Annotated in this window: 45 protein-coding genes and 2 pseudogenes; 35 read left to right on the plus strand and 12 right to left on the minus strand. The window is 38.1% G+C overall.

The window, feature by feature from the left end:
* The 18 genes and pseudogenes from PVV57_RS04085 to PVV57_RS04165 form a co-directional block, all read left to right on the plus strand.
* Positions 1 to 3,673, plus strand: a pseudogene (locus PVV57_RS04085) (hypothetical protein); the annotation flags it as partial.
* Positions 3,674 to 3,714: 41 nt separating this feature from the next.
* Positions 3,715 to 3,804, plus strand: a pseudogene (locus tag PVV57_RS10510) (hypothetical protein); the annotation flags it as partial.
* 18 nt (positions 3,805 to 3,822) lie between these two features.
* On the plus strand, positions 3,823 to 5,493 hold the full coding sequence (locus PVV57_RS04090; RefSeq protein WP_273783520.1) for a YadA-like family protein: 1,671 nt from the start codon (positions 3,823 to 3,825) through the stop codon (positions 5,491 to 5,493).
* A complete protein-coding gene (locus PVV57_RS04095; protein WP_273718116.1) occupies positions 5,490 to 6,086 on the plus strand; it encodes an invasion associated locus B family protein in 597 nt (198 codons plus the stop codon). Before PVV57_RS04090 ends, PVV57_RS04095 begins: the two co-directional genes overlap by 4 nt.
* Positions 6,087 to 7,032: 946 nt before the next feature.
* Entirely contained in the window at positions 7,033 to 8,343 is a 1,311-nt protein-coding gene (locus tag PVV57_RS04100) for a Ppx/GppA phosphatase family protein (protein WP_273783522.1), read from the plus strand.
* 29 nt (positions 8,344 to 8,372) lie between these two features.
* Positions 8,373 to 9,101, plus strand: a complete 729-nt coding sequence (locus PVV57_RS04105) for an RlmE family RNA methyltransferase (protein WP_273718120.1) — start codon at positions 8,373 to 8,375, stop codon at positions 9,099 to 9,101.
* Positions 9,102 to 9,274: 173 nt separating this feature from the next.
* Positions 9,275 to 10,300 (plus strand): GTPase ObgE, encoded by a 1,026-nt coding sequence (gene obgE / locus PVV57_RS04110; protein WP_273718122.1) that lies wholly within the window; start codon positions 9,275 to 9,277, stop codon positions 10,298 to 10,300.
* A 1-nt stretch (position 10,301) separates the two neighbouring features.
* Entirely contained in the window at positions 10,302 to 11,441 is a 1,140-nt protein-coding gene (gene proB, locus PVV57_RS04115) for a glutamate 5-kinase (RefSeq protein WP_273718283.1), read from the plus strand.
* 44 nt (positions 11,442 to 11,485) lie between these two features.
* The gene (locus PVV57_RS04120) at positions 11,486 to 12,742 is read left to right on the plus strand and encodes a glutamate-5-semialdehyde dehydrogenase (protein WP_273718124.1); all 1,257 of its coding nucleotides are present in this window, start codon (positions 11,486 to 11,488) and stop codon (positions 12,740 to 12,742) included.
* A 29-nt stretch (positions 12,743 to 12,771) separates the two neighbouring features.
* Positions 12,772 to 13,365: a nicotinate-nucleotide adenylyltransferase gene (locus PVV57_RS04125; protein ID WP_273718126.1), complete on the plus strand. Its 594-nt coding sequence runs from the start codon at positions 12,772 to 12,774 to the stop codon at positions 13,363 to 13,365.
* Between the two features lie 107 nt (positions 13,366 to 13,472).
* Entirely contained in the window at positions 13,473 to 13,862 is a 390-nt protein-coding gene (gene rsfS / locus PVV57_RS04130) for a ribosome silencing factor (RefSeq protein WP_273718128.1), read from the plus strand.
* Position 13,863: 1 nt separating this feature from the next.
* Positions 13,864 to 14,346 carry a 23S rRNA (pseudouridine(1915)-N(3))-methyltransferase RlmH gene (rlmH, locus tag PVV57_RS04135; protein WP_273718129.1) on the plus strand — a complete coding sequence of 161 codons (483 nt, stop codon included), beginning with the start codon at positions 13,864 to 13,866 and terminating at the stop codon, positions 14,344 to 14,346.
* Positions 14,347 to 14,480: 134 nt separating this feature from the next.
* Entirely contained in the window at positions 14,481 to 15,725 is a 1,245-nt protein-coding gene (locus PVV57_RS04140; RefSeq protein WP_273718284.1) for a murein hydrolase activator EnvC, read from the plus strand.
* Positions 15,715 to 17,025, plus strand: coding sequence for a S41 family peptidase (locus tag PVV57_RS04145; protein WP_273718131.1), 1,311 nt, complete (start codon positions 15,715 to 15,717; stop codon positions 17,023 to 17,025). Before PVV57_RS04140 ends, PVV57_RS04145 begins: the two co-directional genes overlap by 11 nt.
* Before the next feature lie 37 nt (positions 17,026 to 17,062).
* Entirely contained in the window at positions 17,063 to 17,584 is a 522-nt protein-coding gene (locus PVV57_RS04150; RefSeq protein ID WP_273718133.1) for an RNA pyrophosphohydrolase, read from the plus strand.
* A 109-nt stretch (positions 17,585 to 17,693) separates the two neighbouring features.
* Complete coding sequence (locus PVV57_RS04155) at positions 17,694 to 18,254, plus strand: invasion associated locus B family protein (protein WP_273718134.1); 561 nt, start codon at positions 17,694 to 17,696, stop codon at positions 18,252 to 18,254.
* Positions 18,255 to 18,582: 328 nt separating this feature from the next.
* Positions 18,583 to 18,876 (plus strand): YggT family protein, encoded by a 294-nt coding sequence (locus PVV57_RS04160; protein ID WP_273718136.1) that lies wholly within the window; start codon positions 18,583 to 18,585, stop codon positions 18,874 to 18,876.
* Positions 18,877 to 18,898: 22 nt separating this feature from the next.
* Positions 18,899 to 19,213: a DUF167 domain-containing protein gene (locus PVV57_RS04165; RefSeq protein ID WP_273718138.1), complete on the plus strand. Its 315-nt coding sequence runs from the start codon at positions 18,899 to 18,901 to the stop codon at positions 19,211 to 19,213.
* A 52-nt stretch (positions 19,214 to 19,265) separates the two neighbouring features.
* Here PVV57_RS04165 and ppa read toward each other — a convergent pair whose 3' ends face one another.
* The 3 genes from ppa to mgtE all read right to left on the minus strand — a co-directional run bounded on the left by ppa (position 19,266) and on the right by mgtE (position 24,305).
* On the minus strand, positions 19,266 to 19,796 hold the full coding sequence (gene ppa / locus PVV57_RS04170) for an inorganic diphosphatase (RefSeq protein ID WP_273718140.1): 531 nt from the start codon (positions 19,794 to 19,796) through the stop codon (positions 19,266 to 19,268).
* Between the two features lie 66 nt (positions 19,797 to 19,862).
* On the minus strand, positions 19,863 to 21,689 hold the full coding sequence (typA, locus tag PVV57_RS04175; RefSeq protein ID WP_273718141.1) for a translational GTPase TypA: 1,827 nt from the start codon (positions 21,687 to 21,689) through the stop codon (positions 19,863 to 19,865).
* A gap of 1,239 nt (positions 21,690 to 22,928) precedes the next feature.
* Complete coding sequence (gene mgtE, locus PVV57_RS04180; RefSeq protein WP_273718142.1) at positions 22,929 to 24,305, minus strand: magnesium transporter; 1,377 nt, start codon at positions 24,303 to 24,305, stop codon at positions 22,929 to 22,931.
* Positions 24,306 to 25,264: 959 nt separating this feature from the next.
* Here mgtE and PVV57_RS04185 point away from each other — a divergent pair.
* Positions 25,265 to 27,289, plus strand: a complete 2,025-nt coding sequence (locus PVV57_RS04185) for a M3 family metallopeptidase (protein WP_273718143.1) — start codon at positions 25,265 to 25,267, stop codon at positions 27,287 to 27,289.
* A gap of 163 nt (positions 27,290 to 27,452) precedes the next feature.
* On the opposite strand, the gene PVV57_RS04190 is transcribed toward PVV57_RS04185, so the two are convergent.
* Both PVV57_RS04190 and PVV57_RS04195 read right to left on the minus strand, forming a co-directional pair.
* The gene (locus PVV57_RS04190; RefSeq protein WP_273718145.1) at positions 27,453 to 28,529 is read right to left on the minus strand and encodes an SGNH family hydrolase; all 1,077 of its coding nucleotides are present in this window, start codon (positions 28,527 to 28,529) and stop codon (positions 27,453 to 27,455) included.
* Positions 28,530 to 28,544: 15 nt separating this feature from the next.
* Positions 28,545 to 29,801: a lytic murein transglycosylase gene (locus PVV57_RS04195; protein ID WP_273783524.1), complete on the minus strand. Its 1,257-nt coding sequence runs from the start codon at positions 29,799 to 29,801 to the stop codon at positions 28,545 to 28,547.
* Between the two features lie 262 nt (positions 29,802 to 30,063).
* On the opposite strand from PVV57_RS04195, the gene PVV57_RS04200 reads away from it, so the two are divergent.
* Complete coding sequence (locus PVV57_RS04200; protein ID WP_273718148.1) at positions 30,064 to 30,954, plus strand: UTP--glucose-1-phosphate uridylyltransferase; 891 nt, start codon at positions 30,064 to 30,066, stop codon at positions 30,952 to 30,954.
* Between the two features lie 40 nt (positions 30,955 to 30,994).
* Positions 30,995 to 31,987: an SIS domain-containing protein gene (locus PVV57_RS04205; RefSeq protein WP_273718150.1), complete on the plus strand. Its 993-nt coding sequence runs from the start codon at positions 30,995 to 30,997 to the stop codon at positions 31,985 to 31,987.
* A gap of 273 nt (positions 31,988 to 32,260) precedes the next feature.
* Here PVV57_RS04205 and PVV57_RS04210 read toward each other — a convergent pair whose 3' ends face one another.
* On the minus strand, positions 32,261 to 32,629 hold the full coding sequence (locus PVV57_RS04210) for a hypothetical protein (RefSeq protein ID WP_273718152.1): 369 nt from the start codon (positions 32,627 to 32,629) through the stop codon (positions 32,261 to 32,263).
* 266 nt (positions 32,630 to 32,895) lie between these two features.
* On the opposite strand from PVV57_RS04210, the gene PVV57_RS04215 reads away from it, so the two are divergent.
* From PVV57_RS04215 to guaB, 3 genes are all read left to right on the plus strand, one after another.
* Entirely contained in the window at positions 32,896 to 34,281 is a 1,386-nt protein-coding gene (locus PVV57_RS04215; RefSeq protein ID WP_273718154.1) for a sigma-54 dependent transcriptional regulator, read from the plus strand.
* 387 nt (positions 34,282 to 34,668) lie between these two features.
* A complete protein-coding gene (locus PVV57_RS04220; RefSeq protein ID WP_273718156.1) occupies positions 34,669 to 36,240 on the plus strand; it encodes a phospholipase D family protein in 1,572 nt (523 codons plus the stop codon).
* Between the two features lie 148 nt (positions 36,241 to 36,388).
* Entirely contained in the window at positions 36,389 to 37,888 is a 1,500-nt protein-coding gene (gene guaB / locus PVV57_RS04225) for an IMP dehydrogenase (protein WP_273718157.1), read from the plus strand.
* Between the two features lie 181 nt (positions 37,889 to 38,069).
* Here guaB and PVV57_RS04230 read toward each other — a convergent pair whose 3' ends face one another.
* Positions 38,070 to 38,216 (minus strand): hypothetical protein, encoded by a 147-nt coding sequence (locus PVV57_RS04230; protein ID WP_273718158.1) that lies wholly within the window; start codon positions 38,214 to 38,216, stop codon positions 38,070 to 38,072.
* A 507-nt stretch (positions 38,217 to 38,723) separates the two neighbouring features.
* Here PVV57_RS04230 and PVV57_RS04235 point away from each other — a divergent pair.
* From PVV57_RS04235 to PVV57_RS04265, 7 genes are all read left to right on the plus strand, one after another.
* Positions 38,724 to 40,010: an RsmB/NOP family class I SAM-dependent RNA methyltransferase gene (locus PVV57_RS04235; protein WP_273718160.1), complete on the plus strand. Its 1,287-nt coding sequence runs from the start codon at positions 38,724 to 38,726 to the stop codon at positions 40,008 to 40,010.
* 133 nt (positions 40,011 to 40,143) lie between these two features.
* On the plus strand, positions 40,144 to 41,700 hold the full coding sequence (guaA, locus tag PVV57_RS04240) for a glutamine-hydrolyzing GMP synthase (RefSeq protein ID WP_273783553.1): 1,557 nt from the start codon (positions 40,144 to 40,146) through the stop codon (positions 41,698 to 41,700).
* Between the two features lie 171 nt (positions 41,701 to 41,871).
* A complete protein-coding gene (locus PVV57_RS04245; RefSeq protein WP_273718162.1) occupies positions 41,872 to 42,594 on the plus strand; it encodes a glycerophosphodiester phosphodiesterase in 723 nt (240 codons plus the stop codon).
* A gap of 986 nt (positions 42,595 to 43,580) precedes the next feature.
* On the plus strand, positions 43,581 to 44,915 hold the full coding sequence (ugpB, locus tag PVV57_RS04250; RefSeq protein ID WP_273718164.1) for a sn-glycerol-3-phosphate ABC transporter substrate-binding protein UgpB: 1,335 nt from the start codon (positions 43,581 to 43,583) through the stop codon (positions 44,913 to 44,915).
* 95 nt (positions 44,916 to 45,010) lie between these two features.
* Positions 45,011 to 45,895 (plus strand): sn-glycerol-3-phosphate ABC transporter permease UgpA, encoded by an 885-nt coding sequence (gene ugpA / locus PVV57_RS04255; RefSeq protein WP_273718166.1) that lies wholly within the window; start codon positions 45,011 to 45,013, stop codon positions 45,893 to 45,895.
* Between the two features lie 23 nt (positions 45,896 to 45,918).
* The gene (gene ugpE, locus PVV57_RS04260) at positions 45,919 to 46,770 is read left to right on the plus strand and encodes a sn-glycerol-3-phosphate ABC transporter permease UgpE (RefSeq protein WP_273718168.1); all 852 of its coding nucleotides are present in this window, start codon (positions 45,919 to 45,921) and stop codon (positions 46,768 to 46,770) included.
* A gap of 2 nt (positions 46,771 to 46,772) precedes the next feature.
* Positions 46,773 to 47,819, plus strand: coding sequence for a sn-glycerol-3-phosphate import ATP-binding protein UgpC (locus PVV57_RS04265; protein WP_273718170.1), 1,047 nt, complete (start codon positions 46,773 to 46,775; stop codon positions 47,817 to 47,819).
* 930 nt (positions 47,820 to 48,749) lie between these two features.
* Here the strand turns inward: PVV57_RS04265 and PVV57_RS04270 are convergent.
* Genes PVV57_RS04270 through PVV57_RS04280 form a run of 3 tightly spaced genes read right to left on the minus strand, consistent with a single transcriptional unit; the run spans position 48,750 to position 51,305 of the window.
* The gene (locus PVV57_RS04270; protein ID WP_273783525.1) at positions 48,750 to 49,670 is read right to left on the minus strand and encodes a metal ABC transporter solute-binding protein, Zn/Mn family; all 921 of its coding nucleotides are present in this window, start codon (positions 49,668 to 49,670) and stop codon (positions 48,750 to 48,752) included.
* Between the two features lie 9 nt (positions 49,671 to 49,679).
* Positions 49,680 to 50,549 carry a metal ABC transporter permease gene (locus PVV57_RS04275; RefSeq protein ID WP_273718172.1) on the minus strand — a complete coding sequence of 290 codons (870 nt, stop codon included), beginning with the start codon at positions 50,547 to 50,549 and terminating at the stop codon, positions 49,680 to 49,682.
* Positions 50,550 to 50,552: 3 nt separating this feature from the next.
* Complete coding sequence (locus PVV57_RS04280) at positions 50,553 to 51,305, minus strand: ABC transporter ATP-binding protein (RefSeq protein ID WP_273718173.1); 753 nt, start codon at positions 51,303 to 51,305, stop codon at positions 50,553 to 50,555.
* A gap of 682 nt (positions 51,306 to 51,987) precedes the next feature.
* Here PVV57_RS04280 and nrdH point away from each other — a divergent pair.
* The 4 genes from nrdH to nrdF are packed head-to-tail and all read left to right on the plus strand — an operon-like array spanning position 51,988 to position 55,728.
* Positions 51,988 to 52,212 (plus strand): glutaredoxin-like protein NrdH, encoded by a 225-nt coding sequence (gene nrdH / locus PVV57_RS04285; protein WP_273718175.1) that lies wholly within the window; start codon positions 51,988 to 51,990, stop codon positions 52,210 to 52,212.
* The gene (gene nrdI / locus PVV57_RS04290; RefSeq protein WP_273718177.1) at positions 52,212 to 52,610 is read left to right on the plus strand and encodes a class Ib ribonucleoside-diphosphate reductase assembly flavoprotein NrdI; all 399 of its coding nucleotides are present in this window, start codon (positions 52,212 to 52,214) and stop codon (positions 52,608 to 52,610) included. The genes nrdH and nrdI overlap by 1 nt, the downstream gene beginning before the upstream one ends.
* Positions 52,592 to 54,742, plus strand: a complete 2,151-nt coding sequence (gene nrdE / locus PVV57_RS04295) for a class 1b ribonucleoside-diphosphate reductase subunit alpha (RefSeq protein WP_273718180.1) — start codon at positions 52,592 to 52,594, stop codon at positions 54,740 to 54,742. Before nrdI ends, nrdE begins: the two co-directional genes overlap by 19 nt.
* Positions 54,743 to 54,753: 11 nt before the next feature.
* On the plus strand, positions 54,754 to 55,728 hold the full coding sequence (gene nrdF, locus PVV57_RS04300) for a class 1b ribonucleoside-diphosphate reductase subunit beta (protein ID WP_273718181.1): 975 nt from the start codon (positions 54,754 to 54,756) through the stop codon (positions 55,726 to 55,728).
* Here the strand turns inward: nrdF and prmC are convergent.
* A complete protein-coding gene (gene prmC, locus PVV57_RS04305) occupies positions 55,725 to 56,591 on the minus strand; it encodes a peptide chain release factor N(5)-glutamine methyltransferase (protein ID WP_273718183.1) in 867 nt (288 codons plus the stop codon). The genes nrdF and prmC overlap by 4 nt on opposite strands.
* The gene (gene prfA, locus PVV57_RS04310) at positions 56,588 to 57,664 is read right to left on the minus strand and encodes a peptide chain release factor 1 (protein ID WP_273783527.1); all 1,077 of its coding nucleotides are present in this window, start codon (positions 57,662 to 57,664) and stop codon (positions 56,588 to 56,590) included. The genes prmC and prfA overlap by 4 nt, the downstream gene beginning before the upstream one ends.
* Between the last annotated feature and the right edge of the window lie 7 nt (positions 57,665 to 57,671).

Genomic DNA, 57,671 nt, shown 5'->3' on the forward strand with positions numbered 1-57,671 from the left:
TGGTGAGATTGCTAAGGGTTCAGGTGATGCGATCACGGGTGATCAAATTAATACAATCTCTCAGAATATTGCAGAATTTTTAGGGGGTGATGCATCATTTGAGAATGGCACTTTTAAAAAACCGATTTATAATTTATCCAGTATTACTAAAGATGGAGTGAGTTCACCGACTGCCTTTACTAATGTTGGTTTAGCCTTTGAAGGACTTGATAAGAATATCAAGACTGTGAATGATCGTATTAAGGAAGTCTCAGAGGGCGTTGCGCATGATTCCTTATTGTGGAATGATGACGCCAATGCCTTTGTAGCGCGTCATGAAAAGAAGCAAGAAGAAAAAGGCAGAGCTGTAGCAACTCAAGAAAACAGCAAGATTACATTTCTGCATGCTGGAGATATTACTGAAAGTTCAACCGATGCAGTCAATGGCTCACAGCTTTATTCCATGAATAAGACAGTTGCGACGTATTTCGGTGGAGGTGCTGGGTATAACGACGCAGGTGAATGGAATGCTCCAAAATTCACGGTTACAACAGTCAAAGATGATGGCAACTCTGAAGAGAAGAGTTATGGAAATGTAGCTGAAGCTTTAGCGGGTGTTGGCACTTCCCTCACAAATGTAAAAAATGAGATTACCAATGAAATTGCCAATGTGAAAGGCGATAGCCTTGTTAAGTTTGATGAAAAGGCAAATCTGATCAAGATTGGTGGCGAAAAAGAAGGTACGAGTATCAGTATTTCGGATAAGGATAGAGGGGATAGAACGCTTTCCGGTGTGAAAACAGCAACGAAGGACAATGAAGCCGTTAATAAAGCGCAGCTTGATGAGAACGTGGATAAACTTTCTAAAGATATTGAAGATGTTCGTTCTGTGGCGGTTTTTTATGATTACGATACAGAAGAGGATTCAGAAGAGATCAATCCACTTATGAGATCAGCGCGTAAAGCGAAACAAACCAGTGTGACTTTTGGAAATCCAAAGGAAGGCACTGTTAGTTTGCGTAATGTTGGAAATGGTAATATTGCCAAGGATTCAAATGAAGCAGTAAATGGTTCGCAGCTTCATTCATTAGGCGATAAGGCTGCGACATATTTAGGTGGTAGTGCAACATTTACAGAGGGTGTTTTTACCGCTCCGACTTATAATATTTCTAATATTACTGACGATGGTACGGCAACAGAAAAGTCATATAGCGATGTTGGTAGTGCGTTTGCTGGTCTTGATACGAGTGTCAAGAATGTGAATACTCATCTAACGAATGAGATCAAAAATTTTAATGAAAAACTAACGAATATTACGCAAGAAGTCCAAGGTGATGCCTTGTTATGGAATGAAAGTGAAAAAGCGTTTGTAGCCTTGCATGGGGATAAGGAAAGCAAAACAAGCAGCAGGATCACATCACTTGCGGCTGGTTCTATAGCATCAGGCTCGAGCGATGCGGTTACGGGTGGACAGCTTCATACTATTACAGATGATTTATCAAAGATTTTAGGTGGTACTGTATCCTTTGATGGTGAAAGCTTTAAAGGACCAAAGTATGACTTATCGACAGTTTCTAAAGATGGTAAGGTAGATGACAAAACCTATGAGGATGTTGGTTTGGCCTTTAAAGGACTTGATGATAATATCCAGATTGTGAACGATCGTATTAAGGAAGTCTCAGAGGGCGTTGCGCATGATTCCTTATTGTGGAATGATGAAGCCAATGCTTTTGTAGCGCGTCATGAAAAGAAGCAAGAAGAAGGCAGAGCTGTAGCAACCCAAGAAAACAGCAAGATTACATTTCTTTTAGATGGTGATGTTTCTAAGGATTCGACAGATGCTATTACAGGTGGTCAGCTTTATTCAATGAGCAATACGCTTGCGACCTATTTTGGCGGTGGAGCTGAATATAAGGATGGCCAATGGACAGATCCTAGCTTCAAAGTTAAGCAAATCGGCTCTGATGGCGATATTGGTGAGGAGTCCTATAACAATGTAGCAGATGCTTTATCTGGTGTTGGATCTTCTTTCAAGAGTATTCATGATGAGATTAGCACTATGATAAGTGATAGCCTTGTGAAGCAAGAAGACAAAACTAATCGTATTACTGTTGGAGCAGAAACAGGTGGGGGTGAAATCAATATAGCCAACAAGAATAAAGAAGATCGGACTCTTTCTGGTGTAAAGAAAGCAGAGAATGATAATGAAGCTGTTAATAAAGGTCAGCTTGATAAAAGTTTAAAAGATCTTTCTGATAATCTTCAATCTGATGAATCAGCCGTTGTTCATTATGATAAAAAAGATGGAGAAAATGGCGGCATTAATTATACAAGTGTGACTTTGGGTAAAGGTAAGGATTCTACAGCTGTGGGTCTCCATAATGTTGCGGATGGTTCTATAGCATCAGGCTCGAGTGATGCGGTTACGGGTGGACAGCTTTATACACTAGGGAGCAGTGTTGCAAAGTCTTTAGGAGGAGAAGCTAGCTATGAGAGTGGCAAATGGGTAGCCCCAAGCTTCAAAGTTAAGACAGTTAAAGAAGATGGCAGTGCTGTTGAAGAGAGCAGCTATGATGATATAGTTTCAGCCTTTGCGGGAGTAGGTACGTCTTTTGAGAATCTTCAAAAAGAGGTTACTCAAAGCAATACGGAGGTTACTGAAAATATTAAGCAGAATGCACTATTGTGGAGTGATAGTGCAAAAGCGTTTGTAGCGCAGCATGGAGAAAAAGATGGTGAAAAGACAAACAGCAAGATTACCTCTCTTCAAAATGGAGAGATTTCTGAACACTCAACGGATGCGGTTACGGGTGGACAGATTTATTCATTGAATAAGACGGTTGCTTCATATTTTGGCGGTGGTGCTGGATATAATGATAAGGGAGAATGGGCAGCGCCAAGTTTCAAACTTAAAACCATTAATTCAGATGGCACTCCTAGTGAAGAGAAGAGTTATGATAATGTAGCAGATGCCTTTGCTGATGTTAGCAGCTCATTCACGAATATTAAAAATGATATTACTAATGTAGTAAGCGATAGCCTTGTTAAGCAAGATGCCGAAACAAAGGTTATCAAAATTGGTGGCGAAAAAGATGGTGCTGCAATCACTATTGCCGATAAAGACAGTAAGAGTCGCACTCTTTCTGGCGTGAAGGAGGCAGAACAGGACGATGAGGCAGTTAACAAGGGTCAGCTTGATAAAAATGTAACGAAACTTTCTGATGAAATTAAAGAGGTGCGTTCAGCTGCAGTTTTCTATGATTATGATGAGGAAGAAGCTTCAGATGACGTCCGCGGATTTACAAGATCAGCTCGTAAAGTTAACAAAGATAGTGTGACTTTTGGAGACCCAAGTAAAGGTCAAGTTGCATTACATAATGTTGCCGATGGTAAGATTGCCAAAGATTCTCATGATGTTATCAATGGTAATCAGATTGATGCAATCTCTCAGGATGTTGCTAAATTTTTGGGTGGTGATGCAAAATTTAGCGATGGCACGTTTACTGATCCCACTTATAAATTATCTAAGATTTCTACAGAGGGTAAGGTAGAAGAGGGCGAATTTAAAGATGTTGGTACAGCTTTTGAAGGGCTTGATACTAGTGTCAAGAATGTAAACCAGCGTATTAAGGATGTTTCTGAAAGTGTTTCTCAGGATTCTTTGAACTGGACAAGACTACAGGTGCCTTTGTAGCCAAGCATGGAGAAAAGGACGGTGAGAAGACAGCCAGCAAGATCACCTCACTTGCGGATGGCTCTATAGCATCGGGCTCGAGTGATGCGGTTAATGGTGGACAGATTTATTCTTTGAATCAGACGCTAGCCAAGTATTTTGGTGGTGAAATGAAGTATGAAGATGACGAATGGAGCGAACCAACGTTCACGCTTAAAACCTACAATGCAGATGGTACGGAAGGTGATCCACAGGAACATCATAATGTAGCGGAAGCGTTTGCAGGAATTGATAAGAATGTTCAGAACATTGTTAAAGACTTTAATGAAAAAGTCACGAACATCACAGAATCTGTGCAAGGCGATGCCTTGTTGTGGGACAAGACTACAGGTGCCTTTGTAGCCAAGCATGGAGAAAAGGACGGTGAGAAGACAGCCAGCAAGATCACATCACTTGCGGATGGTTCTATAGCATCGGGCTCGAGTGATGCGGTTAATGGTGGACAGATTTATGATCTGAATCAGTCTCTAGCGACGTATTTTGGTGGTGATGCTAAGTATGTTGATGGAGAATGGAGCCTTCCAGGTTTCAAGATAATGACTTTCCAAGAAGATGGCAGCTTTGAAGAGGAGGATTATGATAGCATTGCAGCTGCGTTTGCCGGTATCAATAAGGTTTTCAAGAATCTTCATAATGAGATTTCAGACAACATTGAGCAGAATGCGTTGTTGTGGAGTGATGATGCCGGTGCGTTTGTAGCGCAACATGGAGAAGAAGGTAAAAAGGACAACAGCAAGATCACGTTCCTTGCGGAAGGTAAGATATCAGAAGATTCAACGGATGCAATTAATGGTGGTCAGATTTATACTCTTCAACAGAGCTTTGCCTCCTATTTTGGTGGAGGAGCTGGTTATGATAAGGAAGGGAACTGGCAAGCCCCCACATTCTACGTTCAAGCATTCAATGAAGATGGTACGAAAGGTGATAAAGAAGAGCGTAAGAGTGTTTCTGAAGCATTTGATGTTGTTAATGACAGCATGAGCACAATCAACGATCGTATAAAAGAAGTTGAAAAGGATGTTTCTTCGAATGGTCTGAATTGGAATGAAAAGGAAGGGAGCTATGATGCGTCTCACGCTGATGATCAGGGGGTTAAGAGTCCTAGTAAGATTATCAATGTAGAGGATGGGAAAGTAGACGAAGATTCGAAAGAAGCAGTTAATGGAGGTCAGCTTTGGAAAACCCAGCAGATGATTACAGATCAGGTCAAGGATATTGAAACTAAATTTACGGAGGGCTCTGTTCAGTATGATAAAGATGCTGATGGTAACAAGACCAACAAAGTTACGTTGGTTGGTGGCGATGACAGTTCTCCAGTGTTAATAGACAATGTAGCGGATGGAAAGATTGAAAATGGTTCGAAAGAAGCTGTTAATGGAGGTCAGTTACATGATTACACAGAACAGCAGATGAAGACGGTTCTTGAAGATGCCAAAAAGTATACGGATAAACAAGTTTCTAATATTGTAAAAGATGGCGTTAATGAGGCTAATTCGTATACGGATATGAAGTTTGAGACGCTAAATTATGCTGTTGAGGATGTTCGCAAGGAAGCAAGACAAGCAGCAGCGATTGGTTTAGCGGTATCCAACTTACGTTACTATGATATACCAGGATCTTTAAGTGTTTCATTTGGTAGTGGTTTGTGGCGCAGTCAATCCGCATTTGCTATTGGGGCTGGTTATACATCTGAAGATGGAAATATTCGGTCGAATGTATCTATTACGAGTGCTGGAGGTCACTGGGGGATAGGTGCTGGAATTACTCTGAGGTTGAGATGATAATAGAAAAAATGGCTGCTATTGTAAAAAAGAGAAGTATGTTAATAAAAGTTCTGTTTGCTCTTGTCTTAATAGGCAAGAGCGAAAGCTTTGCTAACGAGAACAATAATATTTATACAGTGCATCCACCGCACTTATCGATACCTAGAGGAGAACCAGGTGAAACACGTCGAATTATTATGCAGTTTTATGACTGGACTTTGATTTGTGATGAAAAACAAAAGCTTAAGCAAGGTATATGTAATGTGACACAGACTGTTCATGATCAGGAAGGAAATACCGTTTTTAGTTGGTCTCTTGTTTCTACGACAAATGGTCAAGCAGTGATTCTTTTTCGAACATTACCAAATTCTGATATAAATGTTCCGATTCAAATGTTTGTGAAAGGTGTAAAAAAACCTGTTCTTATTCATTATACGCAGTGTAATGAAACGGTTTGTTTGGCACAATCACCAGTAGGGCCGGTTCTTACTAAACAAATAGAGCAGGACAATACAGTACGTATTTCCTATAAACTTAAAGAGGGAAAGGTATTTTCTTTTACTGTGCCATTTAAAGGATTAAACGCAGCGCTTAATTCTTTGCGCCCTTAGAAATTCATTGAGTATTTTTAACAAGAGACATTTTTTCATAAATCGTTGTGTTATATTTTTGAATGTAAATTATAAGGTGCAATAAGTGAGAAGTTTTATGTAATATGATAGAGAGGTGATTTATTCGAAAGAGTGGGAGTTTTATGAAGTTAAAGCCACAATGAGTGCTTTATATAATAGAAAATTAGGTTAGAGCGTTCCACAAATCTTAAGAGTGATGGCGTTAGTTGTTAGCAATAAAAAGTGATTAGAAATACTCAATTTTAAATAAATAGAAATATGGCTTCCTTACTAATAAGGAGCAGGCTAGGATTTTTTCGAAGTTTCATATGGCTTTTTAAAGCGGTCTGATTAAAGATTAATATTTTTCAATTGAAATATTATAATAACAAGTAAATTTATAATCCTAGAGAATTTTTTGAATGATAATTTTTCTTTGTATTCACGAGATAACGACTATCGTAATTATATTTTGTAGGACCATGAAGCTTTTATTCTAGCATAATCAAAGCCATTTTGTTGCATATAACAAACGAGGTTCGTTTGTGGATAACGCGATTGAAAAAATTTTTTTTTCTTATAAACTCTATCAATATATAGGTTGTTGCAACCTTAAGCGTTAGCAAAGAGTATGAAGGTACTGGTTTGTTACAATAGAGCTATACTTCGTGTGAATGATATAAAAATAGCATAATTTACAAAATTGATGTGAACGTAAACGATTAATTTATAGTTTTAAGTTCATAAAGAAAAGTATGACTTCACGGAAACATCAAAAGATTATACAAAATTTGAATGATACTAGCGTAGAAAATTTCGATGATAAGAAAAAAGGGAATGGTTTCTTGTATTTTATCATTTGATGCTGCATTGTTGCTTTATTTAGGAATGAGCAGAAGAGTTTTCGCGTTTATTTATTGGGGGAAACACTCAAGGGATAAGAGAAATGACCCCGTTAAATTATGGTTCAAAAGAGTCAAAGCAAGGAGAATTATACGATAGCAAAGCAAATCAATTGTATGATCAGTGTGAGAATGATAGAAATAATCGTTCTGCATTGTCACGAACAGAGGCATGCTCTATCCTTGTTGATATAAAGAGGCAACAGAGAAAAAGACATTGTAAACAGAAACAGGTTTTGATCCAATCGGAGACAGCTTTTGAGTTTTATAGTCAGACAATGATAGATGCTCAAAAAACAAAAAAACTCAAAGCGCCTTTTCTTAGACGGTTCTCTCAAGTAAAATCTCCACCTCTTTATGCGGCTCTTGATTTGGGAACGAATAATTGTCGTCTTCTTATCGCATCTCCTAGTAAACCTGGATATTTTCGTGTTGTTGATGCTTTTTCTCGTATTGTGCGATTGGGAGAAGGTTTAATAAATAATGGTTTTCTTAATACACAAGCTATGGATCGCGCGATTGAAGCGTTAAAGATTTGTCGTTTAAAGCTAAAACAAAGGCATATTAAGCGTTATCGTTTGATTGCAACGGAAGCTTGCCGTTCAGCAGAAAACGGTAGACATTTTATTCAGCGTGTTTTGGATGAGACAGGTCTTGAATTAGAAATTGTTGATCGGCAAACAGAAGCACGTTTTGCTGTTACAGGATGTAGTACACTTGTTGAACCAAATACTGAAGCAATTGTGCTTTTTGATATTGGAGGAGGATCATCAGAAATTGTGCTCCTTGATGTTTCTCAAAAGCGTTCTTTTCGTTTAGCTGGACAAATTACTGCTTGGACTTCTCTTCCTGTTGGTGTTGTTACGCTTGCTGAACGTTTTGGAGGGAATAATATTAGTTTAGATGATTTTGAAAAAATGAAAAGTTATGTGCGAGGGTTGTTAAATAATTTTTCAGATCGTCATAAATTAGGAGAGTTAGCGCAAGGATCGAAGTTTCATCTTTTGGGAACCTCCGGTACGGTTACGACTTTAGCAGGGATGTATCTTAATTTAGAGCGTTATGATAGGAGGAAAGTAGATGGCATTTGGATGGATGATGCAGATATTACTCTTATGACAAAACGCTTATTGTCATGGGATATAGAAAAACGTGTCATAAATCCTTTTATTGGGCGAGAGAGGGCAGATTTAGTTTTAGCTGGTTGTGCAATTTTAGATGTTATTCGAGAAGTTTGGCCAAGTCAGCGTTTAAGAGTTGCTGATCGTGGATTAAGGGAAGGAATTTTGATAGAGCTGATGTTACGCGATGGTGTGTGGTGTCGTCGTAGAAAGAGCAGAGATTTCAAGCGTTAAAGAATTAAATGTGGAGACAATGAATACAGATGAAAAAAACAACCAAAACCCCAACGGGTGGCTATGGAGGTTCAGGGTCACATGAATTATATCAGCGCGTAAAAAAGAAAACTGGAACCATTAAAGCTTCATCACGGCGATGGTTAGAGAGGCATTTGAATGATCCTTATGTTCATCAATCAAAAGTAGATGGTTATCGTTCGCGCGCGGCTTATAAACTCATTGAAATTAATGAGCGTTATAAGTTTCTGAAAAAAGGTCAAAAAGTTATTGATCTAGGGGCAGCACCGGGGGGATGGTGTCAGGTAGCTGAGCGCATAGTAGGATCAAGTGATGAAAAACCTAGTGTTGTTGGTATTGATTATTTGCATGTTGATCCATTGCCTAGAGTTGCGATGCTAGAAATGGATTTTTTACATGCAGATGCACCGCAGAAATTAATTGAAACTCTAGGAACAAAACCCGATGTGGTTCTTTCTGATATGGCGGCGCCAACAACAGGTCATCGTCAGACGGATCATTTAAGAACGATTTATTTATGTGAAGTTGCAGCTGATTTTGCTCTTTCGGTTTTGAAGCCTGGGGGACATTTTTTAGCAAAGGCCTTTCAAGGAGGAGCAGAAAATACTCTTCTCGCAATGTTAAAACAGCATTTTAAAAAAGTCTATCATGTTAAACCACCCGCAAGCCGATCAGAATCCGTGGAGCTTTATCTTCTAGCACTTGAATTTAAGGGAAAAACAAAAATACAAGAATAGCGCCTTCTTTTAAGAAGGCTTCACTTTACTTAACCTATTTAAATGGGATGACTTTTTTCTCAAAGAGTTATCAGCAATAGTGACAGTTTTTCTGTTATCAATGATGAAAAACTGGTAAAATTAATGTATTGCCTATAGAGGTAGAGAAAGTGATTCCTCAGTGAGTGCTTCCAATGAAATTTCTTGATCAAGCTAAAGTTTATATTCGTTCTGGTAATGGAGGTTCTGGAGCAGTATCATTTCGCCGTGAAAAATTCATAGAATTTGGGGGACCAGATGGAGGGAATGGAGGACGGGGTGGTGATGTCTGGGCTCTTGTTGTTGATGGGCTTAACACGCTGATTGATTATCGCTACCAACAGCATTTTAAAGCAAAAACAGGGGGGCATGGCAAGGGGCGTAATATGACGGGTGAGAAGGGTGATGATGTCATCCTTAAAGTTCCGGTTGGGACGCAAATTTTTGAAGAAGATAATACAACGTTAATCTGTGATTTAACACAAGTGGGACAGCGCTATCGCCTTGCGAAAGGAGGGAATGGCGGTTTTGGTAATCTTCATTTTACAACATCGACAAATCGGGCACCGCGTCGCGCAAATCCAGGTTTAGCTGGAGAAGAGCGTGCTATATGGCTTCGTTTGAAGTTAATTGCTGATGCGGGGCTTATTGGTTTACCCAATGCCGGAAAATCAACTTTTTTAGCTTCTGTAACGGCAGCAAAGCCAAAAGTTGCAGATTATCCTTTTACCACTCTCCATCCTCATCTTGGTGTTGTACGAATTGATGGTCGTGAATTTGTTTTGGCTGATATTCCGGGGTTGATCGAAGGAGCCCATGAAGGGGTGGGAATTGGAGACCGTTTTTTAGGACATGTGGAACGTTGTCGGGTCCTCCTTCATTTGATTTCTGCTCAAGAAGAAGATGTTGCAAAAGCATATCAAATTGTGCGTCATGAACTTGAGGCCTATGGAAATAATCTAAGTGATAAAACTGAAATTGTCGCGTTAAGCCAGATAGATACGCTCACGATTGAAGAGCGTAAAATGAAGCAGGAAGCTTTGCAAAGAGAAACGGATCAACCTGTTATGATGTTTTCGGCTGTTAGTCGCGAAGGTTTAGAAAATGTACTGCGTGCTGGTGCACATATTATTGAGATGTCACGCAAAGAGGAGATGGGTGGGGATAGCAGGATTGATTGAGATGGCTGTTGGATTGCAAAAACTCACACACTATAAACGTATCGTGGTCAAGATTGGATCTGCACTTTTGGTTGATCCTCAGACAGGTTTACGCGTTGAATGGCTTAAAAGCTTGATTAATGATGTTGTTGAATTGCACAAAGGAGGCGTAGAAATATTATTGGTGTCTTCAGGCGCTATTGCGCTAGGAAGGACATTGCTACAGCTTCCTAAGGGAGCTTTGAAATTGGAAGAAAGTCAGGCATGTGCTGCTTTGGGACAAATTGAATTAGCGAAAACCTATGGTGATGCGCTTGCACAACATGGGCTCAAAACAGGTCAAATTTTGCTCACTTTATTTGATACGGAAGAGCGAAGGCGTTATCTCAATGCACGTGCGACGATCAATGTGCTTTTACGTTTTGGAGCAGTGCCTGTTATTAATGAGAATGATACTGTCGCGACGAATGAAATTCGTTATGGTGATAATGATCGTTTAGCTGCACGTGTGGCAACAATGATGGGCGCAGATCTTTTAATACTCTTATCTGATATCGATGGTCTTTATACAAAGTCTCCCCATTGTGATCCGACGGCTGAATTTATTCCTTTTGTGGCGTCCATTACGCATGATATCGAAAAAATGGCAGATGTTGCTGCTTCAGAGTTTTCGCGGGGAGGAATGAAGACCAAGCTTGATGCTGGAAAGATAGCGAATGCTGCTGGAACGGCGATGATTATTACTTCAGGCAAACGTATGAATCCCCTTGCGGCGATTGACAAAGGTGAACGCAAGAGTTTTTTTGCGGCCGGTGAGAAATCTGTTAGTGCTTGGAAAACATGGATTTCTGGTCATTTAGATCCGTCTGGTATTTTGACGATTGATCAAGGAGCCATTAAGGCTCTTGAATCAGGAAAATCATTATTAGCAGCAGGGGTTATTGCTGTTGAGGGAAATTTCCATCGTGGGGATACGGTTGCTATTGTTGATATAAATGGGGTTGAGATTGCGCGTGGACTTGTAAGTTATGGCAAAGATGAAGCTGTACGCATTATAGGGCGTAAAAGCGAAGAAATAGAATCTATTCTTGGGTATGAGGCACGCTCTGCTATGGTGCATCGTAATGATATGATTTTACGCTGCTTGACCAATTCTGTTTAAAAAAGTTACTTTGGTTTTATTGTTTTGGTAGAGTGAATGATACGATGACTTTAGAAGAACAAATGAAAGATATGGGAAAAAAAGCACGTTTTGGCGCTGCAGCTTTGGCTGTTGCTTCTTCTGAGCAAAAGAACAATGCGTTGGAAATGATCGCTTTAAGTCTAGAGGCTCACTCAGATGAAATTTTACGGGCGAATTGTTTGGATTTAGAGAAGGCTGCTCAGAATAATTTGAAAGCCGCAATGGTTGATCGGCTCAAATTAGATGAATTGCGTTTGGGTGCAATGATAGATAGTGTTCGCCAAGTTGCTCGTTTATCTGATCCGGTTGGGCAGGTCATGAGTGCGTGGACACGCCCCAATGGGCTTCATATAAGTCGTGTACGGACACCTCTTGGTGTGATTGGTATTATTTATGAGAGTCGCCCAAATGTTACAGTTGATGCGAGTGCTTTGTGTTTAAAAGCGGGTAATGCCGCGATTTTGCGCGGTGGTTCGGATAGTTTTCATTCTTCACATGCTCTTCATCGTGCATTAGTACAAGGTTTGGAGCGCGCTGGTTTACCGAAAGATGCAATTCAAATGGTTGCAACGACAGATCGTGCTGCCGTTGGGGAAATGCTCAAAGGATTGGATGGAGCGATTGATGTGATCGTGCCACGTGGTGGAAAGAGTCTTGTTGCGCGCGTTCAGTCTGATGCACGTGTTCCAATTTTTGCCCATTTAGAGGGACTTTGTCATATTTATATTGATAAATCAGCAGATTTGGATATGGCGCGCAATATTGTTTTAAATGCGAAGTTGCGTCGGACAGGGATATGTGGTGCTGTTGAGACAGTTCTCATTGACAACGAGGCATTAAAAAAGTTTCTTCCTGTTTTGACTGCTTTACAGGAGAAGGGGTGTGAAATCCGTGCCACAGAAGATATTGTATTTCTTCTGCCAGATGTGAAATTAGCCTCTGAAGAAGACTGGTCACATGAATATCTTGATGCTATTCTTTCTGTTAAAACGGTTGAAGGGGTTGAGGGAGCCATTTCTCATATTAAGCGTTATTCATCAGGACATACGGAATCGATTATTGCTGAGGATATGGAAGTGGTGAAGAATTTTTTTAATCATTTGGATTCAGCTATTTTATTGCACAATGCGTCCACACAATTTGCTGATGGAGGTGAGTTTGGTTTTGGAATGGAAATTGGTATCGCAACAGGAAAAATGCATGCACGTGGTCCCATAGGTGTTGAACAGCTGACATCATTTCAATATCATGTTAAAGGAAATGGTCAGGTTAGAGCTTGAAAAATCCATTTTTTCCATGGAAAAATCGTATGCCACCTGTTGAAAGATCCAATGTTGTGGGTCTTTTTGGTGGTTCCTTTAATCCGCCGCATGCGGGGCATCTTCTTGTTGCAAAAATTGCTATTCGTCGTTTGCATCTTGATCAGTTATGGTGGATGGTTAGTCCAGGGAATCCTTTAAAGGATTGTACACAGTTGCTTCCTTTAGAGGAGAGGATGCAATTAAGTTTTAAGCTTATTGATCATCCGAAAATTCGCTTAACAGGTTTTGAGCAGGCTATAGGGAGCAAAGTATCAGTCGAGACGATTTTTCATATTCTGAATCATTACAGTGGCGTAAATTTTGTATGGATTATAGGTGCAGATAGTTTTACAACGATTCATCATTGGTATCGATGGCGTGATATTGTCTCTATGCTTCCTATTGCAATTATTGACCGTCCTTTAGGCAATAAGTCAGCTCTCTCTTCTCCTATGGCACACATTTATCACCAGTTTCGTTTGGATGAGAGAGAAAGTGAGCGATTACCTTTTATAAAACCACCAGCTTGGACTTATTTGCATGGACCTTTATCTTTTCAATCTTCAACAAACCTTCGTTTGAAGAAGAATAATTTTTCTTGAACAATTTATAAGATTCTGCTTCTCTTTAGAGAAAGCTTTTTTACATTCTACAACAATAAGAAAGGAATATTGATCTGAAAAACGTTGTACAAAACCACTCTTACGATATGATGCCCTTAACAGAAAAAGAAGTTTTTTCTGTTAAGGAGAGTCTGGAAATTATTCTCAAGAGTTTAGAAGATACAAAAGCAGAAGATATTGTTGCTATTGATATTCAAGGGAAGTCATCTTTGGCTGATTATATGGTCATAGCTTCAGCAAATTCCCAGCGTCATGTATCTTCTATTGCTGATCATTTGTTACGCATTTGGAAAGACAGTGGGCAAGGCCTTGCACGTGTAGAAGGGCTTTCTGGAGGTGATTGGGTGTTAATTGATACAGGTGATATTATCATTCACCTTTTTCGTCCGGAAATTCGTCTTTTTTATAATTTAGAAAAAATATGGATGGCTCCAGATTTAAACAATACAACATCGGTTCTCTTCGGAGATCATTAAAATGCAAATTTCTATTTTTGCGGTTGGTCGTATGAAAAGTGGAGCAGAGCAAAAATTGGTTCTGCATTATTTGGATCGTTTTTCTAAAAGTTCTGGAGCTGTAGGATTTCATTTAAAAAAGTTACAAGAGATACCAGAAAGTCGTGCTCAAACAGCGTGTCAACGTATGGAGGAAGAGGGAAGAAAACTTATTGAATTTTTACCTGAAAAATGTCGATTAATTGTGTTGGATGAGCGTGGAGAGTCGATTTCTTCAGCTGCTTTTGCTGAAAAATTAGGGTGTTATCGTGATGAAGGCATTCGAGATGTCATCATTGCTTTGGGGGGACCTGATGGGCATAATGAACAAATAAGGAATCGTGCTGATTTTCTTTTATCTTTTGGTTTTATGACGTGGCCACATCAAATTGCACGCATTCTTCTCACAGAACAACTTTACCGTGCTGTAACCATTGCAAATCATCATCCCTATCATCGTTTTTAAATATTTTTGTTCAATTTTTATCACTTATTTATATATTTATTAATATAGTTTTAGCCGACACCGTTTAAAGCATCTCTCGTGTATACGATGAGGTGTTATGGTTTTTGCAAATGAAAAAGCTTCTTCATAGAAAGATGCGATATTTATATGGGGAATGCGTGATATTTGTCATCCTGCTCTTGAGTATGTTTTTTTGCTTTTCTGCATCGCATGCGGAAGATACAATGAGGAGTACAGAAGTACATAAAGAATTGGGAGAAATTCGTCAAAATATTTCACTTTCGCGTGAGCGTGTTGTTTTTCTTACGCGTCAAGTTGAGAATTTAAAAAAAGATCAACGTGTTTTGAGTGATGCACTCATAAAAGCTGCTCAAGAAGAACGTAAAGTCGCAGATGATATTGCAGAAAGGGAAGAAAAGCTTGAAAAAATGATAGAAAAGCGGGTACAAGTCTATCAAAGTTTAAAAAGTCGTCGCACTGAATTTGCAGAAGTTCTTGCAATTTTAGAACGTATGGGATTAAATCCACCTCCAGCTCTTGTGATACAGCCAGAGGATGTGTTGGCTTCTATGCGCAGTTCTGTTTTATTAGGGGCTGTCATTCCTCAGATGCAAGAGAAAACACGAGATTTAACAGAGAAACTCAAGGAGTTGACCAATTTAAGCAATTCCATTACTATGGAATATACGGCATTAAAGACCAAACTGCAAAGTCAAGCAGAACAGCGAAAACGTCTAGAGCTTTTATTAGACAAAAAAAACAAACTACAAAAAAAATCAGAAAAAGAACTTACAGAACAGCAACAAAAAAATATTGCTCTTGCTAAAAAAGCGCAGTCTTTGGAAGAATTGATTTTAGAGCTTGACCGTCAGTCAAAACTTAACTCTGATTCATCAATACAGATACGGAAAAGTTTACAATTGTTAGAGCAATCCAATTTTGAAAGCCGAAAAGGTTCTTTACTTTTTCCTGTTTCAGGAAAAAGAATCCGATATTCTCATAAGAATTCGCAGATTACGCGTTTTGGTGAGACGATAGAAACAGAGTCAGGGGCTGTTGTTATATCGCCTGCGGATGCTTTTGTTGCTTTTGCTGGGCCATTTCGTTCTTACGGACAGTTAATCATTCTCAATGTTGGAAATGGTTATCATATCATTCTTACTGGAATGTCGAAAATTAATGTAAAACAGGGGCAGTTTGTTCTTTCAGGTGAGCCTCTGGGTATGATGGGGATGCAATTTATTGCAAATAGTGTTGCATTGGATATAGGAAAAGCTTCTCCAATGCTTTACATTGAGTTTAGAAAGCAGGGAAAGCCTGTAAATCCAACTCCTTGGTGGCAGACTGAAAAAATGAGAAGGAGCCAAAATGATTCGTAAAGTTATTCTTTTGGTCGCTGGGGTATTGCTCGGCGCCTGTTCAATGATTATGGTGCAGTCTGTTGCTGCAAATAATGAAGATAACGCCTATAAAAAATTGGCCATATTTGGCGATGTTTTTGAACGCGTGCGTAAGCAATACGTCACAGTTCCAGATGATAAAAAGCTTATTGAAAATGCTATCAATGGCATGCTTACATCACTGGACCCCCATTCATCTTATTTGAATGCTGAAGAAGCTAAAGATATGCGGGATTCTACGAAAGGAGAATTCGGAGGTCTTGGTATTGAGGTCACTATGGAAAAAAACTTAATTAAAGTTGTTTCACCGATGGATGATACCCCCGCTTCAAAAGCAGGTATTCTAGCAGGAGATCTTATTTCAAAAATTGATGATGTACAAACGAATGGTCAAACATTGAATGAAGCTGTTAATAAAATGCGAGGGGCTCCTGGAACACCAATTACTTTAACAATTATTCGTTCTGGCGTTGATCAGCCATTTGAAGTTAAAATTATTCGTGATATTATCAAGGTAAAAGCGGTGAAATATCGGGTTGAGGGCGACATTGGATATTTAAGAGTTATTCAGTTTTCTGAGCAGACATTAGGGAATCTTCTGGCAGCGATTAAAGATATCCAATCTAAAATTCCTGAAGATAAACTAAAAGGTTATGTTCTTGATTTGCGGCTTAATCCTGGTGGACTTTTAGATCAAGCTGTTAATGTTTCGAGTGCTTTTCTCAATAAAGGTGAGATTGTATCAACGCGTGGCCGTAAAAAGAGTGATGTGACGAGATTTGATGCGAAGCCAGGTGATGTCATCAATGGAAAACCACTCATTGTCCTTATTAATGGTGGTTCGGCAAGTGCTTCTGAAATTGTTGCAGGTGCCCTACAAGATCATCGTCGTGCAACAATTTTAGGGACGCAATCTTTTGGTAAAGGATCTGTTCAAACGATCATTCCTCTAGGCGAAGATGGTGCCTTACGTTTAACAACAGCACTTTATTATACGCCGTCTGGCACTTCTATTCAAGGAACAGGGATCACACCTGATATTATTGTAGAGCAACCACTTCCTGAAAAATATAAGGGTTATGATGTAAAAGTTGGTGAGTCCGCATTAAAAGGGCATATCAAAGGGAAACGAGAAAACAATAAAGGATCTGGTTCAGCTGCTTTTGTTCCGAAAGATCCTAAGGATGATATTCAATTGAATGAGGCTTACAAACTGTTACGGGGTGAGCTGGCGAATGCAGCATTTCCACCAGATCCCAATAAGGATATATTAAAGTGAGAAATGATATCGATAGCTTGCGCTTTTGAGGAATATAATGGATGCAGATGTTAACTTGAAGACTCTTCCTTATCGCAGATGTGTTGGGATTGTTGTCTTTAATCATGAAGGTAAAGTTTGGGTCGGGCGTCGTTTAATGACGCCTGCTCATGCGGATATTGAAATATCGCATCGTTGGCAGCTTCCTCAAGGAGGGATTGATGAAGATGAAAAGCCATTAGATGCGGCATATCGTGAACTTTATGAAGAAACGGGTATTCGATCTATAAAGTTGATTAAAGAAGCGCAAAATTGGTTCCACTATGATTTTCCACAAGAACTTGTTGGAAGCGCATTAAGCAACAAATATCGTGGGCAAATGCAAAAATGGTTTGCGTTTCAGTTTACGGGAGAGCTTTCTGAAATTGCAATTAATCCACCGCCAGACGGCAATAAAGCGGAATTCGATCAATGGAAATGGATTGATCTAGAAACCCTTCCTTTGATTGTTGTTTCTTTTAAAAAGCATGTTTATATGAGAGTTGTCAACGAATTTCGAGGTAGCCTTAGGTCATTATAAAAGCTATATGACTATGAGAAAGCTTTTTTTATTAAGATGCTTTATATGATGTATATTATTTATAAATGATAATCATGTTTCTCTTTTATGTAAAGAACAGGAATATAAAATGAAAAAGTTATTTAATTTACTTATAGTTTGTACTCTTTTGAGTATTTCATCTGTTGCATTTGCAACAAGTTCAAAGCCTTCTGCACCGAAAGAGGCAGCAGCGACATTGCCAAATGGCGCTTCTTCTTTAACTGAAACCTATGGTTTGTGGACCATTAACTGTGGGTTACAAGAAGGGAAAAGAATTTGTTTTATGCACCGTCAAGAAGTAAATGAGCAGGGGCGTGTTATTGTGGCTATGAGCCTTATTCTCAATACTGAAGGTGTTGTATCGGGTAATTTAACAGTTCCTTTTGGCATTTTGGTTTCTAAGCCTGTCCGTTTACAAGTTGATGAAGGAAAAGCTGTTATTGAAACCGGTATTCGGACTTGTGTACCAGCAGGTTGCATGGTTCCAGTTGCTTTTGACAAAAATCACGTAGCAGCTTTACGTTCTGGAAAACAATTAAAGTTGGCGATGACAATTGCGGCTGCAGGTGAACCAGCTTTGAATGATTTATTTGTTCAGCTCGATGGTTTTAGTAATGCCCTTAACCGTTTGATTGCTTTGCAGAAATAATTTTAAAAACAAAAACGGCCTTTTAAGGCCGTTTTTAGTTTTTGCGTATATGATCATTCAAACGATGAGATTTAAGGTTAATCTTATAATTAAGAGGTTTTAAAGTTTTCAGATTATTTTCTGTTTCTTTTCTTTCCATTGCACTATTTTTAATTTTGATATTTGTCTTCTCGCTTCATCATCATTAAATGGAGAGGCGGAGAAGTTGGAATATTTAGTCTTTTATTCACAGAATATTAGAGTATAAATATTGTATTCAATATACAGACTTATCTTAACGAAGGCTTTTTATACGCTTTTCTGTTTCCTGGATTGAAAGAGATAACGCATGGTTTATGCATTGCTTCAAACGATTGATTTGGTTTTTAATATTTATATTGATATTTTAATTGCTAGTGTCATTTTTTCTTGGCTTTATGTTTTTAATATCATAAATTCGCGCAACCGCTTTGTTATTTTGATAGGAAACTTTTTATATCGCCTTACAAATCCCATTTTAAACCCTATCCGGCGGATTTTACCAAATTTGGGAACAATTGATATTTCGCCTATTGTGGTGTTTATTATTATTTATTTTATTCGTACTTTTATGTGGCGCGCTTACGCAAGCATGTATCTATAGAAATGTGATTTGAGGCAAATATATGTTTTATCAAGTTGATAAAAGTAGTTTGATTTTGTTTGTATACCTCATTCCCAAATCATCTGTTGACAAAATAATAGGGATTGAATGTAGGGATGGTGAGAAACAATATCTGGTTACACGCCTTCGTGCTGTTCCTGAAGATGGCAAAGCAAATAAAGCTCTCATTAAATTTTTTGCGAAGCAGTGGAAAATTCCATCTTCTTCTATTTCTCTGAAAAGTGGGGCAACATCTCGCTACAAACAACTTCACTTTTCAACACATTTAGAAGAGTTAAAGGAGATATGGCAATCCTTTAGAGATCGTATCTCGTAGAAAAATAAATAATAAAGCCTATTAAAAAATAGGCCTTATGTTATTAAAATTATTATATTTCTTTGTTGCGCTCAACCGCTTGCTTAATTAATTCATGAGCAAAGTTTTTATTACGCCACCCTTCAATTTTGGCCCATTTTCCAGGTTCCAAATCTTTATAATGCTTGAAGAAATGTTCAATTTGCTTGAGTGTAATCTCAGGCAGGTCTGTATAGTCATGAATATTGATATAGCGTTTTGTTAATTTTGGTGTGGGAATGGCAATAATTTTTTCGTCTTTACCACCATCATCTTCCATCATCAGAGCCCCAATAGGGCGAACATTGATCACACAACCAGGCATCAGTGGACGGGTATTACAGATAAGAACATCAATAGGGTCACCATCATCTGAAAGTGTATGAGGAACAAAACCATAATTTCCAGGATAAACCATTGAGGTATGAAGAAAACGGTCAACGAATAATGCGCCCGACTTTTTATCCATCTCATATTTTATTGGTTGACCACCAAGAGAGACTTCCACAATAACATTAATATCTTCTGGTGGGTTTTTGCCTACGGGTATTTCCTTAATATTCATAGAGACATCCTTTCTGGGATTAAAGTAAGGCTTACAATAAAATATTTTACCAAAGAGATTATGAAATTAGCTTGAAATTGATGCACGCGTTTTTTCAAAACGCTTACGTTCATTGGGATCAAGATAAAGTTTGCGGAGACGAATATTTTTAGGGGTGACCTCCACAAGTTCATCATCTTGTATCCACGATAGAGCACGTTCTAATGTCATTTTAATGGGAGGCGTTAACTTTACGGCTTCATCTTTTCCAGACGCACGCATATTGGTGAGTTTTTTTCCTTTTAAAACATTGACTTCTAAGTCGTTATCCCGTGAGTGGATGCCAATAATCATACCTTGATAGACTTTCACACCTGCATCAATGATCATAGGCCCGCGATCTTCAAGATTAAAAAGAGCATAAGCGACAGATTCACCGTTGTCATTTGAAATCATAACACCATTAACACGCCCAGCAATGTCTCCTTTATAAGGTTCATAAGCATGGAAAAGGCGATTCATAATTGCTGTACCACGGGTATCCGTTAAAAGTTCAGATTGATAACCAATGAGTCCTCGAGTGGGCGCATAAAAAACAAGGCGGACACGATTACCTCCAGAAGGGCGCAATTCCACCATTTCGCCTTTACGTTCAGACATTTTTTGTACAACAGTACCGGAATATTCTTCATCAACATCGATAACAACTTCTTCAATGGGCTCGAGAGTTATTCCATTTTCATCTTTTTGCATCACAACACGTGGGCGTGAAACACTAAGCTCAAATCCTTCACGGCGCATATTTTCAATGAGAACCGCAAGCTGTAATTCTCCTCGTCCTGAAACATAGAAAGAATCTTTATCGGCTGATTCTTCAATTTTAAGGGCGACATTGCCTTCTGCTTCTTTTAACAAACGGTCACGAATGACACGGCTTGTTACTTTATCTCCTTCCGTTCCTGCAAGGGGACTATCATTGACGAGAAAACTCATCGTAACAGTAGGAGGATCAATTGGTTGAGCCGTAAGGGGGTCATTAACAGCTGGATCACAGAAAGTATCCGCAACGGTACCTTTTTGTAGACCTGCAATCGCAACAATATCACCAGCACTTCCTTCTTCAATAGGTTGCCTTTCTAGACCACGAAATGCTAAAATTTTTGAGATACGTCCAGTTTCTAAAAGTTTTCCATCTTGCCCAAGAACCTTAACATTTTGATTGGGTTTTAGAGAGCCGGAATGAATACGACCTGTAATAATTCGCCCCAAAAACGGATCTGCTTCAAGAATAGTCCCAATCATGCGGAATGGTCCTTCTGCTACACTAGGAGAAGGAACATGCCGCGTTACAAGATCAAATAAAGGACTAAGTCCCTGATCTTTTGGTCCCTCAGGGGCTTCAGCCATCCATCCATCGCGCCCCGAGCCGTAAAGAATAGGAAAATCAAGCTGTTCGTCGGTTGCATCAAGAGCGGCAAAAAGGTCAAAAACCTCATTAATGACTTCATCAACGCGTGCATCAGGTCGGTCGATTTTATTAATAGCAACAATAGGGCGCAATCCCACTTTTAATGCTTTCCCAACGACAAATTTTGTTTGTGGCATTGGTCCTTCAGCTGCATCAACAAGGACGATGGCTCCATCAACCATATTTAGAATACGTTCAACTTCTCCACCAAAATCAGCATGTCCTGGTGTATCAACAATATTAATTCGAGTCTCTTTCCAAACAACAGATGTTACTTTCGCTAGAATTGTAATTCCACGTTCTTTTTCAATATCGTTTGAATCCATCATACGTTCGCTTGTACGCTGATTATCACGGAAGTTTCCTGATTGCTTGAGAAGTCCGTCTACAAGCGTTGTTTTCCCATGGTCAACGTGGGCAATGATGGCAATGTTACGCAATTGCATAAATTTTCTTCTTTTCGTTTAATGAAATTTCATTTGAGGCAAAGTCTTTACATTCTTCGCCTGACTATTAAAAAGCCTTTTACATGTTTTTTTATAATTTTGGAAGATAGAGACCATATTTTTATGGCAAAACGATTCATCCAAGTCTTTAATGTTCTATGAAGCCTTAATTGCTGGAGTTTCGTAAAAGAACTTTATCGTTCGTGTGTGTTCTATTCTCGAGCCAAGAATTGTCCATAAATCATAGTCAACTGGATTTTTATCAATATGACGCAAGAAATTTATATGAACGGCTTGTAGGAATAAGTAAAGCAAGCTGTGTCATCTTTGTTGTTTTGCAAAAATATTGATAAAAATTTAGAATATCTCTCAATCTATAGCCAATCTATTGACAGCTTTATAACATTGTTATTCCTAATAAAGCTTTCGTTTCTTTTGGAGTTTGTCAATCAACATCTCCAGATTTAATGCAACCGCATATTTAAGATAAATACTGAGATTTAAGAATTTTATAAGAAGTTCTAACTTTTGTATGCCAGATGAGAGGAAAAATGATATCTATTTGATTTATTTATGAAATACGAACACAGCCTGATTTATAAAGAATATGAAGGTATAGAAAGTTTCCCTCTTTGCTGTTATTTTTAATTCGGTTTTATGACTTTAAGATCTTCTCAAGAATTACATTTAAAATCATCGAGATTGGTGTATTGCCTACACTTTTGTTTATCATACTTTATAGAATTATACCTCTCCTACAAATAGAACGCTCTAAAAAGAATACATTTGTTGTGCACATTTCTGTCTTCTTTTAAAGAGAGATGCCTTAATATCACATATCCATTGCATGATAGGGCCAATGAATGCTCTAATACACGTGAACGGTATACCCTCAACGCCTTTGTGAAGCGTATAAACCCTATATCACCTCCATTATTATTCTTGTCTCAGCTGTCATATTGCGACAGCTTGTATATTTGAGAGAAGACATAAGGAGTATTTTACTCCTTTCTTGATATAATTTCCATCCACACATCTATCCCACCTATGACAAGCAAGAAGATGATTTTATGAGAAGATTATGATGAGATAATTTTACGGTATGATTTAATATAAAAATGATGTATTATTTATAAACTGATGCGCTAGAAAACAAATAATAGAGCTTGTGCTCTTATGGAAAGATCTGAAACAACATGGCAAGATCTTTCCATAAGGGTTTGTTTTTACATCACATGTTTAAAGAAGAGTTCCTGACAAAATAAGGGAAGCTACAGAAAAATAGATTATAATACCCATGACATCTACTAAAGTTGCCACAAAAGGAGCAGAAGCACTTGCAGGATCAAATTTTAAACCTTTAAGGATAAAGGGCAACATAGAGCCAGAAAGAGAACCGAAGGTAACGATGCCGACTAAAGCGGTGCCTACAGTTGTTGAAACAGCAATCCAATGTTGTCCATAGTCATAGATACCGAGTTTTTGCCAAAGAGCAATGCGCGTAACGCCAATAATTCCGAGTAAGAGACCAAGGGATAGTCCTGTTGGAATTTCACGAATGATAACTTTCCACCAGTCTTTCAGCGTGAGTTCACGTAAAGCCAATGCGCGGATAATAAGGGATGTAGCTTGTGAACCGGAATTTCCTCCTGAACTCATAATGAGAGGAATAAACAGTGTAAGAATAATCGCTTTTTCAAGTTCAGTTTCGAAATGTTGCATAGCGCTTGCGGTTAGCATTTCACCGATAAAGAGTAAAGCGAGCCAGCCGCCGCGTTTTTTCATCATTTCAGGAAATTTGATTTGCATATAGGGCTTATCAAGCGCTTCCATACCCCCAAATTTATAGGCGTCTTCATTCATCTCATCGACCATAGTATCAAGCACATCGTCAACGGTTACAATGCCAATGACATGGTTATTTTCATCAACGACGGGCACCGAGAGAAGGTCATGGCGCTGGAAAAGACGCGCAATATCTTCATGATGCGTGAAGGGCGATATTGTAATGGGCGAGTCATGGGTAGGAACATTAAGAATTTGTTCATCAGGTGAGGCAAGAATAAGGTTACGCAGTGAAACAGCTTTGAGAAGAGTTCCTGTTTTAGGGTCAATTACATAGCTGGTATAAACTGTTTCTCGTGTTCGCTCTACCTCACGAATGTGATCCAAAGTTTTTTGTATGGTCCAGTTTGAAGGAACCACTATAAATTCTGTTGTCATCAGTGCCCCTGCTGTATGATCAGGATAACTGGTGAGTTTTTTAAGTTCAGCGCGCGTTAAGGGTTTAAGCAAGGCATAAAGCCGCGTGCGGGTTTCTTTATCCATTTCTTGAAAGACGTCTGCAGCAGCATCTGCAGACATGCCATCAAGAATTTCAACAGCACGATTTATGGGCAGAAGTTCTAAAATAGCAACAGGTTGCTCAAGCTCTGGTTTATCAAATAGTTCGATAACATACTCAAGAGGCAGAAGACTGAGAATAGTTACACGCTCCATGATATCGAGGTCATTGATGATATCAATAGAGTCCGCAAAATGCTGACTTTTTAATTTTTCAGCGAGAGCTTCAGGAGAAAAATTTTTGAAGTCGAAGGTCGTTTTGATTTCAGTCATGATAAAGTACCTCCTGAAAAGTTGGAGCGTTATAAATCTAGATAAGATGACGAGATAAAAAATAAAAAAATAAAAGTTTATGGAAGATCCGAAAAAAACCTCTCCGACTATATTTCCAATTATTAATATTTTAATTAAAGTCAAGGATAGATTATAAGTTATAAACAAGTTTCTGAAATCACTGAAAGTAAGAATACAGCCTAATTTAGGGGTAATATGAAGGCGTAAATGTAAAAAACAGTTCTCATTTTTCCGTCATTTCTTTAGTACAGCTTTGCGATTTTTGAAAGAATCTACAGCAATGTTTTGTAAAGATTAGAGATTATACCTTTCTTCAAAATTTTGGTTTTTACGTTCTTTATGGGGTTACTCTTTAAAAAAACAGCATACACTTATGTTACGAATTCATACGCTTGTTTTAAAGAAATATCTCTGAGCACACGTTACGCCCATTTCATGACGTTACGCGTAAATGGTATAAAATTCATAGAAGATTACCATCTTTACGTTTAAATAAAAGGTGCGCACTGGTATCATTATACTATTTTCCAGCCCCCAATACTATAACAGCTCTTGCATTTTAAAAATTCATAAGAAGCGTTTTTATGTTTTTCTTCAAGTGTTTTTATCAATAGGCAATTTCATTTGTGATGTGTGAGCGAATAATCTTTATTGCTTCTATATAATATGGTTTAAAATCAGAGAATCTTACGATATTCAAGTTTCTCATTTAATATAAAAAACGATAATTTATCTTTATAAATCAAAGATTTTGTTTGATAAGTGTAGAAATTCTTATTTTTATTGATCTCATAAAGCTAAAGATATTTTAAAATTTTTTATTCAAGAGAGCTTTGAAAGTTAGTTTTGAAACTCACGAAATAGTTTTAGTATATTATCAATTTGTGTCGTAAAGATAATTGTTACAGCTTAAATTTATAATGGAGACATAAAGTATTATGACAAAAGCAGTAGTGCTGGACTGGAAGGGATTTTCAGGTCTTCCTGATTTTTCTTCTATAGGAGATGAAGATTTTAAACCCGCTTTTGAACAGGCCCTTCAAGAAGCCGAAGAAGAATTAGAGGCGATTGCGATGGTGCAAGAACCACCAACGCTTGAGAATTTTTTGCAACCTTTTGAGCTTTGTGGCAAAGCGCTGGATCGTGTCTGTTCAATATTTTTCTTGCGCACCAGTGCTCATACGAATGCGTTGATTCAACAGCTCGAACAAGAATTCGTTGTAAAACTTTCCCGTTATTCTTCAAAAATGATGATGGACGCGCGGATATTTGCAAAAATAGATGTACTTTATAAACAGTCGCAGCAGGGCATGTTTGAGAGTGAAACAACACGCGTTCTTGAATTATGGTGGAAAAAGTTCGTTTGTCATGGTGCAAAACTAGACGATAAAGCTCAGAAACGGCTTGTGGAAATTAATGAAAGGCTTGCTTTTTTAAATGCTACTTTTGGGCAGAATGTCTTAAACGATGAAGCTGAATGGATTCTATTTTTAAAACAAACAGACTTATCTGGTTTACCGGAAGATCTTATTGCTTCAATGAAAGAAATTGCGTGTGAAAGAGGCAATGAAGAAGCCTATGCGTTAACACTAGCACGCTCGATTATTGAACCTTTTTTAAAATTCTCTGATCGTCGTGATTTGCGTGAGGTTGCATTCCAAGCTTGGGCTAAACGTGGTGAAAATAATAACAAGAATGATAATCGAACCATTATTTTAGAGATTGTTGCGCTTCGAGATGAGCAGGCTAAATTATTGGGATATAAATCTTTCGCAGATTTGAAACTCGATAATACCATGGCTAAAAGTGTTGATTCCGTTATGAATTTGCTTATGCCTATATGGGAGCGCGCAAGAGCAAAGGCTTCTACTGAGCAAATTGAATTACAAAATTTTGCCAACAATCAAGGAAGCAATGAATCTTTAGCCGCTTGGGATTGGCGTTATTATGCTGAAAAGCTCCGCACTGAAAAACTCTCTTTCGATAGCGCTGAAATTAAATATTATTTTCAACTTGATCGTATGATTAAAGCGGCTTTTGGGGTAGCAGAAAAACTTTTTGGCATTACCTTTGAAGAAAAAAATGCTGTTGCACTTTGGCATCCTGACGCACGTCTGTGGGAAGTAAAGAAATCTGATGGAAGTTTACTTGGGCATTTCATTGGTGATTATTTTGCACGTTCTTCAAAACGATCCGGTGCATGGATGAGCCAATTGCAATCGCAGCATAAATTGAATGGCGGCCAAAAACCGATTATCTACAATATTTGTAATTTTGCTAAACCCTCTAAAGGGGAGGTTGCACTTTTATCACTTGATGATGCACGTACACTTTTCCATGAATTTGGGCATGCATTGCATGGTTTGCTTTCTGATGTCACATGGCCCTCTGTAGCGGGAACATCTGTTGCACGCGATTTTGTTGAACTTCCCTCTCAACTTTATGAACACTGGTTAACCGTACCAGAGATATTAAAATCTTATGCTATACATGCAAAAACAGGGCATCCGATGCCACAAGAATTGATCAATAAAGTTTTGGTGGCACAGACATTTAATGCTGGATTTTCTGCGGTTGAATTTATCTCATCAGCTTTAGTGGATATGGCTTTTCATCAAGGAGAAGCAGTCACTGATCCAACAATTTTTGAACATAAAGAATTAGAAAAGTTGCACATGCCTGATACGATTATTATGCGTCATCGTCCTGCGCATTTTATGCATGTGTTTGCAGGGGATGGTTATGCTGCTGGTTACTATTCTTATATGTGGTCGGAAGTACTTGATGCTGATGCTTTTCAAGCATTTGAAGAAACAGGTGATGTCTTTAATTCAGAGCTTGCTGATCTTTTAAAGCGTTTTATCTATTCTGCAGGGGGAAGCCGTGATCCAGAGGAACTGTATAAAGCTTTTCGGGGACGGATGCCTTTACCAGACGCAATGATTAACAAACGTGGACTATAAACGATAACGGTATGGTTAACACCATGCCGTTTTCATATTATTCGAAAGATGCAGTTGCGATTTATGCAAATCTTCCCTTCATTTATGGTTCTGTGAGCAGTATTTTTTATCTTATTCGCTTTTCGTTTATGGGGGAAATAAGATTTTATATTTTAAATCAACATTATGGGGAAGAAAAATTATCAGCGCGATCTTTTTGATGCCCATTTGGTGGAAACCATGATTTTTTTATAAAACTTGATTTTCTTTTGCCTAAAAGGTGGGTATTTTGTTGTGTCATATCCTCGAGGCTCATCGGAGGCTGACGCATAATATTACTTGGTTCTTGTTTTTCTGATTCTTGTATAAATTTTTGCATAGTTTGATCGGTTAAGTATGGCTGTTCATGAGAAAAGGCATGAAAATTTAAAATATTTTTCAATGGTTCTTCTAAATAAGAGGCAAGTTTTTTCTTTCCTTCAGATGTAAAATGAATGCCATTATTGGTACGTAATTTGGCTATTTTCCCATGAATATCATAGCCTGAAAAAGAAAAGTTTCCTTCTTTATCAATAAAACCGCTCCAGATATCGAGAAAATATCCTCCCGCTGTTTCTGTTTCTTGTTTATAGAGCGCGTTAAAAATTTTCATTTTTTGTGTCAAAAGGTCATTTCCAAAAGAAGGCTGACCTATCCATATCCATGATTTTCCAGAGGCATGAAGACTTTCAGCAATTTCGATAATTCGTTGTTTGTAGATGCGTATCCATTCTGATTGATCTGTGTTAATCATGCTATGAGAGTCTATGATGGGTTGATTGTCATTTGCACCGATCATCATGATAATGACATCGGGATTATTTTGATCAATGAGTTTAGAAATATTGCTTTGCCAAGAATAATAATTCGTTCGAACTAAGCCAGAAGCAGGCATTGTGTTGTTCATGATAACGATATCGCTATTATCTGCAAAAAACTTTTTAAGTGCATCGGCAACAGCAGAAGCTGTAAAATCCCCTATGACAAGAATGCGCTTTGCATTCTCATTTTTCAGCTTTTGTATGTTTTTTTGTGTTACGATCTTTTTTTGCGGCTTGTTTATTTTTTGTTCTATAATTTGCGGTGGTTGTTGTGTCGGTTTATTTTGTTGTGATAACCATTTGAAGAAGTTGGTTGCTTTACTTGGAGATGGCTGTATAATCCCCACAATAGAAAGTGAAAACAGCAAGAACATCAAGTATATCAGACGAAAAAGAGACAAAACCTTAACTCTCCATTATTGTTTGCGAAGGAGAAAAAGCACTTGAGAGGATGGATATCCATTTGCTTTTAAACCGTGATGTAGCTGAAAAGCTTTAATTGCTTTGCGGGAGGCAGTTCCGATTTTTCCATCAACATTCTCTTTATAATAGCCCAGTGCACTTAAGCGAGATTGCAATTCTTTGCATTCTTGGAAGGTAAGAGGTTGAAAAGGTCTTTGCCAATCATTCACTAATCCAGGATGTCCAGCAATACGATCAGCAAGAAGGGCAACAGAAAAAGCATAACGATCTGCATTATTATAACGTTTTATAACAAAGAAATTTTTTGTGACTAAGAATATAGGTCCTTTGGCTCCATCTGGATATTTTAATATTGCTTGTTCAGCTAATGGAGGAAGAGGATGCCCATTTGCGTATTTTACACCTAATTTTTTCCATTGTTCAAAGGAATACCAGCCTTCAGGAAGATTTTTCCCCTGGGGAACTTTTACCTCTACTCCCCAAATAAGGTGAGGTTGCCAGCCATTTTTGTGGAGAAGATTAGCAGCAGTAGCCAGAGCATCTGGAACAGAGGTCCAGATATCACGCCGTCCATCTTTATCCATATCAACGGCATAGGCGAGATAACTGCTTGGAATAAATTGGGTATGTCCCAATGCACCGGCCCAAGATCCAGTGAGTTGAGAGCGTTTAATTTCACCACTTTGTAAGATTTTCATAGCAGCAATCAGTTGTGTATGTGCATATTTTGCACGTTTTTTATCAGCATAGGCGAGAGTTGCAAGCGAGCGAATGGTATCACGCATGACACTTTTATTGGTTAAAATTTTCCCGTAATTGCTTTCCATAGACCAAATAGCAAGCAGAATATTGCGGTCAACACCAAAACGTTCTTCAATTTGAAGAAGCCATTTATTCCATTTTTTTGCTTGGCGCCGTCCTTCCACAATTGCAATATCATGGACACGATTATCAAAATAATTCCATGGGGGAGCAATAAATTCCGGTTGGTATGCGGCGCTTTTTAAAACTTCTGGATCAATGGCATTAATGCCTTTAAAAGCCATATGAAACGTAGAGGGGGTAATATTATGAGCAATAGCTGTTTTTCTAAACTCTTTAATCCAGTATCTAAATCCACTATCAGCATATGCAAAGGATGCAAAAAACATTAAAAAAGCAGACAAAAGAACGACAAAGCCAGTGATAAGCGTTCTCCGATTGATTGATTTCTCTAAAAAAAAGAAAGTCTTCAATTTAGTTTTTTGCATTTTGAAATCCCCATTAATATTCAATTTATTAGATGTGCAATAACTTTATTTTGTATTTAGTTTAATTGATAATATGATCAAGAAGAGGAAAAAACTGCAACAAATAATTCGTTTAATCCTTTCAATAAATTTTCATATTCTCTTTTACATTTTTGATTGCCCATTATAATGATAATCAAAACAATAAGATATCTTTTTTACTATTTCATAAAAACATGTGATAAATAGACAAGGTTATATGAATTCATTGAGGAGGGTGAGTTTGCGTAAAATCCGGAAAGCAGTATTTCCCGTAGCAGGTCTTGGTACGCGTTTTCTTCCTGCGACAAAAACGATACCTAAAGAAATGCTAACAGTTGTTGATAAGCCAGTTATTCAATATGTTGTGGATGAAGCTCGGGAGGCTGGTATTGAGCATTTTATTTTTGTGACTGGACGCAACAAAGCAGTCATTGAGGATTATTTTGATGTGCAAGTTGAATTATATACAACACTTGCTGAATGTGGAAAAAAAGAAGACCTTGCGCATTTATACCGTTTACAGCCATTGCCAGGGACAACTTCTTTCACACGGCAACAGCAACCTTTGGGGTTAGGGCATGCGCTTTGGTGCGCGCGTGAATTAGTTGCAGGCGAACCTTTTGCTTTGTTATTACCTGATATGTTGATACAAGCGAAAAAGGGGTGTCTTTCTGAGATGATGAGCCTTTATGAAAAAACGGGGGGCGGAAATATTATAGCAGTTCAGGAATGCGATCCTAGAGAAACCCATAAATATGGTGTTGTGGGGAAGGGCAAACAGATTGCAAATGGTTTTGAAATCACAAAAATGGTAGAAAAACCAGCGCTTGGAACGGCACCATCAAATTTGTACATCAATGGACGTTATATTTTGCAGCCAGAAATTTTTAATATTCTTTCCACTCAAGAACGAGGAGCAGGAAATGAAATTCAACTAACAGATGCGATGATAAGGCTTTCAAACGAACAGGATTTTTGGGGTTTGCAATTAGAAGGGCGCACTTTTGATTGCGGTTCTAAAGCTGGTTTTATTGAAGCTAACGTTGCATTTTCTTTGGCACGTGCTGATATGCACAGCCATATTTCTGCCTCATTGAAAAATTTACTGGAAACCATTACAGTTGAAAAATGATGTAGATCTCTCACTTTGATTTTATTGATTGAATTTGATTATGACAATACCATTTCCTCATATGGCTTTGCAGGGTGCTGTTGCATCGGCGCTTAAAACACTCGCCAGTGAAAAGCAAGGGCTTGAGGCTCTTGAAGCAGCTCTTCTTGGAAGTCTTTCATTTTCTTTTGCCGCGGCTGTTCAAACCATTAGAAATGCCCGTGGGCATGTGGTCATTACCGGGCTTGGGAAAAGTGGCCATATAGGGACAAAAATTGCAGCAACCTTAGCTTCAACTGGAACACCTGCTTTTTTTGTTCACGCTGCAGAAGCTAATCACGGTGATCTTGGTATGATTGGATCTGATGATGTTATTCTTGCGTTATCATGGTCTGGTGAAACGCAAGAGTTAAGTGGCATTATGAGTTATGCGGTGCGTTTTCGTATCCCCCTTATTGCAATGACATCAAGTGAGCACTCTGTGTTAGGACGACAAGCTGATATTGTTCTCTTATTACCAAAGATAGAAGAAGCTTGCCCTCATGGTTTAGCGCCTACAACTTCAACAATTATGCAATTGGCAATGGGAGATGCATTGGCTGTTTCTCTTTTAGAAATGCGTGGTTTTACCGCAACCGATTTCAAAATATATCATCCTGGTGGTTCTCTTGGTGCAAGCCTTAAATACGTGTGTGATATTATGCATGAAGGTGATCGTATTCCTTTGGTTATGCAGGGAACAGCTATGACTGAAGCGATGAATGTTTTGGTAGAAAAACATTTTGGTTGTGTTGGTGTTGTCAATCAAAAAGGTGAACTCATTGGAATTGTGACCGATGGTGATCTTGCACGGAACATTCATTTTAATTTATCAAAATTTAATGTTGATGAGGTAATGACCAAAGCGCCTAAAGTTGTAAAGCCAAATACACTTGTTGGTGCAGCAATGGCTTTTATTAATGAACATCATATTGGTGCATTTTTCGTGGTTGAAGATAAAAAACCGATAGGAATTGTTCATTTTCATGATCTTTTGCGCATTGGTGCTGCTTAGATGAAAGTTCCCTATCAGATAAAATGCTATTTTAGGCTAAAATAGATTGAACGATACAAAGTCACAATTTTATTGTGAAGGGGCTTTTACTGATATTTTGTGGAAAAAATGATTATTTTTACGCATTTTATAATGTTTAGAAAATTCTAAAGATAGAGACTATATCAGTCTCTTTTCGTATTTTAGAGAGGATTTCCTCTCAGGAGGAGAAATGATCACCTCCTGTTTGATGTATATGCTCCCTCTGCTCTTAATTTAAGAGAAGCTTTACTTTTACTTTGTTGAAGATTTCCGCTTAAGGAAAAACTGAGCTCCTGTATGTGAGGTGCAGAGAAGTTGTGTGGCGTCATATGACATTGTACAATTGACTCTCGAAATCGTTCCACGGAGAATAGAGCGTATTTCAATTTCTATATTTTGAGCATCAAGATAATTATATGCCCCTTCTGATAGTTTTTCTTCTGTATCGGCTGCACGTGTTTCAAAAACACCATTGTGGAAAGAAGAAATAATACCATTTTCATCAATCCATTTTCCATCAATTCCAGTTGACATATTGGGGCTATAATATTGCGAAAAGCTACAGGCACTTAATAGCAAAGCGGCGATTGTAAGACATAAAATATGATAGGTATGTTTCATTGATTTCACTCTATTTAGATTATTTTGCTCTCTATTTCCTATAAAATTATTAAATTATGCCATGAGTCAATATGAAAAATTTGATGAAAATCAATGAAAAAGCAAAAAAAATAGAAAAAAATGCCTTAATGTTGTATTTAATTAACAGCTTGATGAAATGTGCAAGTGAAGCACAAGAGGTGAAATATTTCTTATGATTTACAACAATTTTTACATTAAGCCGCTGAATAGTCTCATGAGTAGTCTCAAAGGAGATTATTGACATTATGGTTGGTCCCATTCTTGTTGCGAGTGAAGATTATGGAAGACGTATAGAGCTTTCTGCTATGCTCCGGGGTTTTGGTTACCGTGTCATTGAAGCAGAAAATGGGCTCCGTACAATTGATCTTTTACACAGACGTAAAAACATTGTGCTTGCACTCCTTGATGTCGTTATGAGTGATTTGAGTGTGAGCGATTTGATTAAAATGATTAGAGTTGCTGGTGTTTCTGTTCCTATTGTTGTGATAGCACAACAAGAAAATCAGGATTTACTCCAGAAAGCTTTAACAGCTGGAGCTGTTGATTATTGGATTCATCCAGTAACATTATTACGCGTAAGAGTTACTTTGGATATTCTTGCTCTGATTTCTGCCTTGGAGCATGAGGTTCGAGATATTCGACGAAAGAAAGAGAAGCATTTACGGTTTTCTGACCTTTGCATAAAAAGTAGAGCTATGCAGGTTGTTTTAGAGAAATCGAGAGCCGCAGCAACGACTTCACAGAATCTTTTGATAGAGGGTGAAGTTGGAACAGGTCGTGAGACTTTAGCTCGGATTATTCATCATGAAGGTTTATTGGCAGAGGGCATTTTTATTCGCTTTCAATGTTCAGCGATTGCTGATCCAGAAGAAGAAAATCAGCATTGGTTTAAAGAATTCCTCCCATTGGTTTCTTCGCTTGAAAAAGGAACACTTTGCCTTTGTGATATTGATCGACTTGAGCCCATACAGCAAAGGCGGTTTGCTCATTATCTTAAAGAAAGGGAAAGGGATACAAAAGGAGAACTTTTTCCTTTTCGGATTATTGCTATTTCAACATCGCGTTTAAAGGACTTGGTTAAAGAGAACTTTTTTTTGCATAGTTTGTTTGAACAATTTTCTCATTTATCTATTAGCGTCCCTGCTTTACGAGAATTAAGGGATGACTTTCCAGAGATCACACAACGTTTGATCGATCGCATCATAACAGAGACAGGGCGATCACATGTACATGGTTTAGCAGGATCAGCTCTTTCCTTGCTTATGCAGTATGATTGGCCTGGCAATAGAAATGAACTTGAAAATTTTTTATTTCGTGCGATTTTACTCAGTGAGGGACCGTTATTAACTGTTCGAGATTTTCCCCAATTAATGGGAAATTCATTAATGAGTGTTCCAAATATCATTGAGGGTAATATGCAAGAAGATAATGAACAAGAATCAATACAATTTTTGAACACTGATGGGCATGTGCGTACTTTTGCAGAGATGGAACATGATATTATCGAGAAAGCGATTAAACATTATAAGGGGCATATGAGTGAGATTGCGCGCCGCCTCCATATCGGTCGCTCTACACTTTATAGAAAAATGGAAGAATTGAAAGCCATAAGAAATCAAGAACGAAAGTGAGATTTATAACAAATCATCTTCTGATGACAAGTATGATTTTCAAAAAATTAGAAGGGCTTTTGATAAAGTTAGTGGGGCTACTTAAAGAAGACAATCATTTATTATGAATTTTATTTATTGGGGATGATTTTGTAGAATTAAATCAAATATAAATTTTATTGGACTATTTTAGCGTTTGTTTCATTTTATATATATTATTAAAGCCGAGAGATATTTTTTAAAGCTTTTAAATATTACAGCTGAAATTTTTGCGTCATGGATATTAAGTTCATACTCTCTTAAGCAAGAAGTGGCATTTTATTTGCCACACGGTTAAGATAAAATGATTAGTATTCTGGTTCGTATCACGGGTGATGCGATAGCTTAAAAATAGAAAGTTTATCCTCTTTGACTCTTTTACAGATTGTTGTTGGTTTTATTCTCTTTTTTTTTATTGCGTCTATGTTGGCAATCTACACCTATGGGCGTTTTGTGAAAAGTGCTAGGGGACAATCTTCTTATGCGTTGCCTATTCAGAAGGATGAAACCAAGCTTGATCGTATCGTTAGTCAATTAGCTGAGAAAGAAAATGGACTGGGGGTTAATAAAGATGCCCTTTCCCTTATCATCAGCAATTTGGATGCGTTTTGTGTTCGTGCAATAGGTGCGGCAGAGGCTGGGCGTAGCCTTGATCTGATGTATTATATTTGGGACGATGATTTAACGGGGCGTTTATTACTAAGTGAAATAGTTGAGGCAGCTGATCGGGGTGTTCGGGTACGGCTTCTTTTAGATGATATTAACGCTCAGGCACGTGATCCAGCTTATATTGCGCTCGATAAACATCCTCATATTGAGGTGAGAATGTTTAATCCAGGGCGATCGCGTAAAGGTGGTTTTCGCCGCGGTTTAGAGATTATATTACGGGCAATTACTGTGACACGTAGAATGCATAATAAAGCTTTTATTGTTGATGGCAGGGTCGCTTTTGTAGGAGGACGTAATCTTGCAGATTCTTATTTTGATGCTGCTGAAGAATCTCATTTTCGAGATTTAGATTTGATGTTAATCGGTCCCTCTGTTAAAAAGGTAGAAAGTATCTTTGATGATTTTTGGAATAGTGCTGTTGTTTTGCCAATTCATACTTTGGTTATTCCTAAAAGCGCAAGTGATCTTAGCTATTGGAAGGATAAATTACGAAAATTTCGGGATTCCAAGGTTGCAAAAGTTTATTTAGATTATGTCAAAGAGCACATTAATTTTGATTGTTTTATTCAGACAGGAAAGCGGTTATTTTTAGCCGATAAAGTTGTTGTTCTTTCTGACCCTCCAGAAAAAGCATTGCGTAAAAAAACAAGCAATTGGCTTATGAAGGCGCTCTCAAAGGTTATTGGAAATGCTCAAAAAACGGTTCAGATTACATCACCTTATTTTGTCCCTGGTAAGGTTGGTACGCAGAATTTTAGTAATTTGGTTTCAAAAGGTGTTGATGTCAAAATTCTTACCAATTCTTTGGCTGCGACCGATGTAGCATTAGTGCATGGTGGTTATGTACCGTATCGTAAGGCACTGTTAAAAAGTGGTGTTAAGCTTTATGAATTAAAAGCGGAAGGTAACCCCCATGGGTTACGATTGTTTCGATCGAGTAAGGCAAGTTTACATGCCAAAGCTTTTTTAGTTGATCGTAAAACAGCTTTTATTGGCTCTTTAAACTTTGATCCCAGATCAGCAGCGCTCAATACAGAAATGGGCATTCTTTTTGAATGTGCCCCCATTACAGCAAGGCTAGATTTGTTGTTTTGTGAAGAAACAACGGGGGAAATGAGCTATCATCTTCGTCTTGGTGATAATAATCGTGTTTATTGGGATTTTATTGAAAATGAAAAAAAATATAGCATTGATTATGAGCCAGAAAGCAATTTTTGGCGTCGTGCATTTGCAAAAATAATAAGTTGGTTACCGATTGAATCACAATTGTAAATTTTTATAAACCACACTTAAAAAAAATATTTATTTTTCTTTTCATTTTGTTTTTAGCATGGCATAATTTTTTGCCAATCTACCCTATAAGAACCGCAGTTGTATTTTAAAGCTTCGTGCGGTGTTTTATTATAAAAGGAATTTTGCTATGGCAAAGATTGTTGAAACGGGAACAGGGGCATTGGCACTGACTTTTGATGATGTACTTTTACAGCCCGGTCATTCTCTTGTTATGCCTAGTCAAGTGGATCTTACGACACGCATTGCAGCTGATATTAAGCTCAATTTGCCATTACTTTCCGCTGCAATGGATACGGTAACAGAATCGCGTTTGGCAATTGCTATGGCTCAAGCTGGTGGTCTTGGGGTTATACATCGTAATATGTCTTTTGCAGAGCAGGCAGAAGAAGTCCGCCAGGTAAAAAAGTTTGAATCTGGTATGGTTGTTAATCCAGTCACAATTGGACCTGATGCAACACTTGAAGAAGCGAAAGCTTTGATGCGCTTGCATAGCATTTCTGGTATTCCGGTTGTTGAAAATAGTGTTAAAGGAGAGACAGCGGGACGACTTGTCGGCATTTTGACCAATAGAGATGTTCGTTTTGCATCAGATCCAAAACAAAAAATTTATGAATTAATGACGCATGAAAATTTGATCACAGTGCGTGAAAATGTTCAACTGAGTGAAGCAAAATATCTTTTACATCATCACCGAATTGAAAAATTATTGGTTGTGGATGAACAAAATCGTTGTGTCGGCCTGATAACAGTTAAGGATATTGAAAAAGCAAAATTAAATCCAAATGCGGCTAAAGATTCTCAAGGACGCTTGCGTGTTGCAGCGGCTAGTAGTGTTGGGAATGATGGAATTGAACGTGCTGAACGCCTCATTGATGCAGGTGTTGATGTATTGGTCATTGATACAGCGCATGGACATTCTCAGCGTGTGCTAGAAACTGTTGAACGGATTAAAAAGATGGCTTGCTCTCCAGCCGTTATTGCTGGGAATGTCGCAACTGCTCAAGCAACGCAAGCATTGATTGACAGTGGTGCAGATGCGGTAAAAGTTGGTATTGGTCCTGGCTCTATTTGTACAACGCGTATTGTTGCTGGTGTTGGTGTTCCTCAACTTGCAGCTATTATGAATGCTGCAGAAATTGCGGAAAAAGCGGGTATTCCTATCATTGCAGATGGTGGGATCAAAGCATCGGGTGATTTTGCTAAAGCTTTAGCGGGTGGAGCTTGTGCGGCGATGATCGGTTCTCTTTTAGCGGGTACAGAAGAAAGTCCTGGTGAAGTTTATCTTTATCAAGGTCGATCTTTTAAAGCCTATCGCGGTATGGGATCTGTTGGTGCTATGGCACGAGGATCAGCAGATCGCTATTTTCAAGATGATGTCCGTGATGAATTGAAGTTGGTTCCTGAAGGTGTGGAGGGGCAAGTGGCCTATAAAGGTTCTATAGCATCAGTTCTCCATCAGCTTGCTGGTGGACTGCGTGCTTCTATGGGCTATGTTGGGGCAAAAGATCTCGTAGAGTTTCGTAAAAAAGCAACGTTTGTTCGTATTACCAATGCGGGACTCCATGAAAGTCATACGCATGATGTTTCGATCACACGGGAAAGTCCAAATTACCGGGGTCCAGTTTGAAGGAATAAGTGCTTAGCGTCACTATTGCATAGATGTGACATCTTCCGAGAATAAGGAAGAGAGACGGCCCTTTTTTCTGTTTATAATTTGGTACCATAATCCAGAAAAGGAAAGAATTAGAGGCTAAAACTCTAATTCTTTCTGTTAAGACTTGTGTGAAGTAAATTATATAAAGTTAGAATTAACTTTTTGTTGTCTTGCGTCCTGTCTTTGACGCACGTTGGCGAGTGTTTGTCGGATCACTTTGGACGGATTTCTTTCCATTGTTTGAGGGCATTGTATTATGACGGCTTTTAGATGAAGTTGTTTTTCCATTATTATAAGTCATTATTTTCTCCTTTTAAATTGTCTGGCAGTTGCCAGTATAGTAAAAACGGTCATGCCAAATAGTGGTTCCAAGCATTTTCTAAAAAGTTAATTTTTGGTTGAGAATAAGATGAGCTTGTCTGATCTTGTTAGAAGCTTTTCAGAGGGATAATATTTTCAAGATGGAAGATATTTGATTTTCCCTGTTGTTTATATAAGTTGAGAAAATTTCATTTTACGCAATAATAAAGAGTTTGTTTTTTTCGTAATGCATGATGGAAAGAAGTTTTTTATGGATGGCAGCGTATCTTTTAGCGTAAGAGGATTTTATGTATTTTAGAAGGATAAAAAGCCAATGGGCAAAAAATGAAAAGAAAAATCTAGATACACTCAATTGGATCTTATAGAAAATATGCTCAGATCATTTTAAAAGTGAATGTAAATTTTTGAGAGCTTTGACCAGATTTCGTTGGCAATAAGAAGATAATATAAACGATTTAGAATTTTATTATTTTAATGGGAGAAATGAATGAGATTAGGTGGGCGTTTGCAAGCAGCAATAGATGTTCTCAAAGAGATAGAAATGAGGCATCGCCCCGTAGGAGAAGCTTTAAAGGACTGGGGGCTTTCTCATCGCTTTGCTGGAGCAGGTGATCGTGCAGCCATTGGTACAATCGTTTATGATGTTCTAAGACGACGATATTCTTTACAATGGCGTATGGAGAGTGATGATATTCGGGATATTGTTTTTGCTACCTTGTTAGATACTGGAAAAATGACGTTGGAGCAAATTGACAATGCGTTAGAAGGCGACCGGTTTGCTCCGCAGTTATTAGAGGATAAACAGCGCAAATCGTGGCAAAGGCGGCAATTAGTGGATGCACCAGGCTATATTCGTGGTGATATTCCTCAATGGTGTCAAGCACATCTTTGTCCTTTATTTGGTGATAATTGGATCACTGAAGCAGCTGCGTTAGCAACGCGTCCTTCTTTAGACTTACGGGTAAATAACTTAAAGGCAACACCAGAAAAGGTGTTGAAAGAGTTAGCAAAAACCAAACTTCAATCTTTGCCATGGTTTCGGCAAGCCTTAAGAGTTGCTCCGATTGAAAAATTTGATCGCCATCCCAATGTTCAAGTGGAACCAGCTTTTCAAAAAGGGCACTTTGAAATACAGGATTTAGGATCTCAAATTGTTGCTCACCTTGTGGAAGCGCAAGAAAGCATGCAGGTATTAGATTATTGTGCAGGTGCTGGTGGCAAAACATTAGCTTTAGCTTCCGATATGAACAATCGTGGGCAAATTTATGCTTATGATTTTGATAAAGCACGCCTAGCGCCTATTTTTGATCGTCTTCGACGCGCTGGTGTTCGTAATGTACAAACACGAGCACAAAAAGAAGAACTGAAGTCCCTAATAGGCCAGATGGATAGAGTTTTGTTAGATGCACCCTGTAGTGGGACAGGAACATGGCGTCGTCGTCCAGATGCGAAATGGCGTTTAACATTAGAACAGGTAAAACAACGCCAAACAGAACAGAGGACTATTTTGAATGAGGCGATAGAGTATCTTAAGCCTAATGGGCGCTTAGTCTATATTACCTGTTCTCTTTTTGCAGATGAAAATGAGGAACAAATTTCCCATTTCCTTCAACAACATTCTCATTTTTATCCAATAGATATGCAGGCACTTTGGCAGAAACATTTTAGTTTTTCTTCTGTGCAACCAGTCTTTTCAAATTATGGATTGACTTTGTCACCTGCAACCACACAAACAGATGGTTTCTTTTTATCTGTGTTGCAAAAAAAACATTGATCCATATTTTTGCATTTTTTATCATAAATTTTACCAGAATAATCTTTTTCTTAAGAAAACAGGCTTGTGAAAAGAGAGAGATTGAATCATAACTCTCATGAATTCTCTTTTTACAATTATTGATTGGTTTTCTATGAACATATCACATTCAGACGCTGTTCTTATTATTGACTTTGGCTCACAAGTTACACAACTTATTGCACGACGGGTGAGAGCAATGGGGGTATACTGTGAAATTGTGCCTTTTCAATTGGCTTCAGAAGCTGTGCGCCGCATAAATCCTCAAGCTATTATTTTATCAGGAAGTCCTTATTCCGTTATTGATGAAGGGTCGCCGCGTGCTCCAATGGAAATTTTTGAGGCAGGTATTCCGATTCTTGGTATTTGTTATGGGGAGCAGGTCATGTGTGTTCAGCTTGGAGGAAAGGTTGAAGCTGGACATGAGCGTGAATTTGGTCGTGCTTTTTTGGAAGTGCAAGAAAAAAGTGCCCTTTTTGATGGAGTGTGGGAAAAAGGTTCTCATTATCAAGTATGGATGAGCCATGGTGATCGTGTGGCAGCTTTACCAGAAGGTTTTCGTGTCATAGGAACCTCAAAAGGAGCTCCTTATGCGGCTATTTCTGATGAGAAAAGACGTTTTTATGCGGTACAGTTTCATCCTGAAGTTATCCATACACCAGATGGTACAAAACTTTTACAAAATTTTATTCATAAAATTTCTGCTATTAAAGGTAGTTGGTCAATGGCTTCTTATCGTGAGCAGGCAATTGCTACGATACGACAAAAAGTTGGGGAAAGTCGTGTGATTTGTGGTCTTTCAGGGGGGGTGGATTCATCTGTTGTAGCGGTGCTCCTTCATGAAGCTATAGGAAATCAACTGACATGCATTTTGGTAGACCATGGGCTGATGCGCAAAAATGAAGCAGAAGAAGTTATAACGCTTTTTCGTGATCATTATAATATAGAGCTTATTCACGTTAATGCTGCCGATATATTTCTTAATGCTTTAGAAGGTGAGACAGATCCAGAAAAAAAGCGCAAAACGATTGGTCGCCTTTTTATTGAAGTTTTTGAAGAAGAAACGAAAAAAATAGGAGGTGCAGAGTTTTTAGCACAAGGAACACTTTATCCAGATGTTATTGAGAGTGTCTCTGCTATTGGTGAATCGGTAACCATTAAAAGCCATCATAATGTGGGGGGGTTACCAGAACAGATGAATATGAAACTTGTAGAACCGTTGCGTGAGCTCTTTAAGGATGAGGTTCGCTTGCTAGGGCGAGAGTTAGGGTTACCCGAGCAGTTTATTGGTCGCCATCCTTTTCCAGGACCTGGTCTTGCAATTCGCTGTCCAGGGGCTGTGACCCGTGAAAAATTAGAAATTTTACGTGAAGCAGATGCTATTTATCTTGAGGAAATCCGTAAAGCCGGTCTTTATGACGAAATTTGGCAAGCTTTTGCTGTTCTTCTTCCTGTTCAAACTGTTGGTGTGATGGGCGATGGTCGCACTTATGAATTTGTTTGTGCTCTTCGTGCCGTCACATCTGTTGATGGAATGACTGCTGATTTTTATCCCTATGATATGGCGTTTTTAAGTAAGACGGCAGCACGTATTATTAACGAAGTTAGAGGGATTAATCGTGTTGTATATGATGTAACCTCAAAGCCTCCTAGTACTATTGAATGGGAATAATTAAAGATGAAGGGTAAGTCTTTTTAAGAATAAAATATGATTGAGGATTTTATATTCGAAAAGTGTAGAAAAAATCATTTAAAAATGATTGTGTATTTTCATATGATATAAGCCGGTATCTGGCAATCTGTACGTCAATATCGTTTAAAATTGAGAAGTGTGGAATCTTGCATGTCTGAGAAAAAAATTGTTGCACACCGTGGTGGAGCTCATCTTTATCCTGAAAATACCCTTTCGGCATTTAATAATGCTATAGCGTTAGGTGTTGATGAAGTTGAATGTGACGTTCATTTACTGAAAAGCGGTGAAGTGGTTGTTTTTCACGATTTCGGTTTAGATCAATTGGTTGGCAAAAAGGGGTATATTCATGACATTGATAATGAAACACGCAGACAATTTTGCGTGAAAGGCAGTCGAGAAGCCCCCCCTTTATTAGAAGAAGTGCTTGATCTTTTAGCACCAACCAATGTTGGTTTGCATCTTGAAATCAAAACATGTGGTGAAGTGGAGCGTGAAACAATATTATCCCAAAAAGCGCTTGCACTCATAAAAAGTAGAAATTTATCAGAACGGGTTTCTGCCATTAGTTTTGATCCTTTGGTCCTTCGTCCTTTTATTGAAGCAGGCATACCATCTGGTCCATGCGTTGATAATTTTGAAGGTGATATGTATCGCCATTTTTCTGAATGGAAACAATTGGGGTATTCTGATTTAAGTTTAGATGGTTCCATTGCCTCACAGGATTTTATTGAAGCAGCGCTTGAAGCTGGTTTTACTGTAGGGGTATGGACAATCAACGGAAAAGTTCGGTTATCACATTGGCTTAATATGCCTGTACATTACATTACGACAGATCAACCGGATCTTGCATTGCAATTGCGTGCACAAAGGTAAAAAAATATACTTCTACAAAATCACTGTCCCTTCATAAAGCTAGCCTCATGGAAAAAAGTAGGAAGTGTTTTCTTTTGCGCAATAATAACACGTTGATTTTTAATGATCACTCAATACTTTTTATATTGAGTTGAGAGCTCTTAATATCAAAAGATTTTCTCACTTCAAATTTTTTACAATGAATCAAGCAAAATCATTCATTTGCATATTACGAGCGGAATTGATGTGTGGATAAAAAGCTATTGAGAAAAAATAAAATATTCATTTAAACTCTCTTAAAAGCAAGGCTTATTGAAGGATGAGGGGCATCGTATGATGGTATCGTTTTGCACTTTTATAAAGTATAAAAATGATGACGTACAAAAAGTCTTATATACTTTAGCGGAGAGGTTTTATGGCTTGTTTTATAGGGGCTATCATGAAATGTAGATGTATTAAAAGATTTTTTAACGGCATGGAAATTGGTCATACAATATATCATTTTGTTTTGCATAAAAGGCGTGATCCCATTGCGGGGAAGGAGACTATTAAGCGCTTCAAAATGATTTTCTTAATTTTAAGAAAAATTCTATGTGTCTCTTCATTAAATTCAGCAGCAACATCGTGTTAAGGTTATAAGCCGAAAATTGTAAGACAAATAACAAAAGAATAAACAATTCTTTTTTGAAAAAAGTAAATCCAGGTATTATAGATATTACAAAGTCATTATCATTAAATGACATTTACGATCTATATCTTTTTACCTATTCCCGTGCTTGTTTAGGTCATCTCACTTTTTTCAGCTCGTTACAAACGCGTATCTCTTTAAACCATAAGAAAGCTTATAAAAGAAAACGAATAAATCTACACAAATTCATTTGACCTTTTGGTGGTTCCTGTTTAAATGAGAGGGTGTATTTCTGAAATAAAACTGTCATAGCATGTTCATGTGTAATACTATAAATTCAGGGGTAGTTTGTATTCCATCACTTCAGAAAGGGTGAACCATGAGTCGTTTTTATCTTTTCATAGCGGCTACGGTTGCTATCATAATGTCCACAGCTGGAATAACAGCAAGTTTTGCGCAGACAAAAATCAGCTTTTGGCATTCTATGAGTGGTGAATTAGGAAAGCAAACTGAAAGTCTCATTAACGATTTTAATGCAAGCCAATCTGAGTATAAAGTTGTGCCTTCATTTCGCGGCGAGTATGAAGAGGGTTTGGTCGCACTTATTGCAGCGTTTCGTGGAAAGAAACAGCCCGTTCTTGCCCAAATTTATGACGTTGGTACTGGAACTATGATGGCAGCAAAAGGCGCGATCTATCCATTTTATCAACTTATGGCTGATACAAAACAAGAATTCGATCCTACAGATTATTTTCCTGCTATTAGCGGCTATTACTCCGATGAACAGGGGCATATAATCTCTATGCCTTTCAATATTTCAACACCAATCCTTTATTACAACAAAGATATCTTTAAAAAAGCAGGACTTGATCCAGAACAGCCTCCTAAAACATGGCAAGATGTAGAAGATTTTTCTAAAAAAATTCTTGAGGCTAAAGCGGCAACGTGTGGTTTTACAATGGCTTATGCAGCTCAATGGATTGGAATAGAAAATTTTTCAGCGTTGCATAATGTTCCTTTTGGAACGAAGGAAAATGGCTTTAAAGGGCTTGATTCAGAACTTACATTTAATGGACCTTTACAAGTGCGTATGTGGACAGACCTGAAAAGGTGGTCTGATCAAGGTATTTTCCGCTATGGTGGTCCTGCAGGCGCATTAGATTCAACACCAATGTTTATGGCACAAAACTGTGCAATTTTTATGCAATCTTCAGGATCACATGCTGGAATTGTTTCTGAAGCTCAGTTTAATGTGGGCGTTGGTATGCTACCGTATTATAAGGATGCAGAAGGAGCGCCGCAAAATTCAGTTATTGGGGGAGCTTCTATTTGGGCATTTAAGGGGCATACCCCAAAAGAATATGCTGGAGCAGCTGCTTTTCTTAAGTTTCTTTCAAAAATAGAAAACCAAGCAAAATGGCATCAAAAAACAGGTTATCTTCCAACCACAAAAGCAACTTATGAATTGAGCAAAAAACAACATTTCTATGAAAAAACGCCAGGGGCTGATATTGCTATCAAACAGATCAATCTTAATCCACCGACAGTTAACTCGAAAGGGATAAGATTTGGTAATTTACCACAAATTCGTACCATTCTTGATCAGGAGTTGGAAGCTGTTCTTAGTGGTTCAAAAACACCGAAAGATGGTTTAGATGAGACCGTTGAACGTGGAAATAAACTGTTGCGTGAATTTGAAAAATCCAATCATTGATCTCGTTTTTTTGTTAAACATTAAAGACTCAACAAAAGCAGTTGAGTCCTTTTTGTTTATTTTTTTAGAGTCTCTACACTTAAAGAGCCCTGCGAATGCAAGAAAAACATGCATATTTTAAAAATAGTCTCCTTTCTTACGGACTACTTTTTCCTCAGCTTCTTGTGACTTTTTTGTTTTTCTTTTGGCCTGCTGCTCAAGCCATAAAATCATCTTTTGAGCGTGAAGACCCTTTTGGTTTTACAACGACCTTTATTGGTTTTGAAAATTATCTAACCGTTCTTTCTGATCCTACTTATCTGCAATCCCTTCTTATAACAGCAGTATTTTCCATTTCAGTTACTGTTGCTTCAATGACAATATCACTTCTTTTGGCTGTCTGTGTTGATCGTGTCATTCGGGCCAAAAAGGCTTATACAATGTTTTTGCTCTGGCCCTATGCTGTTGCTCCAGTATTGGCAGGTATATTATGGTTGTTTATCTTTCATCCTACTATTGGGATTATTCCTTTTCTTCTCGAGAAAATAGGGGTTCTATGGAATTATCGTATTAATGGCACTCAAGCGATGTTTCTGATTGTCATTGCAGCTAGCTGGAAACAAATTTCTTATAATTTTCTCTTTTTTCTTACAGGTCTTCAGTCCGTTCCCCGTTCTCAAATAGAAGCAGCAGCCATTGATGGTGCTGGTCCCTTTAAACGATTTTGGACTGTTGTTTTTCCGCAAATTTCACCAACAACATTTTTCCTTCTTATCGTCAATATCAATTATGTTATGTTTGACACCTTTGGCATTATTGATAACACAACTTCTGGAGGTCCTGCGCGTGCAACCAGCACTCTCGTCTATAAAGTATATGACGATGGCTTTAGAAATCAAATAATCGGTACATCAGCAGCACAATCAACAATATTGATGTTGATGGTTATTGTCTTAACCTTTATCCAGTTTCGCTGGATTGAGCGTCGTGTACAATATTAGGAAACAAATTATGGCTGAAAATTATGGTTGAAAATCGCCCTGTTCTGAAATTTCTAACTCATATCACTCTCATTGTTGGCATTATCATTATTTGCTTTCCAGTGTATGTTGCTATCATTGCATCAACCCATAGTTCAGCAGCATTTAATGCGGGAACACTTCCTCTTTTACCTGGGAAATATGCTCTGGAAAACTATAAAATAATTTTTGGTGATGGCCTTGCACAGCTGGGTCTCCCTAACCTCTGGCCACTCTTAATGAATTCACTCATTATGGCTCTAGGGATTAGCATTGGAAAAATTATTATTTCACTTTTGTCTGCTTATGCCATTGTCTACATGCGTTTTCCCTTCCGAAAAACTGCTTTTGTTCTTATTTTTGTTACATTGATGCTGCCTGTTGAAGTTCGTATTCTTCCAACCTATGAGGTTGTCGCGAAATTGGGTATGATCGACACCTATAGTGGAATGATTATCCCACTTATTGCATCCGCAACCGCTACATTTTTATTTCGTCAGTTTTTTTTGACTGTTCCTGATGAACTCTTAGAGGCAGCACGTGTTGATGGTGCAGGACCATTTAAATTTTTTAAGGATATTCTCCTTCCTCTCAGCAAAAGCAATATCGCTGCTTTATTTATCATTATGTTCATTTATGGATGGATACAATATCTCTGGCCTCTTATTATCACAACGGATCAAAATCATCAAACGATCCTTATTATTTTAAAACAGCTTATTGTCGAATCACTACAACATGATCCTCAATGGAATATCCTCATGGCAGTATCGGTTATTGCCATGGTACCACCTGTTCTTGTTGTTATCTTCATGCAGCGGCTTTTTATCAAAGGCCTTATTGAAACGGAGAAGTAATTGTGGCCATAATCCAGTTATCAAATATAAAAAAACGGTATGACAACGGCATTCTGGTCATTGATGACTTAAACTTAACTGTTGCTGATAAAGAACTTCTTGTTCTTGTTGGTCCTTCAGGATGCGGAAAATCAACTCTGTTACGTATTATTGCAGGACTTGAACAAGTCACCTCAGGTGAACTGTGTATTGATAATGAACGTATCAATGATCGTGAACCAGCGGATCGTGATATTGCTATGGTTTTTCAAAATTATGCCCTTTATCCCCATATGACAGTTCGTGGAAACCTAGAATATGGTCTTAAAAATCGTAAAACGCCTAAAGAAGAAATAAAAAAACGCATCGCTCATGCTGCAAAGCTTTTGGAGATAGAACCATTTCTTGATCGTAAACCACGACAATTATCAGGGGGACAACGCCAGCGTGTTGCAATGGGACGTGTGATTGTACGTCAACCACGGGTTTTTCTCTTTGATGAACCTCTTTCAAATCTTGATGCAAAATTACGGGCACAAATGTGTATTGAGATAAAAACGCTACAGCGTTCATTAGGAACAACCAGCCTCTATGTTACCCATGATCAACTAGAAGCCATGACATTAGCTGATAGAATAGTCGTTTTGAATAAAGGAGCTATCGAGCAAATTGGAACACCAATGGAAATTTACGATACGCCAGCAACCACATTTGTTGCTGATTTTATTGGTTCTCCTCCTATGAATTTTCTTGATCGTCATGTCCTAGAACAACACTTAGGGCATTCATTTTCTTATAGCCAAGAAACTGATCTTTTAGCTTTCAGACCTGAAATAATCTTATTGGGCGAACACCCAGATAAAGGACCTGTCTTTCACACACAAATTGAGCTTATCAAGCCGATCGGAACAGGTTGCCATGTTTTAACGCGTTGGAATAATATCATTTTTACGATTGAAATAAAAGAACGCTTGACACACGATTATGGTCAAAAACTAAGTTTTACTGTCGCTCATCAAGATTTTCATACCTTTAACAAAAACACTGGAAAGCGCACAAGGAATAAGTAAACATTAATTGATATGACAAGACTTTCTTTTATGCATCATCATGATAATGTTGTGTTTTGGCTTTCTCGATTACATTCACAAAATCAGAGTGTAACTGATGAGATGAGAAAAATTAAAAGTTTTTGTCATGATTCATTGTCTCATGACGCTGAGAATGTCGAAGCACGCATATGAAGAAATTCTATCTTTTTACGGTCTGTAAGAAGAATATTATTTTTTAAACATAATAAAGTTCTTTTCATTGGAATTAATACGGATAATAATTTATTAACCATGTTTTTGCGGATGTAGAAAAGTGTTTTATTCATAAAAACAGCCTCTTATCATCTATTTTCTGATGAGATAATTTATATATCTTATAAAGAATGCGTAAGAAAAATAGAGAGAAAAATTATTTACAAGTGGTGGCGTCAGATTCCCCATATCTTAGCTTTTATCGGTGATATAAAAATCCATTTTTTCTATAAAAATAGGACAGTGTTCTAAATAGCTTGTACAAGAATAGGTACGTTCTACTTAATGACAATAGATTAATTTATAATGATAATTCACTGTTTTATATGTTAAATGAGAGCCTCGAATATCGTAAGATTTCCTCATTCCAAATCTGTTCGATGTTGAATCACTCACAATCATTTGCTTGGCTGTTACAAGCAGGGAGATCTGTGTGGATAAAAAACTATTAAGAAAAGACTTAAAATGTTTCTTATGAATTATTTCAAGTATTGAGAATTATTGCAAAAGAAACGTTGTAAAATAACATAATAATACTCGCAGTTTGGGCACCATGAGGAAATAAATCCACTTATGACTTTATCTCTCTGAACATCTATAGAATATAGATTTTTTCTGTAAAATTAACTTTATTTCGTATCATTATTAACATAATAGACCTATGTTTTTATGAACTTTTTTTTATAAAAAGATTTTTTAATATTTTGTGATGGCATCAATGATGGTATTCACATTATGCTTCATCATATCGAGATACGTTGCGGCAGGGCCATTTTCATTTGATAATGCATCAGAATAAAGGGTTCCACCAATTTTTAAACTTGTTTCTTTTGAAATTTGTTTGATGAGACGGGGATTAGAGATATTTTCAACGAACAATGCTGCTGCCTTATTCGCTTTAATTTGTTTGATAAGTTCAGCAACATCAGCTGCGGTTGCTTCAGCTTCTGTTGAAGCGCTTTGGGGTGCAAGGATAGTGAAACCATATTCTTTGGCAAAATAGCCAAAAGCATCATGAGATGTGATAATGATACGTTTATCTTTAGGGATGGTAGCAATTTTTGTTTTTAGGGTATCTTGTGCCATTTTAAGCTTTTTGATGTAGATTTCGGCATTTTTATTGTAGCGCCTACAAGATTGTGGATCAATTTTACAAAAAGCAGCAGCGATATTATTCACATAGATTTCGACATTGGGAATTGTTTGCCAAGCGTGTGGATCAATAATGCTGTGATGGTGGTGATGGGCATCATGTTCTTGATTTTTCATTTTGAGGGGGGGAATGTTAGCGCTAACCTCGACAAGAAGTGCTTTTGTACCGCTTGCTGTAATGAGGCGGTCAATGAACCCCTCTAAATGAAGTCCATTGATAAAAATAATCTGAGCGTTTCTAAGAGCTTGAGCATCATGAGGAGTAGGTTCATAAGTGTGGGTATTTGCATTGGGTCCTACAAAAGTGGTCATAGAGATATTGTCGCCTCCTACATTTTTTACGAGATCTGCAAGAATAGAAAAGCTTGCAACAACTTTTATTTTATTGTGTGCAGAAGCAGAAAAGGGAGAAAGGGCAAACAATAAAACACCAAGCAGAACAAATTTTTGAGTAAACTTAGGCATAGTTTTTCCTTAAAGTGAGGAAGTATAAAAGAGGTGGGGAAACCATGTTACAATAAAGCCTCGTGGACTGATAAAGCAGGAAATAAGGTAAATAAATCCTGCGGCAATGATGATAGCAGGGCCAGAGGGAAGTGAGAGATGAAAAGAAAGTAGAAGACCACATACACTAGAAATGATTCCAAAAAGAGTGGAAAGCACGCAAATAGGGCCTAAGCGTGAAAACCAAAAACGGGCTGTAATCGCTGGAATCATCATAATGCCAACGGAAAGTAATGTTCCTAGTGATTGAAAGCCCCCAACCAGATTCAACACGACAAGTCCTAGCAATGAAATATGGATATATTTACTCAATGGAGAGAGTGATTTAAAAAAGAGGGGGTCAAAGCTTTCTAAGACGAGCGCACGCCAGAAAATAAAAAGGCTGCAGAGTGTGATCAGCATTATGATGGTGATCAACCAAAGAGCTTGTGTATCAATTGCAAGAACCGATCCGAATAAGAGATGAAGCAGTTCAATGGTTGAATCTTTCAGTGAGATAATAATGACACCTGCTGCGAGTGCAATAAGATAAAAGACGGTCATAGATGCATCTTCTTTCTGAAAGCTATTTCGTGAAATTAAAACGGTTGCTAAAGCAACGATAATGCCAGCGAAAATACCACCAAGTGTCATAGATATGAGGGAAAAGCCGCAAATGAAAAAAGCAGTTGCAACACCAGGAAGAATGGCATGAGAGATAGCATCTCCTGTCAAACTCATTCCACGGAGCATCAAAAATACACCAACAGGACAAGCGCTAATAGAGAGGAGAATAGAGCCGATAAGGGCGTTTTGCATAAAGTGGAAATCAACAAAGGGGGCAAGAAAAAATGCGTACACGTCTTATAACCTAAGAAAGAGAGAATCATTAATAGGAGAGAGGTGCTTTCGTGCACTAATACACAAAGAGTTGGAGATGAGAGGGGGCATAATGTAGTCAATGGTGTTGTCGAGAAACTGTGTTGTTTCTCCATAAAAGGCATTTTGTTGATTAATTTGAATCATTTGAGGAAAAAATTCTTGCACGACGAGAGGGTCATGGAGTGCTGTGAGAACTGTGCGCCCTTGCTGTTGCCAGTACGTGATCAGTGCAAGAAGGTCTTTTTGGGTATTGCGATCGATACCATTGAAAGGTTCGTCAAGCAAGATAATATCGGCATCTTGTACAATGATACGTGCAAAAAGGGCGCGTTGTAATTGCCCACCTGATAATGTTTCAAGCGAATGGGTGGCAAGTTCTGTGAGCCCAACCATTTCAAGCGCATTCTGAATCTTAGAATCATAAGGGCGCTGGTTTTTCCATAATCCACAAAAAGACCATAGTCCTGTTTTTACAAGTGTTTTCACATCAATTGGAAATGTTTGGTCTATATCACATTGCTGAGCAAGATAAGCAATGCGGCTTTTTTTGGGTTTTGTAATTTTTCCTTTAAGAGGTTTAATCAATCCGGCGATGGCTTTGAGCAATGTTGATTTTCCAGCACCGTTATCACCTGTTATTGCGACCAAGGAACCCGCTTTTAACTTTGCTGAAAAACCCTTGATCGCTATTCTATTCCCATAGCCTAATGTTGTCTTTTTAAAGTTCAGATCCATAACTTATACCATCTTTGCTTATTATTTTGGAAACTATGTAATAATATAACGTTTGTCAATAAAATGTTATATTATTACATAATTTTGAGTGTTGAATATTTTAGTGGGAAGATCGTGGACAATTCAAAATAATGGTTGAATTCTCCTTGACGAAAGAGAGAGAGTATATACTATATATAGTATCAAAATGATTGGTGATTCTAAATAAGCACAAGAGAGGGTGTTAGTGTGTTTCGTTTGGTATCTAAGTTATTTCCAATGTTATCGTATAAAGTTTGTTGAGCAAGGGTATAGCGATATTCTTGCTGAAGTGTCTCTTTTGGAAGGATTTCCTTTCGTTTTTGTAATTGATTTTTGCCGTGAAAGAGTAAAAACAGAACTCTTGAAAACGGTGGTTTAGAACGTTAGTTTTTTAGACAGCAGGAGGGAATTGTTTGCCAAGCAAAAGATTGTTTTATAACTGGGGGCCCCCATTTAAGTTGTAGAATAATCGCTTATTCTCATCATAGTCCTTGAAGTCATTTGATGAGAGGTTCTGTTATGTTCAGAAAGCTGTGTGCTCTTTGAAAATAATCGCACGTTTTGCATACAATTTCTGTTGTTTGTTATTCTTGAGTACCTATAAAATTATTAGATTGACTCTTTTAGGGTTGATTGTTTTGAATTGTGAAAGTTGAAGAAAATGTCGATCACTATTTATAGCAAACCATCTTGTGTTCAATGTGATGCTACACGCCGCGCTTTTGATGCAAAAGGCATTCATTATCGTGTTGTTGATATTTCCTCTGATGAACAAGCATACAGTTTTGTTCAATCTCTGGGGTATCGTCAGGTTCCTGTCGTTGTTTGTGGTGAGAATCATTGGTCTGGTTTTAGACCAGATATGATTAGTGGTCTTTGTGCTTAATGGGGCTTATTGTTTATTATTCGAGTGCAACGGGTAATACAGAACATTTTGTCTCGCAACTTGGTCAACGACTCTTCAGAATTGATAAAAGAAAGCCCTCTGCATTCGTTGGTGAACCTTATGTACTGGTTGTCCCTACGTATGCAGATGGAGAAGGAAGAGGGGCGGTGCCGAAAGCCGTTATTCGTTTTCTTAATGAAGCTGAGAACCGCAAGTTAATTCGTGGTGTCATTGGTGGTGGGAATCGTAATTTTGGTCGCTATTATAATTTAGCCAGTAAGATCATAGCTGAAAAATGTTGTGTACCTTGCCTTTATCGTTTTGAGCTGCGTGGAACTGATGAAGACGTTATTTGTGTAAAAAAGGGATTGGAAAGATTTTGGAAACAATTGGGATAGAACAGTCGCAGAAATCCGATCAGATTACGGATTATCATGCGCTGAATGCAATGCTTAATCTTTATGATGAAAATGGCCATATCCAATTTGATATGGATCGGCTTGCAGCACGGCAATATTTTCTTCAGCATGTTAATCAAAATACAGTTTTTTTTCATAACCTGAAGGAAAAAATAGATTACTTAATAGAGGAAGGTTATTATGAAAAAGCCTTATTTGAGCTTTATGATTTCTCTTTTATTAAAAAGCTTTTTAAACGCGCTTATGCATTTAAATTTCGTTTTCCTACCTTTCTAGGTGCATTTAAGTACTATACCAGTTATACGCTAAAGACTTTTGATGGGAAGCGTTATCTTGAACGGTATGAAGACCGCATCTGTCTTGTGGCTTTATATTTGGCACAAGGGAATAAAGCTCTTGCTGAAAGTTTTGTGGATGAGATTATTACAGGGCGTTTTCAACCAGCAACGCCAACATTTTTAAATGCTGGAAAAAAACAACGAGGTGAATTGGTTTCGTGTTTTTTGCTCCGTGTTGAAGATAATATGGAATCGATAGGCCGTGCGGTTAATTCTGCTTTACAGCTTTCAAAACGCGGTGGAGGTGTGGCACTTTGTTTAACAAATTTGCGGGAAGCTGGAGCGCCAATTAAGCAAATAGAAAATCAATCGTCCGGTGTTTTACCAGTGATGAAACTTTTGGAAGATTCTTTTTCTTATGCCAATCAGCTTGGGGCCCGGCAGGGAGCTGGAGCTGTTTATTTGCATGCACATCATTTAGATATTATGAAATTTTTGGATACAAAGCGTGAAAATGCCGATGAAAAAGTTAGAATCAAAACGCTTTCTCTTGGTGTAGTTATTCCTGATATTACTTTTGAGCTTGCTCGGAATAATGAGGATATGTATCTCTTCTCATCTTATGATATTGAGCGTGTGACAGGTAAACCCTTTAGCGATATTTCTTTAACGGAGCATTATCGCTCTTTTGTTGATAATGCAAAGATTCGGAAGAAGAAAATAAGTGCACGCGTTTTTTTTCAGACATTAGCGGAAATTCAATTTGAATCTGGTTATCCTTATATTTTATTTGAGGACACTGCTAATCGATCCAATCCGATTTCTGGACGCATAAGTATGAGCAATTTATGTTCAGAAATTTTGCAGGTGAGTGAGGCAAGTGAACTGGAGACAGATTTAACCTATCGCACGATTGGAAGTGATATATCTTGTAATCTTGGGTCAATGAATATTGCTAAAGCCATGGAAAGTCCTGATTTCGGACAGACGGTGGAATCTGCTGTCCGCGCTCTTACTGCGGTTTCGGATATGAGTAATATTGCTTGCGTGCCGTCCATTGCGAAAGGCAATGCTGAAAGTCATGCGATTGGTTTGGGACAGATGAATTTGCATGGGTTTCTAGCGCGTGAGCAGATCTATTATGGGTCTCCAGAAGCGATTGATTTTACCAATATCTATTTTTATATTGTGACATATCATGCCATACGGGTTTCCAATTTAATTGCCCGCGAACGTCAAGAAATGTTTGCAGGGTTTGAAAAATCAGCTTATGCTGATGGACGTTTTTTCGAAAAATATATTGAAAAAGAATGGAAACCGCAATTTGCACTTGTACAAGAGCTTTTTGCACGGAATAATATTGTCATCCCAGATCACAAGGATTGGCAGGAACTCAAGAAACGCGTTATTGAGTATGGGCTTTATAACCGCAATTTGCAGGCAGTTCCCCCTACGGGATCTATTTCCTACATTAATCATGCCACTTCTTCTATTCATCCAATTGCTTCAAAAATTGAAATTCGCAAAGAGGGAAAAATTGGGCGCGTTTATTATCCCGCTCCTTATATGGATAATACAAATTTGGATTTTTACCAAGATGCTTATGAGATTGGTCCTGAAAAAATTATAGATACCTATGCTGCTGCGACACAGCATGTTGATCAAGGTCTTTCATTAACACTATTTTTTCCGGATACCGCTACCACACGTGATGTTAACCGCGCACAAATTTATGCCTGGAAAAAGGGTATAAAGAGTATTTACTACGTGCGGCTGCGACAAGTCGCATTGAGTGGAACAGAAGTTGATGGTTGTGTTTCGTGCAGCTTATAGGAGGTCATCATATGACAAAGATTACAACCAAAAATCCTATTGTGTCTGCTGTTAATTGGAATAGATTACACGATGAGAAAGATCTTGAAGTATGGAACCGATTAACTGGAAATTTTTGGTTGCCTGAGAAGGTTCCACTTTCCAATGATATTCCCTCATGGTCAAGCTTAACGGATGAAGAACGTAAATTGACGATTCGTGTTTTTACAGGATTAACGCTGCTAGATACAATTCAAAACACGGTAGGGGCTATTTCATTGCTTGCTGATGCGATAACAGAGCATGAAGAGGCTGTTTTGACGAATATTGCGTTCATGGAAGCGGTTCATGCACGTTCTTATTCCTCTATTTTTTCAACTCTTTGCTCGACGGTAGAAGTCGATGATGCATTTAGATGGTCAGAAGAAAATAGTCATTTACAGAAAAAGGCTAGATTAGTCCTTGAGCGTTATGAAGCAAATGATCCACTCAAGAAGAAAATTGCCTCGACTTTGCTAGAAAGCTTTTTATTTTATTCTGGTTTTTATTTGCCCATGTATTGGGCCAGTCGCGCTAAGTTGACCAATACAGCAGATCTCATTCGACTGATCATTCGTGATGAAGCAGTCCACGGTTATTATATAGGGTATAAATTCCAATTGGGATATGCAAAGCTTGAGGAAGCCAAAAGACAAGAAGTTAAAGATTTTGCTTTTAATTTGCTCTTTGACCTTTATAACATCGAGTGCAAATATACCGAAGATCTTTATGATGCTCTTGGATTGACGGAAGATGTAAAAATTTTTCTTCATTACAATGCTAACAAGGCTTTAATGAATTTGGGTTTTGAAGCTCTTTTCCCTCCTGAAGTGTGTCGTGTTAATCCTGCGATTTTGGCAGCTTTATCACCAAACTCTGATGAGAATCATGACTTTTTTTCAGGGGCTGGTTCTTCCTATGTCATTGGCAAGGCGGTTGCGACTACGGATGATGATTGGGAATTTTAATGCTTGTATGCAAACAGAAGTGCGCGGGGTATCCCACTTAGATCTTTGCGCATTTCTAAACATTGAAAACCATTTTTTTCAAATAAATCGCAGACTTCTTTTTCTTGAGAGTAACCGATTTCAACAGCAATAGTGCCGTTTTCTTTTAAGTAGTTGGCTGATTCATGGGCAAGCTTTCGATAAAAATCAAGCCCATCTTTTCCACCAATAAGAGCACGCAATGGATCATATAAGCGCACTTCTTTTGCAAGTGTTTTGATATCTTTTGCGGGAATATAGGGTGGATTGGAAACAATGAAATCAAAGCGATCTGTGACAGAATCAAACCAATCGCTAAGAAGAGGTGTGAAGCGATGTATGACGTCAGCATTTTTTGCATTTTTTGTAGCCGTTTTAAGGGCATCTTCAGAAATATCGACCGCTACTGTATAGGCTTGGGGAATTTGTTTAAGAATAGCAATGGCAATAGCACCACTTCCTGTTCCCATATCAAGGAATGTTATTTTTCTCGAATTTTCGACCTGTTTTTTGAGGAAAGGGAGAATAAGCTCGATGAGCGTTTCTGTATCCGGACGAGGCTCTAACGTTTCTTGAGACAACGCGAAAGATATACCATAAAATTCTCTCATCCCTATAATACGATAGACAGGTTCTCCCGCAATACGGCGTTTTACAGCTTGTTCTATTTGTATAATGTGCTCAGAAGACAGTTGTATATCTGGTTTAGAAATTCTTGTCGCAGCATTTATTCCTGTTATCCATTCGACGAGTATTTTCGCATCGAGATCGGCTTCCAAAATTCCTTTCGTGCGCAATCTTTCTTGCGTTTGTTGAATAACATTCTTGAAAGAATATTTGCTCAATTATTATCCATTTCCATCAGGAGTGTCGTTTGATGATCTGAAATGAGTGCATGAACAAGCTCATCAAGATCTCCTTCCAAAATTCGATCAAGCTTATAAAGGGTCAGATTAATACGGTGATCCGTGACGCGCCTTTGTGGAAAATTATAGGTACGAATACGTTCTGAACGATCACCAGAACCAACTTGACTTTTACGAGAAGCTGAACGTTCACTTTCTATCTTTTGTCGTTCGATATCGAACAAGCGTGCCCGTAAAATTTGAAGGGCCCGTGCTCGGTTTTGGTGTTGTGATTTTTCTGCTTGTACGACCATAATTCCTGTTGGAATATGCGTGATCCGAACAGCTGAATCCGTTGTATTGACGTGCTGTCCTCCAGCGCCAGATGCACGCATTGTATCAATACGAATATCTTCAGGACGAATATCAATATCAATTTCTTCAGCCTCTGGAAGCACTGCAACAGTAGCCGCTGATGTATGGATACGTCCTCCAGTCTCTGTTTCAGGGATACGTTGCACACGATGGACACCTGATTCATATTTCAATTTAGAAAAGACACCTTTTCCTGAGATGGTCGCAATAATCTCTTTATATCCGCCAACTTCCCCCTCACTGAGTGAAATAACCTCTACTTTCCAATGGTGAGCATGGGCATAACGTTCATACATGCGAAAAAGATCACCGGAAAAAAGTGCCGCTTCTGATCCACCCGTTCCTGCTCGAATTTCAATAATAGCGCTTTTTTCATCAGCGACATCTTTAGGCAAAAGCAGAATCTGGAGTTCTTTTTCAAGTTGCTCTACTTTTTTATATAACGATGGTAGCTCTTCTTGGGCAAGACTACGCATCTCTATATCTGTTTGTTTATCGTTGATAATCGTTTCTAATTCTGTAATCTCTCCATAAAGAGCATTTAATGCACGTATAGAGGCAATAACGGGTTGTAGTTCTGCGTATTCAGAAGCTAATTTGACATATGTTTCAGCATTTGGATTGGTCGTCATTTGGCTTTCAATTATTTCAAAGCGCTTTTCAAGCTGTTTTATGCGATCTTGTGGCAAAGAAACCATGATAATA

It is taken from the genome of Bartonella sp. AU15XJBT, assembly GCF_028618615.1.
GTDB lineage: Bacteria > Pseudomonadota > Alphaproteobacteria > Rhizobiales > Rhizobiaceae > Bartonella.

What these genes read in the sequence shown, in the direction of transcription:
- PVV57_RS04090 (WP_273783520.1), top strand. Translation starts at nt 3,823, where the DNA reads ATGAAGTATGAAGATGACGAATGGAGCGAACCAACGTTCACGCTTAAA.
- PVV57_RS04095 (WP_273718116.1), top strand. Translation starts at nt 5,490, where the DNA reads ATGATAATAGAAAAAATGGCTGCTATTGTAAAAAAGAGAAGTATGTTA.
- PVV57_RS04100 (WP_273783522.1), top strand. Translation starts at nt 7,033, where the DNA reads ATGACCCCGTTAAATTATGGTTCAAAAGAGTCAAAGCAAGGAGAATTA.
- PVV57_RS04105 (WP_273718120.1), top strand. Translation starts at nt 8,373, where the DNA reads ATGAAAAAAACAACCAAAACCCCAACGGGTGGCTATGGAGGTTCAGGG.
- obgE (WP_273718122.1), top strand. Translation starts at nt 9,275, where the DNA reads ATGAAATTTCTTGATCAAGCTAAAGTTTATATTCGTTCTGGTAATGGA.
- proB (WP_273718283.1), top strand. Translation starts at nt 10,302, where the DNA reads ATGGCTGTTGGATTGCAAAAACTCACACACTATAAACGTATCGTGGTC.
- PVV57_RS04120 (WP_273718124.1), top strand. Translation starts at nt 11,486, where the DNA reads ATGACTTTAGAAGAACAAATGAAAGATATGGGAAAAAAAGCACGTTTT.
- PVV57_RS04125 (WP_273718126.1), top strand. Translation starts at nt 12,772, where the DNA reads ATGCCACCTGTTGAAAGATCCAATGTTGTGGGTCTTTTTGGTGGTTCC.
- rsfS (WP_273718128.1), top strand. Translation starts at nt 13,473, where the DNA reads ATGATGCCCTTAACAGAAAAAGAAGTTTTTTCTGTTAAGGAGAGTCTG.
- rlmH (WP_273718129.1), top strand. Translation starts at nt 13,864, where the DNA reads ATGCAAATTTCTATTTTTGCGGTTGGTCGTATGAAAAGTGGAGCAGAG.
- PVV57_RS04140 (WP_273718284.1), top strand. Translation starts at nt 14,481, where the DNA reads ATGCGATATTTATATGGGGAATGCGTGATATTTGTCATCCTGCTCTTG.
- PVV57_RS04145 (WP_273718131.1), top strand. Translation starts at nt 15,715, where the DNA reads ATGATTCGTAAAGTTATTCTTTTGGTCGCTGGGGTATTGCTCGGCGCC.
- PVV57_RS04150 (WP_273718133.1), top strand. Translation starts at nt 17,063, where the DNA reads ATGGATGCAGATGTTAACTTGAAGACTCTTCCTTATCGCAGATGTGTT.
- PVV57_RS04155 (WP_273718134.1), top strand. Translation starts at nt 17,694, where the DNA reads ATGAAAAAGTTATTTAATTTACTTATAGTTTGTACTCTTTTGAGTATT.
- PVV57_RS04160 (WP_273718136.1), top strand. Translation starts at nt 18,583, where the DNA reads ATGGTTTATGCATTGCTTCAAACGATTGATTTGGTTTTTAATATTTAT.
- PVV57_RS04165 (WP_273718138.1), top strand. Translation starts at nt 18,899, where the DNA reads ATGTTTTATCAAGTTGATAAAAGTAGTTTGATTTTGTTTGTATACCTC.
- ppa (WP_273718140.1), bottom strand. Translation starts at nt 19,796, where the DNA reads ATGAATATTAAGGAAATACCCGTAGGCAAAAACCCACCAGAAGATATT.
- typA (WP_273718141.1), bottom strand. Translation starts at nt 21,689, where the DNA reads ATGCAATTGCGTAACATTGCCATCATTGCCCACGTTGACCATGGGAAA.
- mgtE (WP_273718142.1), bottom strand. Translation starts at nt 24,305, where the DNA reads ATGACTGAAATCAAAACGACCTTCGACTTCAAAAATTTTTCTCCTGAA.
- PVV57_RS04185 (WP_273718143.1), top strand. Translation starts at nt 25,265, where the DNA reads ATGACAAAAGCAGTAGTGCTGGACTGGAAGGGATTTTCAGGTCTTCCT.
- PVV57_RS04195 (WP_273783524.1), bottom strand. Translation starts at nt 29,801, where the DNA reads ATGCAAAAAACTAAATTGAAGACTTTCTTTTTTTTAGAGAAATCAATC.
- PVV57_RS04205 (WP_273718150.1), top strand. Translation starts at nt 30,995, where the DNA reads ATGACAATACCATTTCCTCATATGGCTTTGCAGGGTGCTGTTGCATCG.
- PVV57_RS04210 (WP_273718152.1), bottom strand. Translation starts at nt 32,629, where the DNA reads ATGAAACATACCTATCATATTTTATGTCTTACAATCGCCGCTTTGCTA.
- PVV57_RS04215 (WP_273718154.1), top strand. Translation starts at nt 32,896, where the DNA reads ATGGTTGGTCCCATTCTTGTTGCGAGTGAAGATTATGGAAGACGTATA.
- guaB (WP_273718157.1), top strand. Translation starts at nt 36,389, where the DNA reads ATGGCAAAGATTGTTGAAACGGGAACAGGGGCATTGGCACTGACTTTT.
- PVV57_RS04230 (WP_273718158.1), bottom strand. Translation starts at nt 38,216, where the DNA reads ATGACTTATAATAATGGAAAAACAACTTCATCTAAAAGCCGTCATAAT.
- PVV57_RS04235 (WP_273718160.1), top strand. Translation starts at nt 38,724, where the DNA reads ATGAGATTAGGTGGGCGTTTGCAAGCAGCAATAGATGTTCTCAAAGAG.
- guaA (WP_273783553.1), top strand. Translation starts at nt 40,144, where the DNA reads ATGAACATATCACATTCAGACGCTGTTCTTATTATTGACTTTGGCTCA.
- PVV57_RS04245 (WP_273718162.1), top strand. Translation starts at nt 41,872, where the DNA reads ATGTCTGAGAAAAAAATTGTTGCACACCGTGGTGGAGCTCATCTTTAT.
- ugpB (WP_273718164.1), top strand. Translation starts at nt 43,581, where the DNA reads ATGAGTCGTTTTTATCTTTTCATAGCGGCTACGGTTGCTATCATAATG.
- ugpA (WP_273718166.1), top strand. Translation starts at nt 45,011, where the DNA reads ATGCAAGAAAAACATGCATATTTTAAAAATAGTCTCCTTTCTTACGGA.
- ugpE (WP_273718168.1), top strand. Translation starts at nt 45,919, where the DNA reads ATGGTTGAAAATCGCCCTGTTCTGAAATTTCTAACTCATATCACTCTC.
- PVV57_RS04270 (WP_273783525.1), bottom strand. Translation starts at nt 49,670, where the DNA reads ATGCCTAAGTTTACTCAAAAATTTGTTCTGCTTGGTGTTTTATTGTTT.
- PVV57_RS04280 (WP_273718173.1), bottom strand. Translation starts at nt 51,305, where the DNA reads ATGGATCTGAACTTTAAAAAGACAACATTAGGCTATGGGAATAGAATA.
- nrdH (WP_273718175.1), top strand. Translation starts at nt 51,988, where the DNA reads ATGTCGATCACTATTTATAGCAAACCATCTTGTGTTCAATGTGATGCT.
- nrdI (WP_273718177.1), top strand. Translation starts at nt 52,212, where the DNA reads ATGGGGCTTATTGTTTATTATTCGAGTGCAACGGGTAATACAGAACAT.
- nrdF (WP_273718181.1), top strand. Translation starts at nt 54,754, where the DNA reads ATGACAAAGATTACAACCAAAAATCCTATTGTGTCTGCTGTTAATTGG.
- prfA (WP_273783527.1), bottom strand. Translation starts at nt 57,664, where the DNA reads ATGGTTTCTTTGCCACAAGATCGCATAAAACAGCTTGAAAAGCGCTTT.